The following is a 43134-nucleotide window of genomic DNA, read 5'->3' as shown; positions in this document are numbered from 1 at the left end:
CAAATCAACACCATGCGGTGTCGACTATTATGCGGTATTAGCACCTGTTTCCAAGTGTTATCCCCCTCTGATGGGTAGGTTACCCACGTGTTACTCACCCGTCCGCCACTCCTCTTTTCAAATGAGTGCAAGCACTCGGTAGAAAAGAAGCGTTCGACTTGCATGTATTAGGCACGCCGCCAGCGTTCGTCCTGAGCCAGGATCAAACTCTCATAATAAAAGTTGAACACAATCTTGCGATTGTTAAGCTCATTTGTTTGCTAGCATATTGCTTCGCTTTGTTAAAAATTGTTGTTTGTTTTTACCGTTGTAAAAACAACCTACACATTTGGTTCGTCTTACTTTGTTCAGTTTTCAAAGGTCTACTGTGTTACCTCGCAGCAACTTTTATATCATATCAAATCTTCGATTCGATGTCAACACTTTTTTTCAAAAGTTTCAAAGTTTTTTCTGCTTGATGTTGTCGAGTGTTTCGTGACAACTTCATTAGTTTATCAGGTTATTAGTTATTTGTCAACAACTTTTTTCCTGATTTTTCAAGTTTTTTTCGAACTTGAAATGTTATTCTATTTCTTGTTTGTCGCTTGTAGTTCTTGCGACAACTTCATTAGTTTATCAGGTTAAACATTGTTTGTCAACAACTTTTTTTCCTGATTTCCAAAGTTTTTTTCAGCCTTGGATTGTTATATTATTCTCATCGTTCGGCGTGTTTCATCAGTGCCTTGCGACAAGATATAATATACCAAGATTCTAGGCTTAGGTCAACTAAAATTTGCACTTTTTTTAAAGTTTTTTTCGTTACCGATTGTTTTATTACTTTTGTTGTTTATTGTTCGTTTTTGAGTAAAAAACAAGCTCTTTTTACTCTATTTCTTAATTTTTGGTAACATATTCTAAATTTACCGTAACTTCTCTTTGTTTTTGTCAATTTTTCTATTTTTTTGTTAGAATGAAGAAGAAGAATTCTACTATATATATGGAGGAAATGAATGATATGAAAATTTTAGTTGCTGATGATGATAAAGAGATTGTAGAACTACTAAGTATCTATATTCATAACGAAGGCTATGAAGTGGTTAAGGCTTATGATGGAAAAGAGGCTTTATCTAAGATTCGAACAATATCAGATATTGATTTACTTATTCTAGATATCATGATGCCAATCATGGACGGGATGCAGGTAGTGAAAGAATTGAGAAAGGAATCTCAAATTCCAATTATTATGCTGACTGCTAAAACAACTGATATGGATAAGATCAAAGGTTTAGTAGCTGGTGCAGATGATTATGTTACAAAACCATTTAATCCATTAGAAGTTATGGCTCGTGTTAAATCTATTTTAAGACGTAGTCAAATGCAGCTTAAAGCGGATGAACCCGACGTACTTGAGATTGGATCATTAATTATCAATAAAGATTCTCACGAAGTAAAAACTGTCGACGGCAAAGAGATTCAATTAACTGCATTGGAATTTGGTATTCTATATCTATTGGCTAGTCATCCGAATCGCGTTTTCAGTGCGGATGAAATTTTCGAACGTGTGTGGCAGCAAGAAAGTATTGTCTCTGCAAAAACCGTTATGGTTCATGTTAGTCATTTGAGAGATAAGATAGAAGAGGCAACTGGTGGAGAAAAAGTCATTCAAACAGTTTGGGGAGTTGGATATAAGATCGATGCTCGTTAGACAAAAGAAAATTGAAAAGCAAAAACGAATTACCTTAACTTCAAAAGAAATAAGTGAATTACTTGCTGAAGGAATCGTTACAATTATCCTATTGCTTCTATTAAATGTCTCAATTACAGTTCTTCTTAGTGGTAGTGAGACATTAAAAGGAATTATCTGGGCAACTAAAGGTGCTTTTGCTCAAGAATTAAATACAGATTTATTTTGGAGTTTGAGTAAATTCGTGATTCCTATTTTTTTCATAGTGGATGTAGGTGTATTGTATTGGCGTTTGATTCGTCGATACCGTCAAATGCAATTACGTCATATTATTAGCGAATTACATTATATCGCTGATGGTAATTATGATCACAGAATCCCATTTGAGTTAAGTGGTGATTTAGCCAAGGTGGTTACTAGTATCAATGGGTTAGTGGATAGTACAGTAGCAGCTATTGAAGACGAACGTAAAATCGAAAAATCAAAAGATGAGTTGATTACCAATGTCAGTCATGATATTAGAACGCCGTTAACTTCTATTATAGGATATTTAGGATTAATTGAGGACCGACAGTTTCATAATGAAGAAGACTTACTAAAATATACTCATACAGCATATGTTAAAGCAAAACAAATGAAACTGCTCGTTGATGACCTCTTTGAGTATACGAAAGTTCGTCAGCCGTCTGTTCCTATTAATACCATTAATTTTGACATGGCTCAACTGGTTGAACAACTTGCAGCTGATTTCGAACTTGAAGCTGACAAGAATAACATGACGATTCAAGTCAATGCTAATCCAGTTTCAATAAAAATGGATGGAGATACCGAAAAGTTAGTGCGTGTGTTCAATAATCTTTTGTCGAATGCACTTAAATATGGAAAAGGCGGTAAAAATATCATTATTGATGTAGAAAAAGTTGGAACGGAAGCTGTTATTGCTGTTAGAAATGATGGTCCCCAGATCCCTAAGCGCTCTTTAGACCAATTGTTCGATCGTTTCTATCGTGTTGAAGAATCACGTTCTCAAGAAACAGGCGGTACAGGTCTTGGTTTAGCTATCGCGCAAAGCATCATTGCGTTGCATGGTGGTTATATCTACGCAACTTCTGATAATCATTGGACATCTTTTATCATACACTTGCCTTTAAAAAGAAATTAAACACTAAAATAGTGACTCAAACTCTCTTTTAACAACTAACTTAGGTTGACATCCCTCCAAAAGTTTTGTATCCTAATGACAAGCAAAGAGAAAAAGTATTTATAGTTCTGAATCGAAGAGAGTTTGCGGTGGTGAAAGCAAATATTCTACTATAAAGAAGTCCGTCTCTATTACATGCGTTTGATGAGATAAGTCAAACCGGAAGCAACCGTTATCTGCACTACAAGGGCAGCTTTATGCTGAACTTGGGTGGTACCGCGAAATTCAAGTCATTTCGTCCCAAGAATTTTTTTCTGGGGATGGAGTGGCTTTTTATTTTGCTATAAGATTACCTAGCTACGCTTTTATATGTTATCTAGCTTCGCAGACTAGCCTTTTGGAAAAAAGACAAAATATGATTGTGGCAAAAAACACCACATTCATATTTCCCTATTTTTCTGTCAAGGCTGAACGAGTCTGCTACGCTTTTAAAATAAGGAGGAGTAATTATGTTAGATGTAAAAATGATTCGTCAAAATTTTGACGAAGTGCAAGCCAAATTGAAAACTAGAGGTGTTAAACAAGAAGTATTAGTAAAGTTTTTACGTTTAGATGAAAGCAGACGTACTTTATTAGTAAAATCAGAAGAATTAAAAAAATATCGTAATGATGTTTCTGCTGAAATCGCACAATTAAAAAGAAATAAGGAAGATGCGACCAACAAGATTGCCGAGATGAAAGAAGTGGGCGGCACTATTAAAGCAATGGATACTGAAATTGAAGAGATTGATGCAAAACTTCAAGAAATCTCTACAACATTGCCTAATCTTCCTCATGATTCAGTACCTGTAGGAGCCGATGAAGACGATAATGTTGAAGTACGTCGTTGGAGTGAGCCAAGAAACTTTGCATTTGAACCAAAACCACATTGGGATGTCGCTGAAAATTTAGATATTCTTGATTTTGAACGTGGCGCAAAAGTCTCTGGAAGCCGATTTGTTTATTACAAAGGTTTAGGTGCTCGATTGGAACGTGCCTTATATAATTTCATGTTAGACTTGCACGTCTATGATCATGGATACACTGAAATGATGACACCTTATATCGTCAATAGTAATTCTATGTTCGGTACTGGTCAATTTCCTAAATTTAAAGAAGACGTTTTTCAATTAGAAGGCACTGATTTGACTTTAATTCCTACTGCTGAGGTTCCTTTAACTAACTATTATAATAACGAAATTTTAGATGGCAAAGATTTACCAATCTACTTCACTGCCCTAAGCCCTTCTTTCCGCTCTGAAGCTGGAAGTGCAGGTCGCGATACTCGTGGTTTGATTCGTTTACATCAATTTAACAAAGTAGAAATGGTGAAATTTAGTGATGCAGAACATTCTTATGAAGAATTAGAGAAAATGACTGCTAATGCCGAAGATATTTTACAAAAATTAAATCTACCATACCGTGTCATGGCGTTAGCCACTGGAGATATGGGATTCTCTGCTGCTAAAACCTATGACTTAGAAGTCTGGATCCCAGCACAAAATGCTTACCGTGAAATCAGCTCTTGCTCAAACTGTGAAGATTTCCAAGCTCGTCGTGCAATGATCCGCTACCGTGATGAACATGATAAAGTACAATACGCTCACACATTAAACGGATCTGGTTTGGCTGTCGGTCGGACTGTAGCAGCTATTTTAGAAAATTATCAAAATGAAGATGGTACTGTGACGATTCCTGAAGTTTTAGTTCCATATATGGGTAACTTAAAATTGATTAAATAATTTAATTAAATTAATTAAAAGAAACACTCATGTAATGATGCGATTGTTGAAAGTCCAAAACAAGCATGATACATTTAAACTAACGTAAAAAATCAAATTTATAAATTAGAGGGATCAAACGTTATGGACAGAAATAATCACCCACGAGGAACCCGCAATAGTCGACGCGAAACAAGGAAACACAGCTTTTCAAAAAAAATGGTCTATCTATCTATTTTTACGATTTCTCTTGTTTTAATTTGTGGTGGCGTTTATGCAACCTATGCCATGCAACATAAACCTAAAGAAGCAAGTGAACTTGAAAATGACGACCATTATGAAAAAAAAGAAGCCTCATTGTTAGAAAAAATCAGAAAATCTCAAAAACAAGAAGATTTTGAGGTGAGCGAGCAGGAGAAGAAAGATGGTTATATTCAGACATTAATTTATGAGCCAGTTTCGACTGAATCCATCCCGCAATTTCAAGCAATTAAATCGGAGTTAACTACACTGATAGAGGCTGCTCAAAAAAACAGTCCTAAAGATGACGAAATCAAACTGGTCGGATGTACTAAAAGACTAAAACTAACTGACCAAGTGTTTAGCTATCAACCAGTTGTTAAAATCTATAGCTGGGATCAAGAAAAAGAGGATTGGTCTGAGAAAACAGAGCTTGGTAAAAATACAGCATTTGTCAATCAGAAAACAAAGCAACCACTGTCTTTACAAGATATTTTCATGAGTGAAGCAAATATGTTAGCGATTCAGCAAGTAGTTCAACAAAAGCTATTGTCTGAAAGTCCTGACGGAAATGCACTCATCGATGGGGTTCTCAATATGCCAAAAATGACCTTAGACGGAACCACTTTTACCTATTATCCTGATAAGATAAGTTTAGGGCTGTCAGAAAACCCCACCGGTAAAACGGAACTCACTTTATCCTATAAAGATATTGCTGGTTATGTAAATCCTGATATTATTGACCCAGCCTCTATCAAAGAAGCATTGCCTGAACCTTTAGACCCAAATAAGAAATATATTTCTCTTACTTTTGATGACGGACCCAATCCTGAAACCACTCCTCGACTTTTAGATATTTTAAAAGAAAAGAGTGTAAAAGCAACATTCTTTATGTTAGGTCAGAATGTTGTGAAGCACGAAGCACTTGTTAAACGTGTTGCAGAAGAAGGGCATGAAGTAGCGAGCCATTCATACTCTCATCCACAATTGACAGGTGTCGATGCACAACGCGTGAAAGATGAGGTTCAAAAGACAGATAAAGCAATCTATCATGCCATTGGCAAACTACCTACTGATTTTAGACCACCCTATGGGGCTGTCAACAAAGACGTAGCAATGATTATTGGCAAACCAATCATTCAATGGTCTGTTGATTCTCAAGATTGGCAAAGTCACAATGCACAATCTATCATCAAACGAATCGATGATACTGCCTACAATGATACGATTGTCTTGATGCATGATATTCATCCAGAAACTGTTGATGCAGTATCTACTGTAATTGATCACTTACGTAAAGAAGGGTATGAAATTTTACCGTCCAAAGAATTACTGGGCAAAAAAGCCAAACCACTTCATATGTATTATGGTTCAACAGATGAACGTCCCGTCCAGTAAACAAACAATATCCAATGTCGTAAACGACATTGGATATTGTTTTCTAAATCTATTGTTCTACAGAGTAATTAGGTGCTTCTTTCGTAATTTGTACATCATGAGGATGTGATTCTTTCAAACCATTTCCGCTCATTTGAATAAATTGCGCTTCTTCACGTAATTGTTTTAAATCTGCTGCTCCAACATAACCCATACCTGATTTTAATCCACCAATTAGTTGGAAAACGATGTCTGATACACTACCTTTGTATGCAACACGGCCCTCAATTCCTTCTGGAACTAGCTTATTCGCTTCGTTGACGCCTCCTTGGAAATAACGATCACTAGAACCTTTTTCCATTGCGCCTAGCGAGCCCATTCCACGATATGTTTTAAAACGACGTCCTTGATAGATTTCAAATTCACCTGGTGATTCATCCGTTCCAGCTAGCATACTACCTAACATAACAGCATGTCCTCCAGCTGCCAAAGCTTTTACGATATCTCCAGAATACTTGATTCCACCATCAGCGATAATTGCTTTTCCATATTTACGAGCAACAGATGCTGCATCGTAGATAGCTGTTAATTGAGGAACACCCACACCTGCAACAACACGTGTTGTACAAATAGAGCCTGGTCCGATCCCAACTTTCACGACATCTACACCTACATCATAAAGAGCTTTCGCCCCTTCAGCTGTTGCGATATTTCCAGCAATCAAAGTAGCCTCTGGGAATGTATCACGAATTTCTTTGATCTTACGAATCACGCCAGCACTATGACCATGAGCGGTGTCGATAATAATTGCATCAACTCCTGCATCTAATAAAGCTTCCGCACGTTCAAAAGTATCACTTGTAACACCAACTGCTGCCGCAACTAGTAAACGACCATGCTCATCTTTTGCCGCATTGGGAAATTCGATTACTTTTTCAATATCTTTGATCGTGATCAAGCCACTTAAACGGTTATTTTCGTCAACGATCGGTAATTTTTCGATTTTATGTTTTTGTAAAATCTTTTCAGCGTCTTTTAGAGAAGTTCCAACTGGGGCTGTGACTAAGTTATCTTTCGTCATTACTTCATCGATCTTCATTTGATAATCTGTGACAAAACGCATATCACGATTCGTGATGATTCCGACTAATTTGCGATTATCCATCGTTTCTACAATTGGCACACCACTGATACGATACTTACTCATTAGATTTTCAGCATCTGCTACTAAATTAGTTGGCGTTAAGAAAAATGGGTCGATGATTACGCCACTCTCCGAACGTTTCACTTTACGAACCTCATCTGCTTGTTGCGCAATACTCATATTTTTATGAATAACGCCTAAACCACCTTGACGAGCCATTGAAATAGCCATTTTACTATCCGTTACAGTATCCATACTTGCACTGATCAGAGGAATATTCAACTTAATATTTTTTGCTAGTTGGATACTCATATCTACTTCATTAGGTAGCACGTGACTTTCTGCTGGAATCAATAAAACATCATCAAATGTAAGACCTTTTTTCGCAAATTTCGTTTCCCAGTTAGACATTTTTCAGACCACTCCTCTATTTAATTTTATATAAGAAAATAACAGATAATAAAAAGGAAGTCAACCGCATTTCTCTGTTTACAGAAATTTTCTTTCCGTATTACAAAACATGAGCGTTTTCTCATTTTTTTGTTATCAAATCGCAAGGATAACTATAGTTATTTCTTTTATTTCCTGTTAGCTGAAAACTTTGATCCTATCCTCCATATTAAGCAAATCAGTAGCGTGAAAATAGAAATACCCCACGAAATTTTCTGGGCCCACGTTGTCTGATAAGAAACTAGAACTTCTCCCTTTCCAGTTAACGGGATTTCTACTAAACCATTCTCTGTATTTAAAGATGTTGATATTACCTTTTCTTTTCCATCCTTTATTATTGTAGCTTGATAACCATAATAATAGATGAGTGAAAGTGTAACGCTAGTTTTTCCGTCATGTTTAGTCTGATAATCAAATTCAACTGAGCCAAATGGCATCTTAACCTTTGTTACAGCTATTTCATCTGAATTATAAAGCAACTGACGTCTCTTGTTCTTTTTTATGGTAGCGTAATCTACTTCTTTAGGTAAGTATTCATGGCCAGCACCAATATAATAGCTGTTCGTTTCATCATATGCCTCATGTGACAGGATTCGGTCTCCCTCCATATCAACACTATCCCACTCGTAAATCATAACCCCTAGTAAAATGACGCTAACTAGAACAAGCTGACTACTAGGAAATTTTTTAAACAAATGAATACTGTCATTTGCAATAATATATGCTACTAGCAATGTTACAATCGATAGAAACCGCCACGGGAATTGAATCGTGTTAAACGGTGTTTGATCAAACAGCTTCCATGGAAAGAGATTAGTCGTCATAAACATAAATAACAGCGCAAGAACAATCAAATCACGATTTATTGTCTCCTTCTTAAATAGTAATGCGCCATAGACAAACAAACCAACCAATAAAACAATCCCGATATTCGCTGAGGATGCATGGAATACTGTGTTTTTAAAACTATTAGTAAGCAACTCACTCAATGAATAACTTCTATCAGAAATCAATGTCAGTGGATTCGAGGTCACCTGAAACGTTATATGTTTCATTTGTTCAAAGATAGGCACTAAATAAAACGCCAATAGTAAAACGGTTAATCCAGTTGCTTTTGCAATAGCGATCATTACCTCTTTTTTCAAAAAGTATTTTATGTTCAACAGAATATACAATCCTATAAAAATACTAACAATTTCCAGTGAGATAAAATGTGCTAAGCCTATTCCAGTCATCCCAACAACTAACAAAGGCCATTTTTCTTTTTTACCATTTTTCAGCAAATACATACTTGCTAGAACAAATGGGAAAAAGCCCATGGCTAATAGTTCTCCGATTGCCTGACGATTAAAGAAATCTTGTAGCCGATAAATAGACAGAGTATACAATAACGAAAATAAATAACTTTTTATTTTCGTTAACTCCATATACCTGCCAGACACATAGGTTAAAATGAATGTGCACAAATTTATTCCTATCGCGAAGACAATAAAACTACTGGCCAGTGAAAATCCTAGAATACGTAGAAGCGCTGGAAAATAAAGATAGAAATCTGGATAAAACAAACTAGAAGCATATCCATATCCACCAATAAAAAAGTGACTCACCTTTGGTACCCATATGCCATGCTGTATAGATTCTGCTAATCCCTCAATTCGATTTTGATGAAAATGGTAATCATCCCCAATCATGATATGCCCATTTTGAAGATACACAATATATAAGGAAAATACACTCAAAATCAAGAAGCTTAAAAAAATCAGTAGTCTACTATGCTGATTGATCCATCGTTCCATTATGCCACCTCTCTATAATGAAAATTAGTTGAAAATTTCATTTATAGTTCTTATGTTATCTTGATACAGCATTTCTTTCAAATACAAGCCCTTTAAGTTTTAGCTTGTATCACAATTTTTTTATTCGCACTTCACTGATCCATTACTAGAAAGGCGTTTTATTGGTTTAAATAGAAAAAAGGCTTCAATAAAACGAAAGATCGTTTTATTGAAGCCTTTTTTATTCTTTAACGCGCCAAACTGCTGCGCATATTATATTTTTTCTTTAATAAGTAACGTGTACCTAAGGCAATTCCGCCTATAATGATAACCACTACTGGATCTAAAACTGGGTTGATAACAACAGGAAGCATTGAAGATCCCGCAAAAACAACAAGCCATAAGAGCATAGCTCCAACTAAAATCAAGCCTGTTTTAAACCAACCAGGACGTTTTGATTTATCTACGCCAGGCCGATCATATTGATAGACGTATTTATACATTAGATAAAATACATAACCACCTGCCATTGAAGCCAAGACTAATGTCAATAATCCCAATGGTTGTGATTTCCCTTTAGACCACATCATCATAATTGAAAACATAATCGTCATTACACCGAACAATAATAGCGTATTGTCCAACCACATCAAGATCGGTGTCGACTCTGGGATTTCTTCTGGTTTATTTAAGATAGACTCCGTACGTTCAGCCACTGTGCCAAAAAGCTGACGCGCAGTTTTCCCACTTTTTTGACCTTCTACTAAATGGGGTAGAATTTCATGTAAAGCAAGTGTCTGTGCTTCTTCTGAAAGATTAGCAGCAACTAGTGATTTTTTTAAGTCAAAGATGTATTGTTCATTTCTCTTTGTCAATTTTTGTTCAAGTTCACGATTTTCTGAAACAATGTCTCGAAGTGCTTCTGATTCCATTTTTTGCGTCCTCCTCGCCCGTGGCCAACGGGGCAGTCTTTACCTAAAAAGTATTCTAACACATTTTTTAGGGAGAAAAACAGTTTTTAGCAATTTTTTCCTATACATTGAAACGGAAAAGCATAACATCGCCATCTTGCACAATATATTCTTTTCCTTCTAAGCGAACTTTCCCCGCTTCTTTAGCTGCTTGCATGTTACCGTATGTGTTCAAATCTTCAAACGAAACTGTTTCTGCACGAATAAATCCGCGTTCAAAATCAGTATGGATAATTCCTGCTGCTTGAGGTGCTTTGATTCCTTTACGGAAAGTCCACGCACGTACTTCTTGCTCACCAGCAGTAAAATAAGTTGCTAGTCCTAATAAATCATATGCCGCACGAATCAATTGATCCAAACCTGATTCTTCGATACCTAATGCTTCTAAAAATTCAGCTTTATCTTCATCATCTAGTTCAGCAATTTCTTCTTCTGCACGTGCGCAAACAACGATTACTTCTGCCTGTTCATTTGCAGCAAAAGTACGTACTTGTTGCACATATGGATTATTATCTGAATCAGCCACTTCATCTTCTGACACGTTCGCTACATATAAAATAGGTTTTGCTGTCAATAAGAATAAACTCTTAACGATTTTTTGCTCGTCTTCAGTAAACTCGATTGTTCTAGCAGATAATCCTTCTTCTAAAACTGGTTTAAGTTTATCTAAAACAGCTAATTCAGCTACTGCATCTTTATCTTTTGTCTTCGCGATTTTAGCTACACGTGTGTAACGCTTTGTAATAGAATCTAAATCTGCTAATACTAATTCCAAGTTGATCGTATCGATATCAGCTAGCGGATCTACACGCCCTTCAACGTGGGTAATATTATCGTCATCAAAACAACGTACCACATGACAAATAGCATCTACTTGTCGAATATGACTTAAAAATTGATTTCCTAAACCTTCGCCTTTACTTGCGCCTTTAACGATTCCGGCGATATCTGTAAACTCAAACGTAGTTGGTACAGTTTTTTTAGGTTTCACTAACTCTGTCAAACGTAGTAAACGTTCATCTGGTACTTCAACCATTCCCACATTTGGATCAATCGTCGCAAATGGATAATTTGCCGCTTCTGCTCCTGCTTTTGTAATTGCGTTAAAAAGGGTAGACTTCCCTACGTTAGGTAAACCTACGATTCCAGCTGTTAATGCCATTGATTATTCACTATCCTTTATCAGTTTTTTTTCCAAAATTTTCTTCATCTTTTTTTCAAAATCACGGCGTGTCATCATCACGATATGACCGCAGTTCGTACATTTTATTTTAATATCGGCACCCATTCGGATAATTTCCCAACGATTTGCCTGACAGGCATGGGGCTTTTTCATTTCTACAACATCACCAAGATCATACATAACAGACATATCCCTTCTATAAATGGTCGTTAATAGTCAGAAAATTAGACATAAACATACAAAGATACAATACCATTTTTTGAGCAATCAAGCAAAACTATTTTATTGATCTGATTTTTTTATCTTTCTAATTAAAAAAAGTGCGTATTAATGTAGGCGGTTCTTTTAAAAATCAACCATGCGGCCATTAAAAATAAGATTGTATTTACTGTACTTATATTGGATAATAATGAACATGTTACTACAAGAATGTGGGTATAATGAACGTTTTGAAGCTTTAAAACAGCTTAATTCCCGCACCCTATACTGACATTAAAAGGAGTTTTACATATGAGAAAATTTGACTTACTAGAAAAGTTAGAAGTATATCAAATTGACTTATTGATATACCTAAGCAATGTTGGCGGTAAAGCAACAAAAAAAGAACTTTTACATCATTTAGATATCGGTAGTTATTTTTTGTCAAAGTTGATTGAGGAGTTGATAACTTTAGCAAAGAAATCCAATGGCCGTTTTTCTATCAATACTAGCAAGCACACGATCAGCTTCCAAACAAAACCCGATTATTCGCTCCACACTTTATTTAATGAGTTGATTGTCCATGCACCAAAATACAAAATATTAGAAGAATTACTGCTCTGCGGCGCCATTGATGTCACTCGTTTATGTGAAAAAATTGGAATTAGTCACTCTACTTATTTTAGAAAAATCAATGAATTAAACAATTTATTGACTGAATTTGATTTGTCTATTCAAAATGCTGTTTTACTAGGTTCTGAATTACAAGTTCGCCATTTTTACGTTTCGCTATACCTCGTTACAGACCCAAAACATCAATTAAAAGTACCAAATATCGATCCTAGGATTTATGAAACAGTCAACGCTATTCAACAAATTTTAGACGGTCAATTTTCCATTTTCACTCGGAAAAAGATCATTATATATCTGAGTTTATTAAAAAGAAGAAATGCCCAAAAGAATATCCAAAATCATAGTGAACAGGCTTTGTTTTTCAACAACAAATCAGACATCTATGGACAAAGAAGGTTTGTAGTCGCTTTGAAGAGAACTCATTTGTTCAAAAAAATGCATAAAATACTTGGAACATTTTTAGTTTATTATTCGTTTAAAATGCTTCCCAGCGAAACAGTCTTACTACTTCTTTTCATGATTGGAGAGGATGTCATCCCTGCTAATTCTCCCTGTTTAAAAGAGCTGGATTTAATTGAGGAATATAGTAATTTTTTTATTCGTACTTTAAAGCAAGAATTTTTTGATTTTATGAAAAAAAGACATCCCAAAGCTAATTTAACGACTAACTGCCATGTTTTTCTTGATCATTATGTAAATTCAATTGTATATCGTCATTTAATCTTTAAGGGTCATATCAATTATTATTGGAAATTGAATTATACAAACTGGAAAGAATCTAGACACTCTGAAATCGTTTATGATTTTATTGATAGTCTAAAAAAGCAGTATCCTTTAATGTTTGTAAGTAGCACTCATGACAGTATACTAATAGAAAATTACGCACACGCAATCACTTTTTACGAAGAATCCATCAAAGCTAAAATTTCAGTTGGAATTTTTATTGAAGGGGATCTGATATGCAAAAATAAAGTTACAGATTGGTGGATCAACTATGTTGAATTAACTACTTTTGCACAAGCTGAAACTTTAGCTACGGATAAAATGTATGATCTGATTATTAGTAATGTAGACTGCACTTATTTAAAGAAACGTGGAAAAAATTTCTTTTTTTTAACCAATTATAATGAAAAAAAAGATATCTTCGATCTTGATCAATTGCTCCATGATATTCATTCTTCTTACTACTAACGATAATCGTTTGCTAGATAAATTACCTACACAAAAAAATGGACAGTCTCTATAAATAAAAGACATCTATTTTAAATAAATTCAAGTTTTTCAACCAATTGACGTTCCTCTGTAAAAAATGAGTTTGTATAACAATCAAGTGTCATTTTTATTGATGAGTGCCCCAACAATGAGCTTATTGTTGCAATGTTGCCACCGGCTTCTAAACATCTAGTAGCAAAAGTATGCCTCAAAGAATGGAAAGAAAATTTTTCTAATCCAATTTTTTTTCGAATAATTTGAAATCGATATGCGATTGTACGCGGCTCCACCGCTTTATTTTTGTTTGAAATAACATAATCACTCGTTGATGTTCGTTGTAGTTCTATCAATTTCTTTTTTAAAGACTTAGTGATCGGGATTTTTCGTTGTGAATTATTGCTTTTGGGACTAACTTCCACAATCTCTGTCTTTTTTCCTATTTTATCTTCCGTTTGGATTCTAAGCATTGTTCTATTAACGCTAAGTGTATTGTTTTCAAAATCAATGTCTTCCCACTTTAAGCCGCAAATTTCTCCAATTCGAAGTCCTGTCTGTAAGGCTAGCGTAATTGAGAAAAATTTTTGGTTGGCTTTGATTTCTTTAAGTAACTTGGTTTGATCTTTAATAGATAACGCTTGTACTGTCTTCTTTCTCATTTTAGGAAGTTCTATGCCCATACACGGATTTTCTGATAATAAATTTAAACTTTTGGCTTTGCCTAAAGAATTCTTTAATACAGAAAATATTGATCTGATTGAGCTTGCTTTCAGTGTTTCCTCCATTTTTTTTACTAAAGAATCAATATCTGATGCTTTTAACTCTTGTAACTTAATTGAACCAATAATGGGTAATACCTGAACCTCCATTTTATTTTTATAGCTTGCGTACGTACTGCTTTTCACTTTTGGGCGTACAAACGTCTCTAACCAATAATTCGTCCAGTCTATTACCCCACCTTCATAAGGAAGTAAATTTTTACTATTACTTGTTTGTTTTTCGTACTTTGTCAAGATTAGCAGATGTTTTACCTCTGTATACTTATAGCCATAAATATATCCGTAATGAATTTTACCGTTTTTATGTCTCCCCTTTATGTATCGTCCTTCCCAACGACCATCCTTTCTTTTATAGATGTTTTCCCCTCTTCTTGCCATAAATAAGACCCTTTCTAATATTTAGTTTTTATCAATTTTAGAAAATGAAATCTTTACAAACGTCTAAATATTTTATGTTATTTTTAAATACAGGAACTTACATATTTCAAACCACTCTATTTGGTCTCAACTCTTATAATTTTGATTTTTCAATACAAAACAGTTGCAATAGGTATGGTTTTATTAACCAATTATGCATTATATTTTTTTTTACTTAGTTTCAAAAATTTTAGAAAAACTGAAAAAATTTGGAAGCATAACAACAAATTTATTTGTTATACAAATACTATTTATATAATATTTCAAGAAAAATAAAGAGGCCTATACATCGGAAACTACCCCTAGTTTCTTGTACACCACCCCTTTTTTCACCTATTAACAACCATCATGATTCATTTATCAGCTTATTGTTGCTTAGCTTCAAAGAATTATTTAAAATATCTTTTAAAGCTGCATATCCTTCAAGTTTTACCAACATATCTTGAGGACAATAAACCCAATAGCTAAAAATTGTTGGACCCGTAGCAACTTTCTCTACTAGCTCCATAAACTGCCCTAATTGCTCGACCAATTCTCGACAACTCAATTTACTTGCTATGATGATTTCATCTTTTCCTTCCAATTCTAACAACATCCATAAATAATCAATAAACTCTACTTTCGTCTTTAGAATCAAAAATTGCTTTTTTTGTACCATTCGTTTTTTATTTAGCTCTTTATTTTCAGTAAAACAGTCTAAAATTTTTAATTCCAGTTTAGATACATAACCCTCTAACTCTGTTTTCCCAGTCGGTTCTACACGTTCTGTCGATTCTTCTTTTTGTGGTAACTGATCCGAAGTCCATTCCTTTATCTGAAGATTACCAGGTAATTGTTTAGTTCGATCAAGTGTATGCGATCGTACTTTATTTTGGTTGATCTTTTTAGCCTTTGCGGTTTTGATCTCTGTATTTACAGAACTTTTATCGGTTTCTGTCTCTATTTTTTCTTGTTTCTCAGAATAGTTTCTACTCTCTTTTATGTTGTATTCTGTCAAACTCATTTGCTCTTTAATCGTTTGACTTACCTTTGTAAGCTCAGTTTTTAATAGTTCTCCAGAATCCAACACTATCGATTCATTTTTCGTGAGCCGATCTTCTAAACCGTCCATTTTCTTTGTTAGCTGGCTAAATTTTTCTAAAACACCATGAATTTCTTCTTCTTTTTTCTTATATACAGCTTCTTTTTCTTCGTTGATTAAACGGTCATATGTTTCAATAAGCTCTTTGGCACACTCTTTTAATTCAGGTAGCAATCTTACTTGTTTTTCCTCATGAAATCCTATAGTAAATGTTAATACAATGTAGGCTGTTGATGTGAACACATTGATTTTTTTAATAAGTAATTGATCATTCTTTTCAGTCCAAGTTTCATAGATCTTTTTTGCAATTTGTTCAAGTTCCATTAGTGATTGAACATCTTTTTTAAAAAGTAACTTGCAGGATAAGTATGCTTCATAAGGTGTAGCTAAGCGCTTATTCAAAAGTTCTACTCCTAAAAGTCTTGGATTAACTTTTTGATGGAGAATGTATTTTTTTATTATTTTTTTCCCCTGCTTTTGGGTATTTTGCTCAGATTCGTTCATATCCTCCAACTCCTAAAATCTCTATACAATAAATTTACTTTAATGTTTTCGGCTAAATTTCTAGTAACAATAGTCTTTTGGGTAAAAACATCTAGTTAGTACTAGTATTTTTCAAATAATGATTTTATTTTTGTGGTTGTCTAGATTCTATTGGCCGTTTTTTTCTGGTATTTTTTCGTTTGTGTCCTTCAGAGTTTTTCTTTCGTTGCGTGTTTTTTTTATTTTTGACTTGTTTTTTCTTTCTATGAGATAGAGCCTCTTTATAACGTCTCTCTTTACGATTCCTAGTAATCAACAAAATAAATAAAAATACCAACAATAAAATAAATGTACTCACACAAATAATGATGTAAACTGTTATTTTGTCTTTTTCAGAATTATACTTCGGACTATTTGCCTTTTTTTCTGTAGGATTTTTGATTTCCAGTTCCTTATCCCATTCCCATTCTTGTTTAGTCGCTTCAGATTTGGCTGTTAAATGAATTTGATAGAGTCCTTCTTGAAATTCTTTTTTCTCTTCTTCTATGGTGAATGAAAAGTTTGAATTAGGTGCCATACGACATCCTGTTAATTCAGTCTGAGCGAGGAGCTTATCTGATCCTTTTTGGAAAACTCTTGCTGTAAAAGTAATGTCTTCCAAATTTATTGCTTGGTCATTTTGAATCGTTGCTTTTATAGTATTTCTACTTGAATTTTCGGAAGGTACCACGTTTAGTAAATTTAATTTTGCTTCGACAGGTGCATCTGTTTCAGTTAGTTTTACAGCGACAATGTAAGTTTTTGTACCTTGTTTGTTCTTATTGTCTGCTTTAAACGTATCCTTTTCTTTTGCTGATGATACAACTTTGATTCCACCTAAAATCATCCCGTCAAATTTAGTTTCAGGCATTTTTAATTGAACCGTTACTCTAGCTGTCTTTTTTGCTGGAATCGTTGTTTCTGGTGCTACGCTTGCAACATCTCGCAATGACAATTTTAAACTCTTGTCTCTTGGGGTGATTTTGGATCTATCAGAATAATCTATATCTCCATCATCATTTGTTGTGGCATCATTGATTTGTATCGTAACTCTTTGTTCCGTATCAGAAGTATTTGTCAACTCCAGCTGCAGATTCTGTTTTTGACTTGGTATCATTCTAAGATCATAATAGGTTACTTCTGAATCATATTGATTTTTAGGTAAAATCGGCTTTACCGAAACAGCCCATGCTGTGTTAGCTTTGACCATCATAACTATCCCTGATAAAAGAAAAACACCTATCACTACAACAATTAGGTGAAGTAGTTTTCGTTTATTCATCATTGAATTATAAACTCCCTGCATCGTAAAATCATATACGCAAATTTGAAAAAGAGACTAGGTTACCTTAGATATCTACTGAACAGTAAACAACAAAGGAACGTTCTTTTTCAGCTTTCAATTAGTTTGCTTTTTTTGCTAAGTAAATAACTGAATCTATATGTACATCAAACGGGAAAAACTAACCCTTCCCCAAATTTTTCTTTAAACAAAATCATGTTTCTACTTATTAAGAATCACAAAGAGGAACTATTTTAGCCCTCAATGCTTGATTCTTCGTTTAACACAATCTGTTCAAGTAAGTAGTTTTCACCTTGTATAAGATCAAAATAAGCTGCTTTGTTCAATATACTATCGTAGTCCATCTTCATAATTCGGACATGTGGTTGACGAAACCATGATTTTCTCTTGATTTTTACTCGTGATTCAATCAGTTTGCACTCATCTAAAATCAAGTAAATTTCATTTGTAGAAACTGAATCTTTAAAGCTTCTTACTTGCTCTCTTTCATAAGTGAGTTGATTATCAGAAATTGTCATCTTTTCTGATTTTGTGATCAATTCTTTATTCATTGCCCACGACTGCTCTAAAAATTTAGCTTTTTGTAATAGCTGAGAATATTCTCTTAAATCTACCTTTAGGACATGATCCCAATTTTCATTATCATCATCACTTGATTTACTTAATTCTTTCATTGCCCTGGACAGATTTTGCCGCTCCATCTGGTCAATTACAACTTCCAATTTTTTATTTGCAAGCCGCATTCTTTCTTTTGCATACCGCTCTCTGCTAACTGCTTCTTCCATTTTAATTAAATAGGTCGCATTATCCTCTTCATGATTTATGACTTCCCCTTTTTTACCAATAGTCGGAACTGAACTCTTCAAGGGCTTGATAAAATTTGAGACAAGCTTCTCTATCTCATCAACAAAGGAATCTAATACGTCATCACTTTCCCCATATAGTTGCTGCTCTAGCGATTGTAGTAGATTGACCATGAAAGGAAAACCGTTCTCTCTATAAGCAATAGGAACAAAATCAATATAATAAACAACACGGTTTTCTTCCTTTTCTTTAGACCCACCAATCCATGCAATTTGAGGAAATGTATGAATTAACTCGTCCAACAAGGCGGACCAATCAATATCTACAAAATCTAAAGTAATTTCTACATGTTTAAAAAAAGAAATTATGGTATGAAATTCTTCAAAGTATTCTTCTACTTCTTTTTGAGGATAAGGAATTTGTCTATTTTTCTTTTGAAAAATCTCTTCACAGATATAATAGATGTCCCGCAACATATCATCGTCAAAAAGACGTTCGCCTACTGCTGGAGAAGCGGCTTGATAGATGTCAACCATAATATTTTGATAAACCACTTCTTAATCCCCTTCTCTCTATTCAAGTGATTGGTCAGCTAGTCGGCTGGATTTGTTCAACAAATCTTCCATTAGTACACTGGTCTCACTTTGTAAGCGAAGAATCCGTGTGTGATAATTTGCTGCTTCTTGATTGATCATTTTCAATTCTATTGATGCTTCTGAAACTGCCTTTTTCGTTTCATGTCTTGCAGCTTCTACAGTTCTATCCGCTTCAATAGTTGCACGTTCAATGATTTGCTGAGCCTTTTCTTTGGCTTCCATCAAAACTTCTGCAATTTGATTTTTCATTTGATCTTGTTGACGCAATTGTTTTTCAGTCTCTATGCTTTTATTTCGTTCATCTAATAATTGTTCATCTAATTGGACTCTCAGTTCTTCTAATTGCCTTACTTGATCTTCTAGTGAAATGATTTTTTCTTTAGACTTTGATGAACTCGTTAAACGCATTGTCAGTTGATCAATTTCTTGTTGCTTATTTTCCACTTCAGCTTTCAAACGTTCAGCCATCGTTTTTTGCCGCTGCAATTCTTTTTGAAATTGTTGATTTTCATTCTTTAAATGTTCGATTACAGCTGCTTGTTCTTGTTGGACTTCTTGCTCTTGTTTTCTCATAGTATTTTCCGCACGCTCTCTTTTACTGGATGTTTCTGGACGGCTTTTTTTAGGTATTTCATAGATCTCTTCTTCAAATTCTTCATCATCATATTCGTCATATTCATCATACTCATCGTATTCGTCGTAATATTCATCATACTCATCGTTTCTTTTTTTACTTTTTTTATTAAATATTGCCAAGTGTATCGCGCCCCCTCTTACTAGTATTTTTGTTTAGACACTGCCAACCAGTAACTCTCTTATTTTTTCATTATTTTGTTCATCTAATTCCACAAATTCTTGATTCAGATAATAGCCTATTCCTTTCTTATTCAGAATAAATGGTTCAAAAATAGATGTTTTGTCCATTATTTTTTGTTTGATACGATTAATCAGATTACTTAATAATGCTTGTTTGTTTTTTTGTTTTGCATTTGTCCAAATGGCTTCACATAGTGCTTGGCTTGAAAAAACTCTTTGATCTGACTCAATAAAGTGCTCTAAAACTTGATGTTCTTTCTTAGTCAATGGAATCAGCCAATTATCAATGATCAAGGTACGGTCTTTTAATTGAAAAGAGTAATGCTTTTTAACTTTTACTACATTTGAATAGCCTGATGCAGTTCGAGACACACCCTCACTACTCCTAGAATAATCCTCTACTCTCTCCTTATTATTTTTCCCAGATCGAGTGGCAACCTCCTCAAAAATAGCTGCTAGTTTGCTTGCTAAGTCAGTGACGGATATTGGATAACGGACAAAACTCACATTCACATTATCTGAATACTTAGACTTATTGACTTGCTCTGATTCGAATGTTAAAACAACAATTGGTTTATTCAGTAATGCTAGATTATCCAAAAATGATTCTTTTAGCCCGCTGTACATAGATTGTTGATAGATAATCAGGTCAAAATTTTGTAGAAAATAAAACTCTTTATCCCTTGGTTGCGTCAAAATATCTTTTGAAACCATTATTTCATAATCCATATTCAATAGACTATTTTGCAATAGTCCATTCGCACTTAGTGTATCGGTCAATATAATAATTTTTTTCCTCATAAAGAAAATCCTCCTTTTAATTTTTATATAAAGTTCCAACCATTTATTGTTTGATAAAATTCTTTAAACAGATGAATATAATGCAGAAAACTGTAATTATTAAGTAATAAGAGTTTCCTATTCTAATATAAAATAAGAAAAATGATGTTATTGCGTTGATATACCAATACTTACATTTTTGATTTGACGGTTGAATGACGGTCTATCTAAAAGAGAATATTTTAAAAATAAGTATTATTATAAAAATATACTAATCTGAATCATGATTTATAAATTTAAAAATAAGCTAATCATTCTTTTTATTTATTTTTTTCAGTCTCACTTGAAATACAATTCCACTAACTCATGATCTTTTCAGACTTTTAGCGTAGGTTTTCTTTTTTGGAGAATTCCAGAAAATTCCAGTGGCTTATAACTATCAATTGATGAATAGGTAGTCTAATCACAGCTCTTTTTTAATCTGGCTTCTATTTTTCTGAAAATCATGATTTATTACGTAAAATAGAAATAAATTTAACCATTCTTCTCTGAAAGATCTCGAGCAGCTAGTTCATTCCTATAAGTAAATTTGACGGTTCATTTGACGGCGTATAAAAATAAGTAAATCTATCTCAGGCTCCTTTTAATAAACGTTGAAATAAAATAAAGAGGGATCTTTTTATATATTTATATAAGAATGTTGCTAGTATCAATGACTCACCATCGCTCTTTGGATTGTTTGGCTCACTATGATGAAAATATGGATAAATTAAATATATTGTTATTTTTTATTCATCATTGACATGTCCAAATTCTTTATTGTATACTCGTAGTATAAGTGACTTTACTAATTAGTCATTTATAGAGGTCTATATCGTTTAATTTAAACAATTATAGATTTTTCTTATTTTATATTAAAACAAGAAAAATAATGTTATTTTTGAATATAAAAAAGCGTAAAGGGAACTAAAAATAGTTTCCCTTTACGCTTTTTTTTGATTGTTTAATTCAATGAATCATGCTTCATCAAAATGTATTTCTAAAATATCTAAAATTCTCGCTAAATCAGACTGTGAAAGATATTCGATTTCGATTTTGCCTTTGCCTTCTTTTTCCTGAATAGCAACAGTTGTCCCAAATTTATCCATTAAACGATCTTCACTTTCGCGAATGTAATATGGTTTATCTTTGAGTGCCTTCTTTTCTTTCTTAGGTGCTTTTTTGCCTTGGTTTTCATTCAGATCATTAACGATTTGTTCTAACTGACGAACCGTTAAATTCTCTTCTACCACTCGGTTTGCCAATTTTAGAATCAAATCTTTATCTTTCAACCCAAGCAATGTTCTAGCTTGACCCATTGACAAGGTTTCGCCTTGAACCATTTCTTTAACTTGTGTAGGTAATGTCAATAAACGTAAGTAATTCGCGATATAAGGGCGACTCTTCCCTAAACGCTCTGCCACTTCTACTTGAGTTAATTTCAAGTTTTTCATCAACATATCATAGGCTTCAGCTTCTTCTAACGGATTTAAATCTTCACGTTGTAAGTTTTCTAAAACAGCTACTTGCATCATTGCTTCTTCGTCGAATTCACGGACAATGGCTGGGATTGTTTCTTTCTCCGCTAATTTTGAAGCGCGAAAACGTCTTTCCCCAGCAATGATCTCGTAGCCTTTGACAGCAGATTTTCTAACGATGATTGGTTGAAAAACACCAGATTGCTGAATCGAATTTGCTAATTCTTGAAGTGATGCTTCATCGAACGTTTTTCTTGGTTGGTAAGGATTCGGACGAAGTTCATTTAAAGGAATTTGAAGGACTTCTTCTTTTTGAACATCTACATCTTCCAAACTAGCAAAATCTTGAAACAATGCATCAATACCTCTGCCTAAACCTTTTCCTTTACTCATTATCCAACACTTCCTTTGCTAGTGCTTGGTACACTTCGGCACCACGTGAACGGGGATCATAATCAATAATCGACAAGCCATGACTCGGTGCTTCAGATAAACGAACGTTTCGAGGGATAATTGTGTCGTATACTTTTTCACGGAAGTATTTGCGAACTTCTTCAACGACTTCAGCGCCTAAATTTGTTCGTGCATCATACATCGTCAACAACACACCTTCAATACGTAAGTCAGGATTAAAATGTTTTTGAACAAGGCGAATGGTGTTTAATAGCTGACTTAGCCCTTCTAACGCATAGTATTCACATTGTACAGGTATCAAAATCGAATCACTTGCTGTAAAAGCATTTATCGTTAAATGTCCTAATGACGGTGGACAATCGATCAAAACAAAATCATAAATATCATTTATTTCCTCTATGGCTGCTTTTAGGCGAGATTCTCTGGCCATCATCGACGTTAATTCAATTTCAGCTCCAGCGAGTTGAATCGTTGCTGGTACGATATCCAAATTTTCTCTAGACGTTTGCTGAATCACGTTTTTAATCGGTTCTTCATTTACTAATACATCATACACATCTGTTGCAACATCTGGTTTACGAACGCCGATACCACTCGTTGCATTTCCTTGAGCATCAATATCGATCAGCAACACTTTCTTGCCATAATAAGCAAGACAAGCACCTAGATTCACAGTGGTCGTTGTTTTACCAACACCGCCTTTTTGATTCGCTACAGAAATTATTCGTGCCATTTGTGTCCCTCCATCTTATTTGATTGGTTGCTTATTTGGTAATCCTGGTTTTCTTGGGTATTTTTTAGGTGTTTCTTTTTTCTTTTGAATCACAACGATATGACGCTCGTCTTTTGTGATCGGCAGTTCGAAGGACACTTCTTTTTGAAATTTACCACCTAAGACAGCGATTGCTGGCTTGGCTTCCATAATTTCTTCTTCACTTTTAGCCGCTTTTAAAGCTAAGAAAAAGCCATCCTTTTTGACTAATGGTAAGCACAATTCACTCAATACATTTAAACGCGCAACTGCACGAGCTGTAACATAGTCAAATGCACCACGAAATGCTTCTTTTTGACCAAATGTTTCTGCACGATCATGGTATAAAAAAACATCTTCCAATTTCAATTCATTAACTAATTCAGTTAAGAATGTGATCCGCTTATTCAATGAATCAACAATCGTTACTTGTAATGTTGGGAAGACGATTTTTAACGGAATACTGGGAAAGCCTGCTCCAGCACCCACATCACAAATGGATTTATTCGTTGAAAAATCTTCAAAAAAGGCTAGTGAAATCGAATCATAGAAATGCTTTAAGTAAACATCTTTTTCTTCTGTGATCGCCGTTAAGTTCATTTTTTCATTCCATTCAACAAGTAATTCAAAATAACGGGCGAATTGTTCCATTTGATGATCCGATAATTGGATCTCTTTTTGGCTTAATAGTTGTTTAAATTCTTCTGGTGTCATATGTTTCCTTCCCTTGCGTGAAACAGAAAATGTTTCACAGTTATCTTTTCCTACTTTAACGCAAATAGAGATTTCTTGCAATGTTTTTAGTAAGATTTATAGCAGTTATAATAGAATATTACTTTCTATTATATACATTAAAAAGAAGCAGTTCATTCAAGACCCGATAAAGGCTCAAATGAACTGCTTCTTTTTTAATATTAATCTCCGCCAGCTGTCATTTTGATTTTTTGGTTATAAATCGGCTCACGGTTGATCAAATCTTCGATCGTACCGATTTTTACTCCTTTAGAATAATAACCATCCAGAATTCCTAATTTTTGGAAAATCGTTTGCTTATACGCAATTTCTGCATTCCACTCAACTGTATCAAGAATCGCTAATGCGGAATGGATCGCTTCCAGCCCCGTTTCTCCGCCAGTTGTAATTAGCACGCCGTGACTATCTAGTAAAAATTCATGTGGTAATGTTTTTCTTGCCATTGTTTTAATGTGATTGCTAACGATTTCTGCTAGTTCTTCTGAACAATTAGGTTCAAATTCTAGCACTTCAATATATTCTACTTTCTGAGTTGCTTCAGTCAAGTTAGGCATATCTAATCCACTGGTAGCCCAAAACATGCTATTTGGCGCATGTGCATGTAGAACAGATTTAATCTCGGGATTGGCGTCATAGACAGCTTCGTGCATGTTGATTTCTCTCGTTAGACCACCTTCTCCTGCAATGACCTTTCTAGTGTGGGGTTCTACCACTAATATCTGTGAAGGAGAAACATGTCCAAGATACGCTTGCGACATCATAGTCGGCGTCATAATGATATATTCCTTTCCTTCTTTATCCGTTGTTTTAAATGAAAAATTTCCTCCCGCAACATTCGTATTTTTACGTTCAAAAATCAACTGTACGATTTTTGCCATATCTTCTCTTTCTCGTTCAAATAAAATTCTTCCATCTGTCATTTTTTATTCCAGCTCCTTCTTCTTTTTTAGTAGATTTCCTTTGCGAATCGCTTGTTTTGCTGCATCCTGTACAACTTTATATTCTTCATATTTTTGTTTTTTTCTTTCATCGTATTCTTTAAAAAGTACTGCATTACCATTTTTATAAATGTAAAAAGAAAGGATTATGACTAGAAAATACAATGGCGTGATGTTGATCGATAGCGCCAGTATAAACAATAAAACATCCATAAATAGCAACAGCATCCATTTGGCTTTTGGATCCATATTAACCAATCCTTTCTATGTTTTCATTAACTTTTTACATCTTCATAACGTGCACTTGGAACAGGTTCTTTAGCCATGTATTTATACAACCAAATGAACATAGCGATAAAAAGAATAAATCCGATGATTGCCACGATATTCAAGTTAGCCGCTTCCGCAAACAGAATTCTAAATTCAGGACCTTCAATCGATGACCACGTAATACTGCCACCTTTTAAATCAACTGCTCCTGTTTTTTTGGCTAATCCTGTCAAGACTGGGGCAAGATATGTTGCGCCATACAAATAAAGCGGAGTGTAAATAATGCCAAGCGTGATCATCCGGTACAAATTACCACCTGTCAGCAATAATCCTCCAACGGCAATCGAATAGTTGATGATTCCCGCAAGCGGCAATACTTGGTTGCCAGGTAAAATCATCGCATACCCAATAAATACTGGCACTAAGATGATGGCTGTTACCCAAACTTCAGAGCGGCCAGCTAAAATCGGCCAATCTAATCCGATGTATACTTCGCGGTCTTTGAATCGTTTTTTCATCATTTCTGACATTGCATCGGCTAAAGGTGATAGTGATTGCATAAACATTTTGCTGATCATGGGAAATAGTGCCATCGCTGTAGCAACTTGAATCCCTAAATTCAATGATCCAGAGACACCATAAGCTGCACCAAATCCAAGTAACACACCAATGATAAAACCCATTACGCTATTTTCAGAGAAAATACCAATTTTTGCTTTTAATGCTGACGTATCTGCTTTCTTATTAAAAAACGGAATTTTGTCCATCACAATATTAACGGGTAGCATCAATACCGCTGATATATTCATTAAATGTGTCACTGTTACTAACGGAATTCCTGTCAGATCTTGTATATGACGTTGGAACATATCCCCCATTTTTAGCTCTAAAACTACTTGGACAATTGCCGCAATAAAGCCTGCAACGAGTGATCCGCTGATAAAATATACTAAATACGCAGTTAATGCTTTCCCCCAAACGTTCCACATGTCAACATTGAGTGTTTTCGTTAAGTTCAACAGAAGCATAATAAAATTAACACCTAAAACAACTGCGAAAAATACAAATGCATACGACCAAGACCAAGTAATACTCGCAGCACCCGTCCAGCCTAAATCAAGAGCAGGTAAACTGATTCCTGTATTTTTTGCCATCGCTTCTGATGCTGGACTGACAGCATCGGACATAAAACCGATTACCATGCTCATTCCAGTAAAGGCAACACCAAGTGTAATCGCAGACATAAAGGCTTTTTTTAACGGCATTCGAGCGATCAGCCCGATAATTAGGATAATCAACGGAACAAAAATAGCAGAACCTAGGTTCAATATATAATCAATCACAGACTGAAAAATTCCCATCTCTTTTACCTACCTATCTTTTTATTTTTTTGGTATGATTAGTTTGTACAATTTTAATTTAGATAGTGAGATACATTTTCTCCTTATCTATCGGGGTTCAGATTCGTCACAATCTGAGCCTCTTTTTTATTTCTTCGTATCGTTAACAATTCCTTCATAAATTTCGTCAAGGCCCATCCCTGTTAAGAAAGGGACTCCAGCATAGACAGAAACACCTAATTTTTCAGCAGTTTCCAGAACTTCATCATCTGGTTTCGCAATATACACATAAATACTCGCACTTGGTAATTCTTGTAAAATCGATTTGTAATCTACTGCTTCAACTGGATAATCGATACTATCTGCATCAAAATTACTTTTAATTTTTTCTGCGACTGTTGTACTTGTCGCTACACCACTACCACACGCCACAATCAATCTTCTAGCCATTTTTAACTTCCTCCCATTGTTTCATGAATAGGCTGAATACCTCTTCATTTTTTGTTGTGTTCTCTAACTCAGATACAAATGCTTCATTTTGAAATAAGACCATTAATTCTTGTAGTAAACCAACCTGTTTTGAGGGATCTTTGATTCCTAAGAAAAATAAGTCTCTCACCTCCATTTCCTGATTGTCTCCCATCTGTTTGACCTTGATTGGGTTTGTTGTTCTTGCAATATATATGAAAGGCCTTTCAATATATTCTGTGTCTGAATGAGGTAATGCAATATTAAGATATTCAGTGATCAATCCTGTTGGAAATCCGATCTCCCTCGATTTGATCCCATCCAAATAGCCTTCATTCACATACCCTGCTTGATATAACCGTTTTGCAATCAGTTCAAATAGTTCTTCTTCATCTTGAACAGTTACTTGCAAGTCAATTAAGTCTGGTTGAAACATTTGCTTCGTGTCCATATTTTCCCTCCTAATTCAAAGTCTAGTTATTGGCTCTAGACTTTCCATCTTTTTTAAACTTTTTATGTTCAACTTTGTAAATATATGTTAAACTTTGTTTATACAAAAAGAATACAACTTGTAAACAAGTTTGTCAACGCTTTCTTTTGATTGTTTTTTGTTCGTTTTACGTTTAAAATGTAATAGATAAACATTTTCGAACAAAAAGGAGAACTTTTTATGTTAAAAAGAGAAAGACATGCACATATTCTTGAATTACTGGAAAAAAATACTTTTATGACCGTATCTGATATAGCCAAAGAATTACAAGTTTCTGAAATGACGATACGTAGAGATATCAATGAGCTAAGTGATTCTAATCAATTAGTTCGTTTATATGGTGGTGCTCAAAAGATTGATAGAAAAGAGAAAGAACTGGCTACTCACGAGAAAATCAATCTACATATCGACCAAAAGGAATATATCGGAAAAATCATGAACACTTTGATTCAGGATCATCAAGTTGTTTTTCTTGGTGCAGGAACCACTATTCTGTATGCACTGCCATTTATAAAGAAACAAAATCTAATGATCGTTACAAATAGTCTGCTGGCTTTCAACTATATTATTGAACATACAGACTATCGGATTTTGTTAACTGGAGGGGATTTTACACCGATTACAGAAGAATTTATCGGAAAACATGCAGAGCAAACATTCGAGACAATCAATATCGATATCGCATTTGCTGCAACGAATGGCATTTACAATAACAATGTGACCACTTCTAATTATTTAGAAGGAGGCGTTCAGCAAGCAGCTTTTAAAAATGCCAAGAAGAAAATTGTTGTCGCAGATAGTACAAAGTTCAATGTTAGTGATGTATATACTTTTTATAAACTATCTGACTTAGACTATGTCATCACTGATGATAAAATCGATGAACAAACATTCAATTTCTACCAATCTTATGGAAAATTAGTAAACAAAAAAAGTTAACTGGGTTTTGTCCATTCTCTCAGAAACCCAGTTTAGCTAGGCTTCTGAAGGAGGATATAACAATGATTTTAACCGTTACACTAAATCCATCGATGGATTCTATTTATTTTACAGACACATTCGTTTTAGGTGCTATGAACCGCTGTAGTAATCCCATTAAGGCAGTTGGTGGAAAAGGCATCAATGCTGGAAGAACTGCTGCTATTTTAGGTGGGAAAGTTACCACAATGGGCGTTCTAGCTGGAAAAAACGGCGAACTGATCAGACATGAACTCGAACAGGAACCCTTTAAGACGAAATTCATCTCAATATTTGGAGAATCCCGAAATGCTGTCACCGTCATGGACCGCGAAAAAAATCAAACAGAAATCGTAGAGCTTGGACCCGAAATAACAGCTGACACTGAAAAAATCATACTAGATACCATACTTGATTTCGCTGACGAACAAAATGAAGGCCCAATCATCGCTTTATGTGGATCCGCTAATACTAAAAATGACTACCTTTACCAAGAGTATTTACTGCAATTACGTGACAAACTAGGAACAAAAGTAAAGATCCTAACAGATATTTCAGGAAAACAGCTCAAAAATGTTTTAAATAATTCAGTAAAGCCTTACTTTATAAAACCAAACATCCAAGAATTTTCAGATCTGATAGACCTTCCTTTAACTAGCAAAATAGACGTGATAAACAACCTCAATCACCCGATGTTGAAAGAAGTTCCATTTGTCTTAATTTCTTGCGGTGGAGACGGTGCTGTAGCAAAATATCATGATCAGATTTTTGATGTCATCATTCCCACTATTGATATCATTAACCCCACTGGTTCTGGTGATGCAACCGTCGGAGGAGTAGCCTTCGCTTTAGATCAGAACTTTTCGATAGAAGAAACACTTCGCTATGCTATGGCTTGCGGGATGAGTAATGCACTTGAACAAGCGGTTGGTTATGTTTCCATTGAAAATGTTGAAACCTTAAAAAATCAAATTATTCTAAAAGAAATAGAACAAATGTTTCACGTGTAACAATATATTAAAAGAAGGTCTGCTTCTATATAATAGAAGCAGACCTTCTTTTTAGTTTTGTTTAACGCAACGAAAAGCTTTATTTTTGGCTAAGTAAAAGGGTCTTAAATAACCTACTGTGTTTGATAACGGAATAATCTCTTCATTTAGTTCAATGTTCAATACTTCCATTAAATAGTTTTTGCGTGTTACTATCCGTTGCCATAACGCTGGATACTCTTCTTTGATTTGTCTTTGTAAATTTAAATCTGCCAAAGCAACGCACTCTTCTGCACTTACTCCTGTATAGCCTGCCACAGATGGGATAATATCGATTTGTAAAATCATGCCACTCTTCAGTGTCTCATCAGAACCAGCATAAATCGGTGAAGACATCCACTCTTCATCTGATACCAAATGTCCTGGATTTAAATGCCAATGATAGTTGGATTGAGGGAGAACAGTTTCAATCGTTTGATAAAGCTCCTTACCCGCCATTCCGATTTTTATGGTTTCCAACCAAGTTGTAACAGCCTTGTAATAAGGTTTAGCGACTCTTTCCAAATAATCTTGTTGGTTTTCTGGAAGTTGTGTCTCATTTTCTATCACGAAACCCGTACGACTAGACAAACCACCCTTGAATGCAGTCGTTAAAGATAATGGATCACCTAACGTTACTTGCTTATGAGTCGGATAGACATTTCCATATTCAAATCGCTGCCCTGTTGCGGCAATCGTAACGACCGTATTTGTTTGCCCTTCTGCTGTCAGTTCATTTCCTAATCTAGCTTCGGTCACGCCAACCTCAACTGCATCCATCGCATTTAAGATACTATTAGATGACAGATTTGCACCATATTCATAATGAGCGATTTCATTTGCATTATTCGTAGTCCGCGCGCCTTTATCGCCTCTAATCATTAGATGTGCTGCATTTTTGAGCACCGCATGCTCATCTTTACTAGCTAAAAGTGCTTGTATAATAAAATAAGGTAAATCAAAATAGGTATCATTGTCTGATTCAGTCGTCGTAAACATCTTCCAACCCACAACACCAATTTTATTTTTTTCAGCCAATCCAATCGTTTCAAAAATAGTTTCTAATCTTGCTTCATTGTCCATCGGCTGATTTGGTAAAGAAAATAAGGGCGAGTGAATCAAGTGATTGTCGATCCGAGCGACTTTTGCCATTTTTAAGTTTTCATTCCCTAATATCAGGGTGCACTCTCCATTTTTATCTAAAACAAGCAGACCTTCTTCAAAACGAGGAATAAAGCCAGTCAAGTATTCAAAATTTCCACCATGCTCTTTATCTGCATAAATAACGAGTGCATCAAAGTCCTCTGAATGCATATTATCCAATACTTTTTTCTTTCTCTCATTCATCGTTTCATCTGTTAAAAAAGTTGGAGCAACAGCTGTAAAAATCTGTGGTTTAGGTATTTCCGCCAACTCAATTTCTATTTTTTTCATCTTATTGATTTCCTTTCAAATACGTTAGTTTAATTTTTAAAAATCGCTCAACCGTTTTCTTTGCTTCCCATCCGACAGAAAATTTGATGGGGATAACCATGATTCCAGCCGCAATTTTATTTTAGGCCACTCGCTGTCAATAATTGAAAACCAAGCAGTATCTCGATTGCGCCCCTTATAAACGACGGCATTGCGAAAAATACCTTCATAAACAAAACCTAAACGTAACGCAGCTTGCTTAGAAGGCTCATTTAATGCGTCACATTTCCATTCATATCGACGATACCCCAATTCATCTAGCGCATAACATGCCAAAAGATACTGTGCTTCTGTCGCTATTCGTGTTCGTTTCAATTGATCAGAGTAAATAACAAAACCAACCTCAACCGTCCCTTGTACTTTATCTATCCTCATTAAAGCTAACGTTCCCAGCGCTTTTCCACTCGTTTTATCGACAATCGCGTAATGCACAGGATCTTGTGATTGGCTGATTGATGTAAGATACGCTGAAAATTCAAGTTTATGCTCAAATGGGACTAAAGGTAAATAAGTCCAATTCATCGGAGTAGTGTCTGGTCCGTAAACAGTGTATAAATCTTCTAAGTGTCTCGTTGGATCTATTTTTTCTAATCGGCAATAGATTCCCTCTAATGTTGGTTTTGTCGGATTTTTTCTCGTGCTCCAATTCGATACTGGATGTCCGATTGGCTGGTTATACTGATTGTGGCGGACGGTTTCTTTCATCGCTTATCCTCCTATCATTCCTTCTGATTTACTAAAAAATATACTCAATTATAGCAGTCATCTTCCTAGATTTCTTCTGAAAGAATCGCTTCTTTAAAAAGATTATACTATTTTTTTCTAAAATAAATAGTTTACGTTAAATTTTTGAGAATTTTTGAAAGAAAAATATGCTATGATTAAAATGAAGAAAATAAATCATGCAAAACTAGAAACATTATTCAAACATCCATTTTTTAATCTTAAACTCAAGGGAGATGAGCTATTGAAGATTGCATTATGTGATAATAATCAAAGAGACATGAGTAAAATCGAACAGAACATACATCTGTATACGTCTCAACAATATGAAGTTGATTTTTTTAATAATGGAGAAAAATTAGTACGATACCTTAACCAAACGGATTCTACATACAATATATACTTCATTTCTATTGAAATGGCTGAAATAGACGGTATTACATTAGCACAAAAAATAAGAATTCTTGATGTAGAAGCACTAATTATTTTTATATCTGATGATATCCAACGCATGCCAGAAGTATTTAAAGTTCAGGCCTTTGATTATTTATTGAGACCTATTTCAAGTGACCGTTTAGTCGAAACAATGGACCGCGCAACAAACTATTTTAATGCTATCCATGCGTACTTCGAGTTCTCTTTCAATAGAAAACTTGTTGTCTTACCGATGAATGATATTGTATATATTGCAAAAAGTGGTCGTATTGCATACATTCATACCACAGAAAAAATTTACAAAACCTATTTAACGATGTCAGAGATCATCAATAAGGTAAACAAAGATTTATTCTCACGAATACATGGGAGCTATATGGTCAATTTAAGTTATATTGTCGAAATCAAAAAAAATGAAGCTTTCATAAAACAATTTAAAAATGATGTATTGCAAGAAAATAACCTCTCTTTACCCATTAGTAGAACTTTTAAAGATGAATTAAAAACGACTTATAAACTATTTCTGAAAACTAGAAAACATTAATTGTATGTAATAACCTTAGCAACATAACTAACGTAAATACGCTTTTAAGAAAACTGTATTTTTTACAGTTTTTTTCTTTTTTCATACCTAGAGAGAACTATAAAAAGCAGATAAAAATAAAAAACCATCCTAAAGAAAATTTATAATTATATTTTCGTCGTTATTTTTTACTTAAAACACGCAACTTTTTACATTAAGTGTTTATGAATCGCTTTTTTATGGTACCGTTTAGATAACTAGAAAATGTTTCGACACTTTCTAAAAAAACTACATGGAGGAATGAAAAAATGGCAGGCGATAGAATTAAATTATCCCCACAAGAACTAAGAACTTCAGCAACAAAATATACGGATGGTTCAAACCAAGTAAACGATATTTTACAGAAGTTACAATCTGAACAAGATACAATCCAAGGCAACTGGGAAGGTAGCGGTTTTGATAGCTTTAACGATCAATTCACTGCTTTAAAACCAAAAGTATCTGAATTTGCTGAATTATTAGAGCAAATCAACAAACAATTGAACGAAGTTGCAAACATTGTAGAAGAAACAGACCAAAATATCTCTTCAGCAATCGGAAGAGGTCTATAAGAAACACATATCTGAGGAATAGGGAGGGCACTTGCTCCTCGCTGTTCCTCTTTTGTTTAGGAGAATGATAAATGAACAGTAAAAAACTATATTATATGTTGAAATCTGTTTGGATGGTTGTAATCTTACTTATTATGCTTATTTTCATGAACCGGGATTTTACCGATATTTCCGCACAAAAAGATCAAGAAGAAAAAGATATGCGGTTAAATATTGCGTTGGTAAATGAAGATGCAGGAGTCAATAAAAATAACATAGAGTATAATCTCGGCGCAGATTATGTTAAAAAAATTGAAAAAGATGTTACCTATAACTGGTTTACAGTTAGTCGAGGAATTGGTGAAAATGGCTTGAAAAACGGCACTTATAACCTACTTGTAACCATCCCCAGCAATTTCTCAAGTAAATTATTAGAATTAGACAGTGAAGCACCCGAAAAAGTCCAAGTAAACTACAAGATCAATGCAAATGGGAATGCAACATTAGAAAATGAGTCAAAAAGTGTTGGGAGAAAAATCGTTAACGATTTGAATCAGCAGCTAGTGGATCTGTATGTCGTTAGTATTATGGACAATCTATTTACAGCACAAAGAAACATTGAAAAAGTCTATGCAAACCAAACATCATCTGTACAGGAATTTCAAGATGTTTTATACCAACCAACACTAAACTTTAAAGACTACCTCCCTTCAATTACATCGCAATCAAAAAGTGCTCTGCAAGCCAATGATTTACTAGCAAACACTTTAGGTAGCAATATTCAAGGGACAGATTCACTCGTGAATAGTCATAAAGACTACTCTTCCCTTTTAGAGAAACTTTTAGAAGAACGAGCAAAAGGGCAACTAACATATGATGAATTTGTAAACCAATTACTAGAGGCTAGAGATACCGTCACATCCGATAGTATCGCTGATATGTTCAGACAACTGCAAGAAACAGGCAAGAACCTACAAAATGAGTTCAATCCTAACGGAATGTCTGATACAACAATCAAACAAATGGATGCCTTAAACCAACAATTAGCAGATGCTAAAGCTGCTGTTACAGAACAACAAGAAAAACTGACTGAAATCAGTGATAACTATTTTGATCGCTATAAGGAACCTTTTTTCGCTTCATTAGGCATTAAAGAAACGGGCAGAGAATCGACAGTTACATTGAATGATGTCTTGAAAAAGGCCAACAAAGAATACCCACCTAGTGATGATACTGGGTTTAATGTCGACTATAAAAAATGGATGGAAGAACGCTTAGCATTACTACCATTTAGATCGATCACGTTTAACCTAAATCCACAAGACGATATTTTCAGATATGCAAAAGCACCTTATGGCGATGGACAACCTTTTGCTGAAATACAAGAAAAATTCACTGATGTTTTAGGAAAAGTTTCTACTCTCAATGAGAAAATCGATGAAAACAATAAAGAGAATAATCTAAAAGAAGCACCTATCGACTTTGATATGGACCCAATAAAAGCGTCAGAAAGTCCTTATTATAAAAACTTAAAAGAAGCCTATGACAATTTAACCGATACACGAGCACAATTACTTGCATCTGCAGAAGGTCGTTTCCAAATAAGACCGAGCAATATTGGGTCCGGTGGAACTATTATTATTAGCGATATTCCAGCAGGAATCACAGATGTTGCGATTTCTGGAATTGGTCCAATAGTAGCAGATGGAGAGTATCCGTTCCTGGGAAATATTCCCAGAACCGTTACTTACAAATTTACAGATGAATACGATGAAACAGCTCCCGCCCCAAAAATGACCATTAAAATCGGTCAACCAGAAGTATCTAATACAAGAAATGCTCTTTTCACAGCTGAAGTGAGCACACCGGAATCAAGTGAAGAAGAAACGACTACCACTTCTTCCGAAGAAACCGAGAATACTGAGTCATCACAGGAAGAAATTCCTAAAACGACTGAAACAAGATCCCTTACAAGTGAACTTGTACAATCCCAATTTACTTTGGAATGGGAACAAAATATTGATACTTCTGCATTTCTTGATGAAGACTATCAACATAAAAAGAGACTCTATTCCGAACAAGTTGGTAAAACACTAGATCTGTACGACTCAATCAACAGTGAGTTAGCTTTTTACGAAAACTATCAGTTTGAACAATTTGGCGGATTTCTAAAATTAGATTTGACAGATGCCTTCAAACAAATTTTAAACGAAACCTTCCTTGGTGGTGATTACAAAGTTCAAGTAGACCATCTTGAAGCATTAAAACTTAAAGCGGACAGTCTTGAAACACAATCAGAGGTTGTTGGAGAGAAAATGAGTAACGTGCTAAACACGACTTCTGGATTGAATGAAGCCATCGGTAAACAGGCCGAGCTCGTAGAAAATGGACAAAAACAAATTCAAGAGGCTCTAAGCCCAGAAAGTAAAGTCAGCTCTTGGAATAGCCAAACAGATTCAGGAATCGAATCTGCAAAAACAACTTTGGCAACCCTTTATCAGCAATCTCAAGCAATCAAAGATGCATCCGAAATGAATGTCAAAGAAGCAGAAACAGTCAAATCTGTATTCACTTCTTTCGACCAAGAAGTGAATACTGCACAAAAAAATGGGGAAGAACTCTCAACAAACGCTGACGTGATCATGGCAAACTTAAACGATGAACTAGCAAACAATAACGACTTTGTTTCTGCCTTCATCAAAGTTCTCAGCAATGCTCAAAAAGATGGCGTACCAAATAACACATTATTACAATTTATTGCAAATCCAGTTCATGGAAAATCAGAAGCAACAATCAAAACAACTGAAGTCAATGAACCATTCACATGGATTTTGATCATGTACACATTGAGTTTATTCATTGCTTACCTATTTGCGACACAACCTGTCGTTAGAAAAGTCAAAGATAAATTCAAACGGGAACAATTGTGGTTTAAAGATAACATTATGGAAACGATCATCCTTAGCCTAAGCGCAATTGGGATTGGTTTGATATTAGGTATATTAAGTGTTAGTGAACTGTCGATCGTAAAAGAATCTCAAATCGTTTGGGTCATGATGGTCATACTCTTCATGCTAATATTCTCACTCCTTAACCACTATGCCTTAAAACAATTCCATATCGCTGGATTTGGCTTTAGTTTGTTCCTATTTATTAGTTATGTGTTTGTTACGAATGCAATCGGTAAAACCAAAGGAAATAATCCAATGGTCGAGATGATTCGATCTATCAACCCACTATCGATAGGAGAGAATAATTTAGCTGATATCTTAGCAAGAAATGCCCTGGATATCGTTCATATTATTTTATATGTACTTGCTATTACCGCTCTTTTTGCGTTCAACATTTTCATTTGGAAACCTAGAAGAAAAGCAAAGGAAGTGGCGAAAAAATGAAGAAATTAATGTTCTTCTTTGTAGTCGTCACAGGACTTCTTTCTTTTGTTGAACCCTCCTATGCAAAAGAAACCTTGTTAGATAATAATCTAGACCTAAAAACAGACCGTCTAAATCAAGACCAAGTCGATAACGGAAAAGCGCAAAGTTTTATAGCCGAAGATCGCTTATTCGAAACAGAAATGATGGAAAAAGTCGAGAACGCTAAAAAAAGAGAAACCAAACAACGTCAAGAAGAAGAAGCACAGTTCTTCTTGGCGAAAATACCAAAAGTAAAAGCAAATGATAATGAAGAGCTATTTATAGGAAATGAAACTAATCACGCAGCAGTAAAAAAAGAAGAAACAGTCAAAACTGTTTCTTCTCCTCCTGCGTTATTTCCATTAATACTAGGTTTGCTATTGGTTACAGTTGTAACACTAGTGTTGTATCACAATAGAAAAAGAGGTCAGCAAAATGGCAGATAACCAAGAACACATCAACATCACCTTACTGTATCAAGGAAACAAAGAAAAACAAATGGATCTAAGAATTCCAAAAAATATCACTGTTTACCGTTTTATCCGAGAATTAAATCAAATATTCGGTAAAGAAAAAAGACGAAACAAATACCAACTCAAAGTGGTGAACAAAGGGATTCTTTTAGATGAAGAGAAAAAACTAAAAGATTGGGCCATCACTAACGGAGACATAATCGAAATATTGGGAGAGTAAATAGATGCAGACAACGACAAAAGTAGACGTAATTATTGAAAAACACACGTATGAATTTAACAAAACAGCGGAAAACTGGACGCTGGCATTAAGAAAATCTGAAGTGCAGGTTCATGAAGAAAAGGATTTGGCCTTACTTAAAGTTGCTCACCCATTATTAATGGATACGAGTATCTTTTGGGAAGATGATGCCGTAACCTTTACTTATGAACTACCAAAAGAACGCATTACCTTTAGCGAATTAAAAGCTGGATCAAAAGAAGATAAACTTCGTGCTATGACCAATATGGCTGCAGTTGAACAACTTTTAGATTTACCCCTTACCTTCTTTATCCATCCAGAGAATTTATTATTTGATTATAACTTACAACCAAAAATCGCTTACCGTGGACTCGATGGAAAGATGCCGCCAAAAGTGACGAATAACGACTTATTATTAAGACAATATAAAAGCTTGATCATCGCCTTATTTGAAAAGAAAGATGATTTTACCAAGCTTTATGAAGGACAATTAGAAATCAAAAAAGGATCAGAATTTATCCAAACAGTCCTAAAAAAAGAGAGTTTCGAAGAAATCAGACAATACCTTGTAGAAACGTATGATCATACCGTAGCACGTACACAGAAAACCATCAAAAAAGTCAGCAAAACAAAATTCCAAGTCATGAAACAATTATCGATTTGGATGACTGTTTTATCCATCTTTTTAGTGGTGCCTTTAGCTTACCTACTCTTTTTCCGTTTACCGTTTTTAGATCGTATGCAAAATACTGACACTGCTTTCTTAAAAAATGACTATGAGGCCGTTATTACAACGTTAGAACCAGTTAAAACAGCCAAGATTCCCTTTACGCAAAAATATGAATTAGCGTTTAGCTTCATTCAGGGAGAAGCCTTGCAAGAACAACAGAAAAAAGTCATTTTAAATAACGTAACCTTGCGTTCTGATGAAAATTATTTAGATTACTGGATTGAAAACGGTCGTGGAAATCTTGATGAAGCGTTGGATGTAGCGAAAAATCTAGAAGATTCTGACTTGATTTTATACGGTATCACACAAAAAATCGAACAAGTTAGAAAAGATACAAAAATGACTGGAACTGAAAAAGAAGAAACAATTGGTAAATTAGAAGCGGACTATAAAAAATACAAAGAAAAACGTGACGAAAGTGTGAACGCTGCAGAAGAAGCGGAACAAACACAAGGATCGACTGCACAGGAGGGAAACTAGATGACCCAGACACAAGCCATCATCTACCTTCAAGGCTATCGCTACCAGCTGACCCTTGACGAAGAAAAAGAACAACAGATTGGATCAGACAATCAAGCAGCGCTTCACTTACCACTCATCACAGAAGAAGACGCTTTTACGATTGAAAAAAAGGACGAAAAATGGGTAGTGACACATCTAGAAAAAGACTATGCTTTGACTTTAGTTACACCCCTTTCCTTCTCTTTATCTGATGAACAAGAAATAACCGTTATTTTAGCACCTGAGACGAAACTTCATGTCTTTGATTTATTAGACAAAAAAGAACTTATTTTAAGTACCGATACAGGTGCTACACTTACATTACCGAGTGATCATTTAGCAGAGCCTCTTTCCGTTATCTTAAAAAAACAAGAGGATCAGTGGGCACTAACACGTATTTCTGGCACACTAATGATCAACAATCAGCTATTTACCGAGAACGAATATTTATTGGAAAAAGGAGACGAACTGTCTTTCTTACACCACACTTTAAAAGTGTTTACACATGAAATCCATGCGACAGAAGGTACGATCGTAAAATCAGACTTATGTGAAATTTATACCTCTCGTTATGATGTGTATGAAGATTACCCTGATTTCCACCGTTCACCACGAATCATTTACCGTGAGCCAGAAGAAAAAATGATGATCAATGCGCCAAGTGAACCGAATAATAAACAACAAGACCAACTGATCAAAACGATTTTACCACCGATCGTCATGTTGATGGTAACTGTTGCAATGGCTTTTTTCAGACCAAACGGTTTATTCGTTTTAGCCAGCGCCGCAACGACCTTGATCACAATTATTTTCTCGATCACAAATTACTTTAAAGGGAAAAAAGAACACAAACAAAGCTTGATCGATCGTGAAGTCAGCTATAAAAAGTATTTAGTCGATAAATCGGTGGAATTGCACCAATTAAATCAAGAACAAAAACAAGGGCAATTGTACCATTATCCAACGGTTTCAGAATTGTTGGATATGACCAAAACCTATAGCCCAAGAATTTATGAAAAAACACCGTTGCACTTTGATTTTCTTTTCTATCGTTTAGGTTTAGGAACATTGCAATCGTCAAGTGAAATTACCTATTCTAACAAAGAACGCGGCAAAGAAACGGATGATTTAGAAAAAAGTGGCTATGAGCTTTATACGAAGAGTTTAGAGCTTGAGGATATGCCGATCGTGGCGAATTTAGTTAATGGACCTGTTGGGTATATCGGCCCTAGAAACTTAGTGCTAGAGCAGCTTCATTTACTAGTCAATCAATTATCTGTGTTCCATAGTTACCATGATTTACAATTTATCTCGATTTTCCCTGAAGCCGAAAAAGACCAATGGGAATGGATGCGTTGGTTGCCTCATGCAACGATGCAGGATGTGAATGTGCGTGGCTTTGTCTATAACCAACGAAGCCGTGACCAAGTCTTGAATAGTTTGAATCAAATCTTGAAAAACCGTAAAAATTCCATGGAAGAAAACCGCAATAGCCGTGATAGTACCATCTTCTCCCCTCATTATGTGGTAATGATTACTGATGAGAAATTGATTCTGGATCATGTCATTATGGAATTCTTCAATGAAGATCCAAGCGAATTAGGTTGTAGCGTGATTTTCGTGGAAGATGTGATGAGTAGTTTATCGGATAATATCAAAACCGTTATCGATATTCGTGACCGTAACACTGGGGTGCTCTTATTGGAAGAAGGCAAATTGATGAACAAATCGTTCCAATTGGATCACTTCCCTGCTGAATTTAACAAAGAGCAATTGCCAAGACTACTTGCGCCATTGAATCACTTACAAAACTTGAAATCAAGTATTCCTGAAGCTGTAACATTCTTAGAAATGTACGGCATCGAGAAATTTGATGAATTTAATGTCACCCAACGTTGGGCAGAACATTCTCCTCACAAAACCTTGGCTGTGCCGCTTGGTTTACGTGGAAAAGACGATATTGTCTACTTGAACTTACATGAAAAAGCCCACGGACCGCATGGTTTAGTCGCTGGGACAACGGGTTCTGGTAAATCGGAAATCGTGCAAAGTTATATTTTGAGTTTAGCGGTAAATTTCCATCCATATGATGTGGCTTTCCTACTGATTGACTACAAAGGTGGAGGGATGGCGAACTTGTTCCGTAATCTCCCTCACTTATTAGGGAGTATTACCAACCTAGATGGCGCTCAAAGTATGCGTGCCTTAATTTCCATCAATGCCGAGCTAAAACGCCGTCAACGCCTTTTCTCGGAGAATAACGTGAATCATATCAATCAGTATCAAAAATTATATAAAAATGGCGATGTTTCTGAGCCGATGCCTCACCTCTTCTTAATTTCGGATGAGTTCGCCGAGTTAAAATCAGAACAGCCTGAGTTTATGAAAGAACTTGTTTCTACTGCTCGTATTGGGCGTTCATTGGGGATTCACTTGATCCTTGCGACACAAAAACCAAGTGGTGTGGTCAATGACCAAATCTGGAGTAACTCGAAATTTAAACTTGCCCTAAAAGTGGCGGATAAAGCCGATTCGATGGAAATGTTGAAAACACCAGATGCGGCAGAAATCACCCAAGCTGGACGCGCCTACTTACAAGTTGGGAATAATGAGATTTATGAATTGTTCCAAAGCGCTTGGAGTGGAGCTGATTATCAGCCTGAGAAGGATGACCAACAGATTGAGGATCATACGATTTACTTGGTTAACGACCTTGGTCAGTATGAGATTCTAAGTGAAGATTTAAGTGGCTTGGAAAATGCGGATGATGTGAAACAGATTCCGACTGAACTGGATGCCATTATTGATGGGATTCATGAAGTGGCAGAACGGGAAAACATCACGCCATTGCCAAGACCTTGGTTACCGCCGTTGGAAGAACGAATTGCTTCTTCTACCCTTCATCCTGTGGACTTTAGAGAAGAATGGTTGACGGAGAAACAGCCGCTTGAACCTGTTTTAGGTGTGGTGGATGTGCCGAGTATGCAGGCGCAAAATACGTTGCGTTTAAATATGACACAAGAAGGTCATATGACCGTGTTTAGTAGTCCTGGGTATGGTAAGAGTACGTTTATGCAGACGGTTGTGATGGATTTGGCGCGAGTGCATAGTCCTGAGCGGTTAAATGTTTATCTATTAGACTTTGGGACGAATGGACTTCTGCCGTTGAAGAAATTACCGCATGTCGCAGATACGATGAGTATTGATGAAGAAGAGAAAATCGAGAAATTTGCTCGTAGAATCAATGATGAATTGAAACGTCGTAAGAAGTTATTGAGTGAGTATTCTGTGGCTAGTTTGGATATGTATGAACGAGCTAGTGGCAAAGAAGAACCGATTATCCTTATTCTTCTAGATGGATTTGAAGGAATGAAAGGTGCCAAGTTTGAAGAGATCCTTGAGAAAGTGATTACACAAGTTGCCCGTGAAGGTGCTGGGATTGGACTTCACCTATTACTTTCTGCAGGACGTCAGAATTCAATGCGCATGACCCTTTCAAGTAATATCAAGACGCAAATCGTGTTGAAAATGATCGACGATTCAGAGCCAAGAGCCATCGTTGGACGAACAACATTGACGATCGATGATTTACCTGGTCGTGGGTTGATCAAGTTGGAAGAACCAGAGTTATTCCAAGCTGCCCTTCCAGCTGACGGTGAAGATACGTTACAGATTATTGAAGCGATTCAAGAAGAAGTGGCGCAGATGGATGAACATTGGACTGGTGAAAGACCTGAACCGATTCCGATGGTGCCGGATGTATTGTACTTTGAAGAGTTTAAACAAATGAAACAATCACAGCAATTAGTATCAGAAGGCTCAATACCAATGGGCTTAAACTACGACACAGTTGAACCTGTGGCAAAATCGTTAGATGCCTATCAGCAGTTGGCAGTTTTTGCGCCTAAATATGAACGTATTATTAGCAGCCTAAGCAGTATTCAACAATTTATAGTCATGACTGGTAAATATGAGTATGTCATTTTAGATGATCAAGAAGAAAACTTTATGAATCTTGGAGCTGGTGCCAAACGCTATAGCTCGAATAAAGAGGACTTCTTACCTATTTGTCAAGAAATTATAGAACTGATGGAAGATAGAGAAGATGATTTTGACGATATGAAAGAAGACGGCAAAATCAGAAACCTTAAAGAGTATCTCACTACCATAAAACCATTGGTGATCGTTATTCCAAATATCTCCTATTTCTTAGCAGATATGAATGCCGATGTTGAAAAACTATTTACCAAAATTTTACAAA

The 43134-nt window shown here is 35.2% G+C and carries 35 protein-coding genes, 1 rRNA gene and 1 other annotated feature (1 of these 37 cut by a window edge); of the genes, 14 read left to right on the top strand and 22 right to left on the bottom strand.

Annotation, left to right across the window (positions count from 1 at the left end; all coding sequences use genetic code 11):
• A 16S ribosomal RNA gene (locus I586_RS13515) occupies positions 1 to 218 on the bottom strand; the annotation flags it as partial.
• Positions 219 to 994: 776 nt separating this feature from the next.
• Here I586_RS13515 and croR point away from each other — a divergent pair.
• The 4 genes from croR to I586_RS13495 all read left to right on the top strand — a co-directional run bounded on the left by croR (position 995) and on the right by I586_RS13495 (position 6202).
• Complete coding sequence (gene croR / locus I586_RS13510; protein ID WP_010766703.1) at positions 995 to 1684, top strand: response regulator transcription factor CroR; 690 nt, start codon at positions 995 to 997, stop codon at positions 1682 to 1684.
• Positions 1674 to 2825 (top strand): sensor histidine kinase CroS, encoded by a 1152-nt coding sequence (gene croS, locus I586_RS13505; RefSeq protein ID WP_034702485.1) that lies wholly within the window; start codon positions 1674 to 1676, stop codon positions 2823 to 2825. Before croR ends, croS begins: the two co-directional genes overlap by 11 nt.
• Before the next feature lie 73 nt (positions 2826 to 2898).
• Positions 2899 to 3110, top strand: a binding site (T-box leader).
• 203 nt (positions 3111 to 3313) lie between these two features.
• The gene (gene serS, locus I586_RS13500; protein WP_010766701.1) at positions 3314 to 4585 is read left to right on the top strand and encodes a serine--tRNA ligase; all 1272 of its coding nucleotides are present in this window, start codon (positions 3314 to 3316) and stop codon (positions 4583 to 4585) included.
• A 123-nt stretch (positions 4586 to 4708) separates the two neighbouring features.
• Positions 4709 to 6202 carry a polysaccharide deacetylase family protein gene (locus tag I586_RS13495; RefSeq protein WP_010766700.1) on the top strand — a complete coding sequence of 498 codons (1494 nt, stop codon included), beginning with the start codon at positions 4709 to 4711 and terminating at the stop codon, positions 6200 to 6202.
• A gap of 49 nt (positions 6203 to 6251) precedes the next feature.
• Here the strand turns inward: I586_RS13495 and guaB are convergent, their stop codons facing one another.
• From guaB to I586_RS13470, 5 genes are all read right to left on the bottom strand, one after another.
• A complete protein-coding gene (gene guaB, locus I586_RS13490; RefSeq protein ID WP_010766699.1) occupies positions 6252 to 7736 on the bottom strand; it encodes an IMP dehydrogenase in 1485 nt (494 codons plus the stop codon).
• Between the two features lie 167 nt (positions 7737 to 7903).
• Complete coding sequence (locus I586_RS13485) at positions 7904 to 9571, bottom strand: glycosyltransferase family protein (protein ID WP_010766698.1); 1668 nt, start codon at positions 9569 to 9571, stop codon at positions 7904 to 7906.
• 227 nt (positions 9572 to 9798) lie between these two features.
• Positions 9799 to 10482, bottom strand: coding sequence for a DUF1129 domain-containing protein (locus tag I586_RS13480; protein WP_010766697.1), 684 nt, complete (start codon positions 10480 to 10482; stop codon positions 9799 to 9801).
• 100 nt (positions 10483 to 10582) lie between these two features.
• The gene (ychF, locus tag I586_RS13475) at positions 10583 to 11683 is read right to left on the bottom strand and encodes a redox-regulated ATPase YchF (protein WP_010766696.1); all 1101 of its coding nucleotides are present in this window, start codon (positions 11681 to 11683) and stop codon (positions 10583 to 10585) included.
• A gap of 3 nt (positions 11684 to 11686) precedes the next feature.
• The gene (locus tag I586_RS13470; RefSeq protein WP_010766695.1) at positions 11687 to 11884 is read right to left on the bottom strand and encodes a DUF951 domain-containing protein; all 198 of its coding nucleotides are present in this window, start codon (positions 11882 to 11884) and stop codon (positions 11687 to 11689) included.
• Between the two features lie 330 nt (positions 11885 to 12214).
• Between I586_RS13470 and I586_RS13465 the strand changes: the two genes are divergently transcribed.
• A complete protein-coding gene (locus I586_RS13465; RefSeq protein WP_010766694.1) occupies positions 12215 to 13726 on the top strand; it encodes a helix-turn-helix domain-containing protein in 1512 nt (503 codons plus the stop codon).
• 71 nt (positions 13727 to 13797) lie between these two features.
• On the opposite strand, the gene I586_RS13460 is transcribed toward I586_RS13465, so the two are convergent.
• The 14 genes from I586_RS13460 to I586_RS13395 form a co-directional block, all read right to left on the bottom strand.
• Positions 13798 to 14901: a tyrosine-type recombinase/integrase gene (locus I586_RS13460; protein ID WP_010766693.1), complete on the bottom strand. Its 1104-nt coding sequence runs from the start codon at positions 14899 to 14901 to the stop codon at positions 13798 to 13800.
• Positions 14902 to 15286: 385 nt separating this feature from the next.
• Positions 15287 to 16525, bottom strand: coding sequence for a hypothetical protein (locus I586_RS13455; protein ID WP_010766692.1), 1239 nt, complete (start codon positions 16523 to 16525; stop codon positions 15287 to 15289).
• A 124-nt stretch (positions 16526 to 16649) separates the two neighbouring features.
• Positions 16650 to 17828, bottom strand: a complete 1179-nt coding sequence (locus tag I586_RS13450) for a WxLIP family cell surface protein (RefSeq protein WP_010766691.1) — start codon at positions 17826 to 17828, stop codon at positions 16650 to 16652.
• A 251-nt stretch (positions 17829 to 18079) separates the two neighbouring features.
• The gene (locus I586_RS13445) at positions 18080 to 19204 is read right to left on the bottom strand and encodes a hypothetical protein (RefSeq protein WP_010766690.1); all 1125 of its coding nucleotides are present in this window, start codon (positions 19202 to 19204) and stop codon (positions 18080 to 18082) included.
• Positions 19205 to 19222: 18 nt separating this feature from the next.
• Complete coding sequence (locus I586_RS13440; protein ID WP_010766689.1) at positions 19223 to 20002, bottom strand: hypothetical protein; 780 nt, start codon at positions 20000 to 20002, stop codon at positions 19223 to 19225.
• A gap of 33 nt (positions 20003 to 20035) precedes the next feature.
• The gene (locus I586_RS13435) at positions 20036 to 20863 is read right to left on the bottom strand and encodes a helix-turn-helix domain-containing protein (RefSeq protein ID WP_010766688.1); all 828 of its coding nucleotides are present in this window, start codon (positions 20861 to 20863) and stop codon (positions 20036 to 20038) included.
• Between the two features lie 995 nt (positions 20864 to 21858).
• On the bottom strand, positions 21859 to 22752 hold the full coding sequence (locus I586_RS13430; protein WP_010766687.1) for a ParB/RepB/Spo0J family partition protein: 894 nt from the start codon (positions 22750 to 22752) through the stop codon (positions 21859 to 21861).
• Positions 22745 to 23506, bottom strand: coding sequence for a ParA family protein (locus I586_RS13425; protein WP_010766686.1), 762 nt, complete (start codon positions 23504 to 23506; stop codon positions 22745 to 22747). Before I586_RS13425 ends, I586_RS13430 begins: the two co-directional genes overlap by 8 nt.
• A 15-nt stretch (positions 23507 to 23521) precedes the next feature.
• Positions 23522 to 24238, bottom strand: a complete 717-nt coding sequence (rsmG, locus tag I586_RS13420) for a 16S rRNA (guanine(527)-N(7))-methyltransferase RsmG (RefSeq protein WP_010766685.1) — start codon at positions 24236 to 24238, stop codon at positions 23522 to 23524.
• Positions 24239 to 24438: 200 nt separating this feature from the next.
• Positions 24439 to 25197 (bottom strand): class II aldolase/adducin family protein, encoded by a 759-nt coding sequence (locus tag I586_RS13415; RefSeq protein ID WP_010766684.1) that lies wholly within the window; start codon positions 25195 to 25197, stop codon positions 24439 to 24441.
• 3 nt (positions 25198 to 25200) lie between these two features.
• Complete coding sequence (locus tag I586_RS13410; protein WP_010766683.1) at positions 25201 to 25464, bottom strand: hypothetical protein; 264 nt, start codon at positions 25462 to 25464, stop codon at positions 25201 to 25203.
• Positions 25465 to 25490: 26 nt separating this feature from the next.
• On the bottom strand, positions 25491 to 26846 hold the full coding sequence (locus I586_RS13405; protein ID WP_010766682.1) for a PTS galactitol transporter subunit IIC: 1356 nt from the start codon (positions 26844 to 26846) through the stop codon (positions 25491 to 25493).
• 126 nt (positions 26847 to 26972) lie between these two features.
• Positions 26973 to 27275 carry a PTS sugar transporter subunit IIB gene (locus I586_RS13400; RefSeq protein ID WP_010766681.1) on the bottom strand — a complete coding sequence of 101 codons (303 nt, stop codon included), beginning with the start codon at positions 27273 to 27275 and terminating at the stop codon, positions 26973 to 26975.
• Positions 27268 to 27744, bottom strand: coding sequence for a PTS sugar transporter subunit IIA (locus I586_RS13395; RefSeq protein WP_010766680.1), 477 nt, complete (start codon positions 27742 to 27744; stop codon positions 27268 to 27270). Before I586_RS13395 ends, I586_RS13400 begins: the two co-directional genes overlap by 8 nt.
• Before the next feature lie 219 nt (positions 27745 to 27963).
• On the opposite strand from I586_RS13395, the gene I586_RS13390 reads away from it, so the two are divergent.
• The gene (locus I586_RS13390) at positions 27964 to 28722 is read left to right on the top strand and encodes a DeoR/GlpR family DNA-binding transcription regulator (protein ID WP_010766679.1); all 759 of its coding nucleotides are present in this window, start codon (positions 27964 to 27966) and stop codon (positions 28720 to 28722) included.
• Between the two features lie 62 nt (positions 28723 to 28784).
• Positions 28785 to 29750: a 1-phosphofructokinase family hexose kinase gene (locus I586_RS13385; protein ID WP_010766678.1), complete on the top strand. Its 966-nt coding sequence runs from the start codon at positions 28785 to 28787 to the stop codon at positions 29748 to 29750.
• Positions 29751 to 29801: 51 nt separating this feature from the next.
• Here I586_RS13385 and I586_RS13380 read toward each other — a convergent pair whose 3' ends face one another.
• Together I586_RS13380 and I586_RS13375 are read right to left on the bottom strand one after the other, a co-directional pair.
• Entirely contained in the window at positions 29802 to 31202 is a 1401-nt protein-coding gene (locus I586_RS13380; RefSeq protein WP_010766677.1) for a M24 family metallopeptidase, read from the bottom strand.
• A gap of 36 nt (positions 31203 to 31238) precedes the next feature.
• On the bottom strand, positions 31239 to 31946 hold the full coding sequence (locus I586_RS13375) for a GNAT family N-acetyltransferase (RefSeq protein WP_010766676.1): 708 nt from the start codon (positions 31944 to 31946) through the stop codon (positions 31239 to 31241).
• Positions 31947 to 32208: 262 nt separating this feature from the next.
• Between I586_RS13375 and I586_RS13370 the strand changes: the two genes are divergently transcribed.
• The 7 genes from I586_RS13370 to essC form a co-directional block, all read left to right on the top strand.
• Positions 32209 to 32943, top strand: a complete 735-nt coding sequence (locus I586_RS13370; RefSeq protein ID WP_034702558.1) for a LytR/AlgR family response regulator transcription factor — start codon at positions 32209 to 32211, stop codon at positions 32941 to 32943.
• A gap of 287 nt (positions 32944 to 33230) precedes the next feature.
• Positions 33231 to 33533 (top strand): WXG100 family type VII secretion target, encoded by a 303-nt coding sequence (locus I586_RS13365; protein WP_010766560.1) that lies wholly within the window; start codon positions 33231 to 33233, stop codon positions 33531 to 33533.
• A gap of 71 nt (positions 33534 to 33604) precedes the next feature.
• Complete coding sequence (gene esaA, locus I586_RS13360) at positions 33605 to 36907, top strand: type VII secretion protein EsaA (RefSeq protein ID WP_010766674.1); 3303 nt, start codon at positions 33605 to 33607, stop codon at positions 36905 to 36907.
• Positions 36904 to 37374: a type VII secretion protein EssA gene (gene essA, locus I586_RS13355; protein ID WP_010766673.1), complete on the top strand. Its 471-nt coding sequence runs from the start codon at positions 36904 to 36906 to the stop codon at positions 37372 to 37374. The genes esaA and essA overlap by 4 nt, the downstream gene beginning before the upstream one ends.
• Positions 37364 to 37621 (top strand): EsaB/YukD family protein, encoded by a 258-nt coding sequence (locus tag I586_RS13350; protein WP_010766672.1) that lies wholly within the window; start codon positions 37364 to 37366, stop codon positions 37619 to 37621. The genes essA and I586_RS13350 overlap by 11 nt, the downstream gene beginning before the upstream one ends.
• Positions 37622 to 37625: 4 nt before the next feature.
• Entirely contained in the window at positions 37626 to 38852 is a 1227-nt protein-coding gene (essB, locus tag I586_RS13345) for a type VII secretion protein EssB (protein WP_010766671.1), read from the top strand.
• Positions 38853 to 43134, top strand: the 5' portion of a protein-coding gene (essC, locus tag I586_RS13340; protein ID WP_010766670.1) for a type VII secretion protein EssC. Its footprint extends 242 nt past the window's final position; only the first 4282 of its 4524 coding nucleotides appear in the window; its start codon is at positions 38853 to 38855; its stop codon lies off the right edge, out of view.

Source organism: Enterococcus moraviensis ATCC BAA-383 (genome assembly GCF_000407445.1).
In the GTDB taxonomy this organism is placed as follows: Bacteria; Bacillota; Bacilli; order Lactobacillales; family Enterococcaceae; genus Enterococcus_L; species Enterococcus_L moraviensis.
Note: the sequence above shows the minus strand (reverse complement) of the source record. Positions and strands in the feature narration are given on the sequence as shown.

Bases quoted from the DNA above. Each gene is read 5' to 3' on its own strand.
- I586_RS13485 (WP_010766698.1), bottom strand. From the start codon at position 9,571: ATGGAACGATGGATCAATCAGCATAGTAGACTACTGATTTTTTTAAGC.
- I586_RS13495 (WP_010766700.1), top strand. From the start codon at position 4,709: ATGGACAGAAATAATCACCCACGAGGAACCCGCAATAGTCGACGCGAA.
- I586_RS13400 (WP_010766681.1), bottom strand. From the start codon at position 27,275: ATGGCTAGAAGATTGATTGTGGCGTGTGGTAGTGGTGTAGCGACAAGT.
- I586_RS13425 (WP_010766686.1), bottom strand. From the start codon at position 23,506: ATGGCACGAATAATTTCTGTAGCGAATCAAAAAGGCGGTGTTGGTAAA.
- rsmG (WP_010766685.1), bottom strand. From the start codon at position 24,238: ATGACACCAGAAGAATTTAAACAACTATTAAGCCAAAAAGAGATCCAA.
- I586_RS13415 (WP_010766684.1), bottom strand. From the start codon at position 25,197: ATGACAGATGGAAGAATTTTATTTGAACGAGAAAGAGAAGATATGGCA.
- I586_RS13405 (WP_010766682.1), bottom strand. From the start codon at position 26,846: ATGGGAATTTTTCAGTCTGTGATTGATTATATATTGAACCTAGGTTCT.
- I586_RS13455 (WP_010766692.1), bottom strand. From the start codon at position 16,525: ATGAACGAATCTGAGCAAAATACCCAAAAGCAGGGGAAAAAAATAATA.
- croS (WP_034702485.1), top strand. From the start codon at position 1,674: ATGCTCGTTAGACAAAAGAAAATTGAAAAGCAAAAACGAATTACCTTA.
- I586_RS13470 (WP_010766695.1), bottom strand. From the start codon at position 11,884: ATGTATGATCTTGGTGATGTTGTAGAAATGAAAAAGCCCCATGCCTGT.
- I586_RS13410 (WP_010766683.1), bottom strand. From the start codon at position 25,464: ATGGATCCAAAAGCCAAATGGATGCTGTTGCTATTTATGGATGTTTTA.
- croR (WP_010766703.1), top strand. From the start codon at position 995: ATGAAAATTTTAGTTGCTGATGATGATAAAGAGATTGTAGAACTACTA.
- I586_RS13395 (WP_010766680.1), bottom strand. From the start codon at position 27,744: ATGGACACGAAGCAAATGTTTCAACCAGACTTAATTGACTTGCAAGTA.
- serS (WP_010766701.1), top strand. From the start codon at position 3,314: ATGTTAGATGTAAAAATGATTCGTCAAAATTTTGACGAAGTGCAAGCC.
- I586_RS13380 (WP_010766677.1), bottom strand. From the start codon at position 31,202: ATGAAAAAAATAGAAATTGAGTTGGCGGAAATACCTAAACCACAGATT.
- I586_RS13450 (WP_010766691.1), bottom strand. From the start codon at position 17,828: ATGATGAATAAACGAAAACTACTTCACCTAATTGTTGTAGTGATAGGT.
- I586_RS13375 (WP_010766676.1), bottom strand. From the start codon at position 31,946: ATGAAAGAAACCGTCCGCCACAATCAGTATAACCAGCCAATCGGACAT.
- I586_RS13435 (WP_010766688.1), bottom strand. From the start codon at position 20,863: ATGAGGAAAAAAATTATTATATTGACCGATACACTAAGTGCGAATGGA.
- I586_RS13365 (WP_010766560.1), top strand. From the start codon at position 33,231: ATGGCAGGCGATAGAATTAAATTATCCCCACAAGAACTAAGAACTTCA.
- I586_RS13460 (WP_010766693.1), bottom strand. From the start codon at position 14,901: ATGGCAAGAAGAGGGGAAAACATCTATAAAAGAAAGGATGGTCGTTGG.
- essB (WP_010766671.1), top strand. From the start codon at position 37,626: ATGCAGACAACGACAAAAGTAGACGTAATTATTGAAAAACACACGTAT.
- I586_RS13350 (WP_010766672.1), top strand. From the start codon at position 37,364: ATGGCAGATAACCAAGAACACATCAACATCACCTTACTGTATCAAGGA.
- I586_RS13385 (WP_010766678.1), top strand. From the start codon at position 28,785: ATGATTTTAACCGTTACACTAAATCCATCGATGGATTCTATTTATTTT.
- I586_RS13390 (WP_010766679.1), top strand. From the start codon at position 27,964: ATGTTAAAAAGAGAAAGACATGCACATATTCTTGAATTACTGGAAAAA.
- esaA (WP_010766674.1), top strand. From the start codon at position 33,605: ATGAACAGTAAAAAACTATATTATATGTTGAAATCTGTTTGGATGGTT.
- I586_RS13465 (WP_010766694.1), top strand. From the start codon at position 12,215: ATGAGAAAATTTGACTTACTAGAAAAGTTAGAAGTATATCAAATTGAC.
- ychF (WP_010766696.1), bottom strand. From the start codon at position 11,683: ATGGCATTAACAGCTGGAATCGTAGGTTTACCTAACGTAGGGAAGTCT.
- I586_RS13480 (WP_010766697.1), bottom strand. From the start codon at position 10,482: ATGGAATCAGAAGCACTTCGAGACATTGTTTCAGAAAATCGTGAACTT.
- essA (WP_010766673.1), top strand. From the start codon at position 36,904: ATGAAGAAATTAATGTTCTTCTTTGTAGTCGTCACAGGACTTCTTTCT.
- I586_RS13430 (WP_010766687.1), bottom strand. From the start codon at position 22,752: ATGAGTAAAGGAAAAGGTTTAGGCAGAGGTATTGATGCATTGTTTCAA.
- guaB (WP_010766699.1), bottom strand. From the start codon at position 7,736: ATGTCTAACTGGGAAACGAAATTTGCGAAAAAAGGTCTTACATTTGAT.